Annotated in this window: 52 protein-coding genes (2 of these 52 only partly in view); 30 read left to right on the top strand and 22 right to left on the bottom strand. The window is 65.8% G+C overall.

Annotation, left to right across the window (positions count from 1 at the left end; translation table 11 throughout):
- The 9 genes from B0I08_RS18055 to B0I08_RS10940 form a co-directional block, all read left to right on the top strand.
- Positions 1-27: the 3' end of a nucleotide exchange factor GrpE gene (locus B0I08_RS18055; RefSeq protein WP_245884755.1), read on the top strand. It extends 735 nt beyond the left edge of the window; 27 of the gene's 762 nt are visible here — the last part of the coding sequence; its start codon lies beyond the left edge, outside the window; the stop codon is at positions 25-27.
- A 9-nt stretch (positions 28-36) separates the two neighbouring features.
- Positions 37-1,026 carry a DnaJ C-terminal domain-containing protein gene (locus B0I08_RS10905; protein WP_106212717.1) on the top strand — a complete coding sequence of 330 codons (990 nt, stop codon included), beginning with the start codon at positions 37-39 and terminating at the stop codon, positions 1,024-1,026.
- A 28-nt stretch (positions 1,027-1,054) separates the two neighbouring features.
- The gene (locus B0I08_RS10910; RefSeq protein WP_106212719.1) at positions 1,055-1,501 is read left to right on the top strand and encodes a heat shock protein transcriptional repressor HspR; all 447 of its coding nucleotides are present in this window, start codon (positions 1,055-1,057) and stop codon (positions 1,499-1,501) included.
- Positions 1,502-1,650: 149 nt separating this feature from the next.
- Complete coding sequence (locus B0I08_RS10915) at positions 1,651-2,817, top strand: class I SAM-dependent methyltransferase (RefSeq protein WP_106212721.1); 1,167 nt, start codon at positions 1,651-1,653, stop codon at positions 2,815-2,817.
- Between the two features lie 143 nt (positions 2,818-2,960).
- A complete protein-coding gene (locus tag B0I08_RS10920) occupies positions 2,961-3,149 on the top strand; it encodes a hypothetical protein (RefSeq protein ID WP_106212723.1) in 189 nt (62 codons plus the stop codon).
- 543 nt (positions 3,150-3,692) lie between these two features.
- Positions 3,693-5,858, top strand: coding sequence for an ATP-dependent Clp protease ATP-binding subunit (locus B0I08_RS10925; protein ID WP_106212725.1), 2,166 nt, complete (start codon positions 3,693-3,695; stop codon positions 5,856-5,858).
- A 482-nt stretch (positions 5,859-6,340) separates the two neighbouring features.
- Positions 6,341-7,198 (top strand): hypothetical protein, encoded by an 858-nt coding sequence (locus tag B0I08_RS10930; protein ID WP_146134390.1) that lies wholly within the window; start codon positions 6,341-6,343, stop codon positions 7,196-7,198.
- Positions 7,195-7,611, top strand: a complete 417-nt coding sequence (locus B0I08_RS10935) for a phage holin family protein (RefSeq protein ID WP_106212729.1) — start codon at positions 7,195-7,197, stop codon at positions 7,609-7,611. The genes B0I08_RS10930 and B0I08_RS10935 overlap by 4 nt, the downstream gene beginning before the upstream one ends.
- Positions 7,608-8,171: a DUF3618 domain-containing protein gene (locus B0I08_RS10940; RefSeq protein ID WP_106212731.1), complete on the top strand. Its 564-nt coding sequence runs from the start codon at positions 7,608-7,610 to the stop codon at positions 8,169-8,171. Before B0I08_RS10935 ends, B0I08_RS10940 begins: the two co-directional genes overlap by 4 nt.
- Positions 8,172-8,208: 37 nt before the next feature.
- Here B0I08_RS10940 and acs read toward each other — a convergent pair whose 3' ends face one another.
- Entirely contained in the window at positions 8,209-10,221 is a 2,013-nt protein-coding gene (gene acs / locus B0I08_RS10945; protein ID WP_106212733.1) for an acetate--CoA ligase, read from the bottom strand.
- Positions 10,222-10,316: 95 nt separating this feature from the next.
- On the opposite strand from acs, the gene B0I08_RS10950 reads away from it, so the two are divergent.
- Positions 10,317-11,378, top strand: coding sequence for a zinc-dependent alcohol dehydrogenase family protein (locus tag B0I08_RS10950; protein ID WP_106212735.1), 1,062 nt, complete (start codon positions 10,317-10,319; stop codon positions 11,376-11,378).
- 24 nt (positions 11,379-11,402) lie between these two features.
- On the opposite strand, the gene B0I08_RS10955 is transcribed toward B0I08_RS10950, so the two are convergent.
- From B0I08_RS10955 to B0I08_RS10975, 5 genes are all read right to left on the bottom strand, one after another.
- Positions 11,403-12,467 carry a threonine aldolase family protein gene (locus tag B0I08_RS10955; RefSeq protein ID WP_425432995.1) on the bottom strand — a complete coding sequence of 355 codons (1,065 nt, stop codon included), beginning with the start codon at positions 12,465-12,467 and terminating at the stop codon, positions 11,403-11,405.
- A gap of 84 nt (positions 12,468-12,551) precedes the next feature.
- Entirely contained in the window at positions 12,552-13,187 is a 636-nt protein-coding gene (locus tag B0I08_RS10960) for an SDR family NAD(P)-dependent oxidoreductase (RefSeq protein ID WP_106212737.1), read from the bottom strand.
- A complete protein-coding gene (locus B0I08_RS10965; RefSeq protein ID WP_106212739.1) occupies positions 13,184-14,584 on the bottom strand; it encodes a DUF6421 family protein in 1,401 nt (466 codons plus the stop codon). The genes B0I08_RS10960 and B0I08_RS10965 overlap by 4 nt, the downstream gene beginning before the upstream one ends.
- 208 nt (positions 14,585-14,792) lie before the next feature.
- Complete coding sequence (locus B0I08_RS10970; protein WP_106212741.1) at positions 14,793-16,085, bottom strand: ABC transporter permease; 1,293 nt, start codon at positions 16,083-16,085, stop codon at positions 14,793-14,795.
- On the bottom strand, positions 16,082-16,795 hold the full coding sequence (locus B0I08_RS10975) for an ABC transporter ATP-binding protein (RefSeq protein ID WP_106212743.1): 714 nt from the start codon (positions 16,793-16,795) through the stop codon (positions 16,082-16,084). Before B0I08_RS10975 ends, B0I08_RS10970 begins: the two co-directional genes overlap by 4 nt.
- A gap of 313 nt (positions 16,796-17,108) precedes the next feature.
- Here B0I08_RS10975 and B0I08_RS10980 point away from each other — a divergent pair, with 313 nt between their 5' ends.
- Entirely contained in the window at positions 17,109-18,356 is a 1,248-nt protein-coding gene (locus B0I08_RS10980; protein WP_181243391.1) for a sensor histidine kinase, read from the top strand.
- Positions 18,357-18,413: 57 nt separating this feature from the next.
- Here the strand turns inward: B0I08_RS10980 and B0I08_RS10985 are convergent, their stop codons facing one another.
- On the bottom strand, positions 18,414-19,253 hold the full coding sequence (locus B0I08_RS10985) for an SDR family NAD(P)-dependent oxidoreductase (RefSeq protein ID WP_106212747.1): 840 nt from the start codon (positions 19,251-19,253) through the stop codon (positions 18,414-18,416).
- A 286-nt stretch (positions 19,254-19,539) separates the two neighbouring features.
- Between B0I08_RS10985 and B0I08_RS10990 the strand changes: the two genes are divergently transcribed.
- From B0I08_RS10990 to B0I08_RS11000, 3 genes are all read left to right on the top strand, one after another.
- Positions 19,540-21,597, top strand: coding sequence for a hypothetical protein (locus B0I08_RS10990; RefSeq protein WP_106212749.1), 2,058 nt, complete (start codon positions 19,540-19,542; stop codon positions 21,595-21,597).
- A complete protein-coding gene (locus B0I08_RS10995; protein ID WP_219905648.1) occupies positions 21,594-22,826 on the top strand; it encodes an MFS transporter in 1,233 nt (410 codons plus the stop codon). The genes B0I08_RS10990 and B0I08_RS10995 overlap by 4 nt, the downstream gene beginning before the upstream one ends.
- A gap of 79 nt (positions 22,827-22,905) precedes the next feature.
- A complete protein-coding gene (locus B0I08_RS11000) occupies positions 22,906-24,312 on the top strand; it encodes a GH1 family beta-glucosidase (RefSeq protein ID WP_245884756.1) in 1,407 nt (468 codons plus the stop codon).
- Positions 24,313-24,393: 81 nt separating this feature from the next.
- Here B0I08_RS11000 and B0I08_RS11005 read toward each other — a convergent pair whose 3' ends face one another.
- Positions 24,394-24,990, bottom strand: coding sequence for a TetR/AcrR family transcriptional regulator (locus B0I08_RS11005; RefSeq protein ID WP_106212753.1), 597 nt, complete (start codon positions 24,988-24,990; stop codon positions 24,394-24,396).
- Between the two features lie 140 nt (positions 24,991-25,130).
- On the opposite strand from B0I08_RS11005, the gene B0I08_RS11010 reads away from it, so the two are divergent.
- Positions 25,131-25,826 carry a response regulator gene (locus tag B0I08_RS11010; RefSeq protein WP_342748175.1) on the top strand — a complete coding sequence of 232 codons (696 nt, stop codon included), beginning with the start codon at positions 25,131-25,133 and terminating at the stop codon, positions 25,824-25,826.
- 9 nt (positions 25,827-25,835) lie between these two features.
- Here B0I08_RS11010 and B0I08_RS11015 read toward each other — a convergent pair whose 3' ends face one another.
- On the bottom strand, positions 25,836-26,576 hold the full coding sequence (locus B0I08_RS11015) for a cation efflux transmembrane domain-containing protein (protein ID WP_106212757.1): 741 nt from the start codon (positions 26,574-26,576) through the stop codon (positions 25,836-25,838).
- A complete protein-coding gene (cmtR, locus tag B0I08_RS11020; protein ID WP_106212759.1) occupies positions 26,573-26,926 on the bottom strand; it encodes a Cd(II)/Pb(II)-sensing metalloregulatory transcriptional regulator CmtR in 354 nt (117 codons plus the stop codon). Before cmtR ends, B0I08_RS11015 begins: the two co-directional genes overlap by 4 nt.
- A gap of 92 nt (positions 26,927-27,018) precedes the next feature.
- Between cmtR and B0I08_RS11025 the strand changes: the two genes are divergently transcribed.
- Entirely contained in the window at positions 27,019-27,939 is a 921-nt protein-coding gene (locus B0I08_RS11025) for an AEC family transporter (protein WP_106212761.1), read from the top strand.
- A 74-nt stretch (positions 27,940-28,013) separates the two neighbouring features.
- On the opposite strand, the gene B0I08_RS11030 is transcribed toward B0I08_RS11025, so the two are convergent.
- Positions 28,014-28,853, bottom strand: coding sequence for an exodeoxyribonuclease III (locus tag B0I08_RS11030; RefSeq protein WP_106212763.1), 840 nt, complete (start codon positions 28,851-28,853; stop codon positions 28,014-28,016).
- Between the two features lie 82 nt (positions 28,854-28,935).
- Between B0I08_RS11030 and pyrE the strand changes: the two genes are divergently transcribed.
- Both pyrE and B0I08_RS11040 read left to right on the top strand, forming a co-directional pair.
- Positions 28,936-29,487 (top strand): orotate phosphoribosyltransferase, encoded by a 552-nt coding sequence (gene pyrE, locus B0I08_RS11035; protein ID WP_106212765.1) that lies wholly within the window; start codon positions 28,936-28,938, stop codon positions 29,485-29,487.
- The gene (locus B0I08_RS11040) at positions 29,484-31,127 is read left to right on the top strand and encodes a hypothetical protein (RefSeq protein ID WP_106212767.1); all 1,644 of its coding nucleotides are present in this window, start codon (positions 29,484-29,486) and stop codon (positions 31,125-31,127) included. The genes pyrE and B0I08_RS11040 overlap by 4 nt, the downstream gene beginning before the upstream one ends.
- Before the next feature lie 23 nt (positions 31,128-31,150).
- On the opposite strand, the gene B0I08_RS11045 is transcribed toward B0I08_RS11040, so the two are convergent.
- Positions 31,151-32,008, bottom strand: coding sequence for an AraC family transcriptional regulator (locus B0I08_RS11045; RefSeq protein ID WP_106212769.1), 858 nt, complete (start codon positions 32,006-32,008; stop codon positions 31,151-31,153).
- A 144-nt stretch (positions 32,009-32,152) separates the two neighbouring features.
- Here B0I08_RS11045 and B0I08_RS11050 point away from each other — a divergent pair, with 144 nt between their 5' ends.
- The gene (locus B0I08_RS11050; protein ID WP_106212949.1) at positions 32,153-32,665 is read left to right on the top strand and encodes a VOC family protein; all 513 of its coding nucleotides are present in this window, start codon (positions 32,153-32,155) and stop codon (positions 32,663-32,665) included.
- Between the two features lie 28 nt (positions 32,666-32,693).
- Here B0I08_RS11050 and B0I08_RS11055 read toward each other — a convergent pair whose 3' ends face one another.
- Together B0I08_RS11055 and B0I08_RS11060 are read right to left on the bottom strand one after the other, a co-directional pair.
- Positions 32,694-33,491, bottom strand: a complete 798-nt coding sequence (locus B0I08_RS11055; protein ID WP_106212771.1) for an HAD-IIA family hydrolase — start codon at positions 33,489-33,491, stop codon at positions 32,694-32,696.
- Entirely contained in the window at positions 33,484-34,350 is an 867-nt protein-coding gene (locus tag B0I08_RS11060) for a DNA-methyltransferase (RefSeq protein WP_106212773.1), read from the bottom strand. Before B0I08_RS11060 ends, B0I08_RS11055 begins: the two co-directional genes overlap by 8 nt.
- A 171-nt stretch (positions 34,351-34,521) precedes the next feature.
- Here B0I08_RS11060 and B0I08_RS11065 point away from each other — a divergent pair, with 171 nt between their 5' ends.
- Both B0I08_RS11065 and B0I08_RS11070 read left to right on the top strand, forming a co-directional pair.
- A complete protein-coding gene (locus tag B0I08_RS11065; RefSeq protein WP_425432997.1) occupies positions 34,522-35,190 on the top strand; it encodes a TrmH family RNA methyltransferase in 669 nt (222 codons plus the stop codon).
- Between the two features lie 104 nt (positions 35,191-35,294).
- Positions 35,295-35,732 (top strand): DUF3151 domain-containing protein, encoded by a 438-nt coding sequence (locus tag B0I08_RS11070; protein ID WP_106212775.1) that lies wholly within the window; start codon positions 35,295-35,297, stop codon positions 35,730-35,732.
- A gap of 349 nt (positions 35,733-36,081) precedes the next feature.
- Here B0I08_RS11070 and B0I08_RS11075 read toward each other — a convergent pair whose 3' ends face one another.
- From B0I08_RS11075 to B0I08_RS11085, 3 genes are read right to left on the bottom strand one after another with little or no spacing between them, the layout of a single operon-like run.
- Entirely contained in the window at positions 36,082-38,103 is a 2,022-nt protein-coding gene (locus B0I08_RS11075; protein WP_106212777.1) for a YhgE/Pip family protein, read from the bottom strand.
- On the bottom strand, positions 38,100-38,708 hold the full coding sequence (locus tag B0I08_RS11080) for a P-loop NTPase family protein (RefSeq protein WP_106212779.1): 609 nt from the start codon (positions 38,706-38,708) through the stop codon (positions 38,100-38,102). Before B0I08_RS11080 ends, B0I08_RS11075 begins: the two co-directional genes overlap by 4 nt.
- On the bottom strand, positions 38,705-39,343 hold the full coding sequence (locus tag B0I08_RS11085) for a TetR/AcrR family transcriptional regulator (protein ID WP_106212781.1): 639 nt from the start codon (positions 39,341-39,343) through the stop codon (positions 38,705-38,707). The genes B0I08_RS11080 and B0I08_RS11085 overlap by 4 nt, the downstream gene beginning before the upstream one ends.
- Before the next feature lie 122 nt (positions 39,344-39,465).
- Here B0I08_RS11085 and B0I08_RS11090 point away from each other — a divergent pair, with 122 nt between their 5' ends.
- The 7 genes from B0I08_RS11090 (at position 39,466) to arfA (ending at position 52,789) form a co-directional block, all read left to right on the top strand.
- The gene (locus tag B0I08_RS11090) at positions 39,466-40,752 is read left to right on the top strand and encodes an adenylosuccinate synthase (RefSeq protein ID WP_106212783.1); all 1,287 of its coding nucleotides are present in this window, start codon (positions 39,466-39,468) and stop codon (positions 40,750-40,752) included.
- A 248-nt stretch (positions 40,753-41,000) separates the two neighbouring features.
- Positions 41,001-46,160, top strand: coding sequence for an ExeM/NucH family extracellular endonuclease (locus B0I08_RS11095; protein WP_106212785.1), 5,160 nt, complete (start codon positions 41,001-41,003; stop codon positions 46,158-46,160).
- Positions 46,161-46,454: 294 nt separating this feature from the next.
- Positions 46,455-47,492 (top strand): LacI family DNA-binding transcriptional regulator, encoded by a 1,038-nt coding sequence (locus B0I08_RS11100; RefSeq protein ID WP_106212787.1) that lies wholly within the window; start codon positions 46,455-46,457, stop codon positions 47,490-47,492.
- A 301-nt stretch (positions 47,493-47,793) separates the two neighbouring features.
- On the top strand, positions 47,794-49,146 hold the full coding sequence (locus B0I08_RS11105; RefSeq protein ID WP_106212789.1) for an ABC transporter substrate-binding protein: 1,353 nt from the start codon (positions 47,794-47,796) through the stop codon (positions 49,144-49,146).
- A gap of 143 nt (positions 49,147-49,289) precedes the next feature.
- On the top strand, positions 49,290-50,258 hold the full coding sequence (locus B0I08_RS11110) for a carbohydrate ABC transporter permease (RefSeq protein WP_245884757.1): 969 nt from the start codon (positions 49,290-49,292) through the stop codon (positions 50,256-50,258).
- Positions 50,258-51,190 carry a carbohydrate ABC transporter permease gene (locus B0I08_RS11115; protein ID WP_106212791.1) on the top strand — a complete coding sequence of 311 codons (933 nt, stop codon included), beginning with the start codon at positions 50,258-50,260 and terminating at the stop codon, positions 51,188-51,190. Before B0I08_RS11110 ends, B0I08_RS11115 begins: the two co-directional genes overlap by 1 nt.
- A gap of 84 nt (positions 51,191-51,274) precedes the next feature.
- The gene (gene arfA, locus B0I08_RS11120) at positions 51,275-52,789 is read left to right on the top strand and encodes an arabinosylfuranosidase ArfA (protein WP_106212793.1); all 1,515 of its coding nucleotides are present in this window, start codon (positions 51,275-51,277) and stop codon (positions 52,787-52,789) included.
- A 44-nt stretch (positions 52,790-52,833) separates the two neighbouring features.
- Here arfA and B0I08_RS11125 read toward each other — a convergent pair whose 3' ends face one another.
- Entirely contained in the window at positions 52,834-53,442 is a 609-nt protein-coding gene (locus B0I08_RS11125) for a maleylpyruvate isomerase family mycothiol-dependent enzyme (protein WP_106212795.1), read from the bottom strand.
- 56 nt (positions 53,443-53,498) lie between these two features.
- Between B0I08_RS11125 and B0I08_RS11130 the strand changes: the two genes are divergently transcribed.
- A complete protein-coding gene (locus tag B0I08_RS11130) occupies positions 53,499-54,221 on the top strand; it encodes a GNAT family N-acetyltransferase (RefSeq protein ID WP_106212797.1) in 723 nt (240 codons plus the stop codon).
- A gap of 9 nt (positions 54,222-54,230) precedes the next feature.
- Positions 54,231-54,620: a chorismate mutase gene (locus B0I08_RS11135; protein WP_106212799.1), complete on the top strand. Its 390-nt coding sequence runs from the start codon at positions 54,231-54,233 to the stop codon at positions 54,618-54,620.
- On the opposite strand, the gene B0I08_RS11140 is transcribed toward B0I08_RS11135, so the two are convergent.
- The 4 genes in view from B0I08_RS11140 to B0I08_RS11155 are tightly spaced (at most 51 nt apart) and all read right to left on the bottom strand, a layout consistent with a single transcriptional unit that may run on beyond the window.
- Complete coding sequence (locus B0I08_RS11140; RefSeq protein WP_106212801.1) at positions 54,609-55,094, bottom strand: hypothetical protein; 486 nt, start codon at positions 55,092-55,094, stop codon at positions 54,609-54,611. The two genes, B0I08_RS11135 and B0I08_RS11140, sit on opposite strands and share 12 nt — an antisense overlap.
- A complete protein-coding gene (locus tag B0I08_RS11145; protein WP_106212803.1) occupies positions 55,084-55,956 on the bottom strand; it encodes a PP2C family protein-serine/threonine phosphatase in 873 nt (290 codons plus the stop codon). Before B0I08_RS11145 ends, B0I08_RS11140 begins: the two co-directional genes overlap by 11 nt.
- Entirely contained in the window at positions 55,956-57,347 is a 1,392-nt protein-coding gene (locus tag B0I08_RS11150) for a DUF5684 domain-containing protein (RefSeq protein WP_106212805.1), read from the bottom strand. Before B0I08_RS11150 ends, B0I08_RS11145 begins: the two co-directional genes overlap by 1 nt.
- A gap of 51 nt (positions 57,348-57,398) precedes the next feature.
- Positions 57,399-57,424, bottom strand: partial view of a transglutaminase TgpA family protein gene (locus B0I08_RS11155; protein WP_106212807.1) — the end only. Its footprint extends 2,497 nt past the window's final position; only the last 26 of its 2,523 coding nucleotides appear in the window; its start codon lies off the right edge, out of view; it ends in the stop codon at positions 57,399-57,401.

Below are 57,424 nucleotides of genomic sequence, written 5' to 3' on the forward strand. Positions count from 1 at the left end.
GTCGCAGTCCTCGTCCCTCAGGACTAGGGCCGCGCCATGGCAAGCCAGGACTGGTTCGACAAGGATTTCTACAAGGTCCTTGGTGTCTCGAAGGATGTCTCCGAGGCAGAACTGAAAAAGACGTATCGCAAGCTGGCGAGGCAGTATCACCCGGACTCCAACCCGGGGGACGCCAAGTCGGAATCCAAGTTCAAGGAGATCAGCGAGGCGCACTCCGTTCTCGCCGATCCTGAGACGCGTAAGGAATACGACCAGATCCGCGCAATGGGCTCCGGCGCTCGCTTCACAGCGGGCGGCGGAGGCCAGCCGGGAGGGTTCGAGGACGTGTTCGGCGGAATGTTCAACCAGGGAGCACCTCGGGGTGGTCGGGCTGGATTCCAATCCAACCCTGGCTTCGAGGACTTGCTCGGCGGCATGTTCGGCGGCGGCGGCTTCGGTCAGAGCACCGGTGGATTCCGCGGCGCGGGCGGACCCCTCAAGGGGCGCGACCTCGTCGCCAGCACCACGCTCGACTTCATCACCGCAATTCAGGGCGACACCATCAGCCTGCAGCCCTCGGGCGGTAAACCGATGAAGGTCAAGATCCCAGCCGGGGTCAGCGACGGACAGAAGATCCGACTCAAGGGCAAGGGCGAGGCGAGCATTGATGGTGGAGAAGCCGGCGACCTGGTGCTCGAAGTGAGCGTGCGCAAGCACCCGGTGTTCGAGCGTGACGGGCTGAACCTTCGGGTTGACGTACCGGTGACCTTCGTGGAGGCCACCCTCGGCGCCACCATCGAGGTTCCAACTCTCGGAGGGGATCCCGTGCGCTTGCGGGTTGCTCCCGGTACGCCCAGTGGCCGGATCCTGCGGGTCAAGGGTCGCGGCGTCAGCACTCCCAAGGGCACGGGCGACCTGCTCGCGAACGTGCAGGTTGCTGTTCCCAGCCACCTGCCCGCGGACGCGCGCACCGCTCTCGAGGCGTTCGCCGCCGCGATGCCCGACGAGAACCCTCGCACCGAAATGATCAGCAGAGCGAACCTGTAATGGAACGCACCGCACGGGAACGCCTGTAATGGATGAGTACGCGCCGGTGTTCGCCATCGCCATGGCGGCCGAATTGGCTGGGATGCACCCGCAGACCCTCCGCCAGTACGACCGCCTTGGCCTGGTGAGCCCGACGCGTACCGCCGGCAAGTCCCGTCGATATTCGATGCGGGATGTCGCTCAGCTGCGAGAGATTGCCCGGCTCAGCGCTGAGGGTCTCAACCTAGAAGGCATCCGCCGCATCGTCGAGCTCGAGAACCAGGTTGCCTACCTCGCCGACCGGGTTCGGGGGCTCGAATCCGCGCTCGCTGACGAAATGCTCAACCGTCCGGGACGCCGCGTATTCGCCGCTGGCAGCGCGGGCGACGTCATCTCCCTCAAGGCCGGAACCCGGCTGCGCCGCAACACCGCGGTCGTCGTCTGGCGTCCGCTTGCCCGGGGCGCCGTGCCCGTCGACGACACCGATACGGACTAGCTCGGCGAATGAGTTGGCTGGTCGGGTCGACGACACCGATACGGATTGGCTCAGCGAACGGATTCGCTCGGCGAACGGATTGGCTGGTCGAGTCGGCCCTCTCGTTGAATCGGACTGGCCTCGTGGCGCAGAGGTGCGATCCTTGACTAATGCCCTCCGAGCCTGATTCCACTCCCGACCTCGACCTGCGCCGGTTTCCGGACGTCGAGGCCGACAACCTCTTCGCCACCGACGCGGCCGACCGCCTGCTGCTCGATGAGGCAGCCTCCGCCCTGCAGGAAGCTCAGCCCGGCGAGGTTGTCATCATCGGCGACAGCTACGGCGCCCTCACGCTCGGCGCCATCTCGCGCTTCGGTGCAGCCGCCGTGCGCGTGCATCAGGATCGTGTCACCGGCGAGCACGCACTCGACTACAACGCAGAAGACCTCGGTATCGAGGGCTACAGCCACCACACGCTCGACGCCGAGCTTGTTGCGGGCGCCCGGATCATCCTCCTCCGCCTGCCCCGCGGCCTCGACGCACTCGAGGAAATCGCGGCACTGATCGCGGCGAATGCGGCGGACGACGTTGTGGTCTTCGCTGGCAACCGCATCAAGCACCTCACTCCCGCGATGAACGATGTGCTGAAGAAGTACTTCGGCCGCCTGGACATCTCGCACGCCCGCCAGAAGGCACGCGTGCTGATCGCGCGGGAGCCCGTGCGTCCGGCCGCCGCGGCATCCGCCTCTCCCGTTGAATCGCTTGCCGACGCATTCCCGCGACGGGAGTTCAACAGCGACCTCGGCATCTGGGTGTGCGCCCACGGCGGGGCGTTCGCTGGCACCAAGCTCGACATCGGCACGCGGTTTTTGCTGGAGGTGACCGAGCAGATGCTTCCCGAGGCGCGTACCGCGATCGACCTCGGCTCCGGAACGGGCATTCTTGCGACCATGCTCGCGAAGCAACGACCCGAGCTGCAGATCATTGCGACGGACCAGTCATGGGCGGCTGTGACATCCACCATTGCAACGGCGGAAGCCAACGGCGTCGCCGACCGTATCACCGTGGTGCGCGACAACGGGCTGTACCAGCAGGCCGATGGCAGTGCCGATCTGATCCTGCTGAATCCGCCGTTCCACATCGAGGGAACCGTGCACCTGGGCGAGGCGCTGAAGTTGTTCGAGGAGGCCGGGCGAGTGCTTCGCGTCGGTGGCGAGCTGTGGACCGTGTTCAACTCGCACCTCGGCTACCGCAGCACGCTGTCGCGCGTGGTCGGTCCCACCCGCCAGGTTGCCCGCAACGCGAAGTTCAGCGTGATGGTGTCGACGCGCGAGTAGCGTTCGGCGCTTGCGTCAGAACTGGGGCGTTGCGTTCTGCGCTGGACCGGGTTGACTGGGGCTGTAACCGCTCTCGCCACCAGTTGTTGCCGTGGGCTCGCGTCACCAGTTCGCGCCGCCGGCGCCAACCAGAAGGGACCAGCATGCTTAGTCCGCTCAATGCTTCCGGTTGGGCCATCTCCGCGGTCGGGGCGCTGGTGAATCGACTCCGCGGCGGGCGGGACTTGCCGCCCGACCCATTCGGGCTTCCGCCGGTGCCGCCGTCGCCCGAAGTTGATCGAACCCGCCGCGAGATCGAGAACACCACGCCCCGGAACTTCGGCATCGGCTAGTTCTCTACGCGCCGAGCGGCCAGTCGTCGATAGAGCGCTTCGCCGAGCGGCCAGCTGTCGACAAGGCGCTGCGCCGAGCGGCCAGTCGTGGGCGAAAAATCGCAAAAGGCGCGACGGGACTGTCCGGTGGACGGGCGAGAACTCCCGCTGCGGTCGGCAACTGTCCTGTCGGCGTTCTGGACTCTGACTCCCGCTCCCGCGTGCACAGTGCGGCTTCGGAGCGATAACCGTGTCGGGTGGCGTCAGAATCGACCGGGTCGACCGCGCGCGAGTGCCGGGTCGACCGCGCGAGTGCCGGGTCGACCGCCCGAGACCACTGCGAACTCGCCCTCGTCGCCACGAACTCCCGATTCGCTGTGCTCGCACCCTGCACCGCGGACCGGACTCGTAGTAAACTTGAGCCTGTCCAACTCAACTTTGCACGACACTGCGCTACGGGGCATCCGCTCGAAGATCTCCCGGTCGGGCATCCGTGGGATATGCCACCTGGATCACCCAGCGCAGTGCACACAGCAGAACGCAACATGCAAGGAAGCGCGCACAATGGCCAACATGCAAGGTGCTCCCGCCTCGGGTGAGGAGCAGAAGACCGCCCTCGAACGGTACGGCGTCAATCTCACCGACATCGCCCGCAGCGGCAAGCTCGACCCCGTCATCGGTCGCGATGCCGAGATCCGTCGGGTCAGCCAGGTGCTCACCCGCCGCACCAAGAACAATCCCGTGCTCATCGGCGAACCCGGCGTCGGAAAAACTGCCGTGGTCGAGGGGCTTGCCCAGCGCATTGTGGCGGGGGATGTCGCGGACTCACTCAAGGGCAAACAACTCGTCGCGCTCGACCTGGCTGCGCTCGTCGCCGGGGCGAAGTACCGCGGCGAGTTCGAGGAACGCCTCAAGGCAGTACTGAAGGAGATCAACGACGCCAACGGTGAGATCATCACCTTCGTTGACGAACTGCACACCCTGATGGGTGCCGGGGGCGGGGAAGGTTCCGTCGCGGCATCCAACATGCTCAAGCCCATGCTGGCCCGGGGAGAGCTGCGCCTGATCGGGGCGACCACGCTCGACGAGTATCGCCAGTACATCGAGAAGGATGCCGCTCTCGAGCGACGGTTCCAGCAGGTGTTCGTCGGGGAGCCGTCGGTGGAAGACACGATTGCGATCCTCCGTGGGCTCAAGGGTCGTTATGAGGCGCACCACCAGATCACGATCGAGGACGGCGCGCTCGTTGCCGCTGCGGCGCTGTCCAACCGCTACATCACCGGCCGCAAGCTCCCGGACAAGGCCATCGACTTGATCGATGAGGCCGCGTCTCGCCTGCGGATGGAGATCGACTCTTCACCCGTCGAGATCGACCAGCTCCGCCGTTCCGTCGATCGGCTCAAGCTGGAGGAACTCGCTCTCAAGCGCGAGAAAGATGATGCGTCCAAGGCGCGCCTCGCGACCCTCCGCGACGACCTGGCCAACAAGAGCACCGAGCTTGCCGGCCTTCAGGAGCGCTGGGAGAAGGAACGCGCCTCCATCAACAAGGTCGGTGAACTGAAGAAGCGACTCGACAATCTCGAGATGGAGGCCGAGCGGGCCCAGCGCGAGGGCAATCTCGAGAAGGCATCGCGGTTGCTGTACGGGCAGATTCCGGACGTGAAGCGCGCGCTGGCCGAGGCCGAAAGCGCCGAGCCCTTCGAGGGGGTGCGGATGGTGAGCGAGCAGGTCACCGGTGAGGACATCGCCGAGGTGATCGCCGCGTGGACCGGAATTCCGGTGGGCCGGCTCCTGGCGGGCGAAACGGAGAAGCTGCTGAACCTCGAGGGCGAGCTCGGTCGCCGCCTCATCGGGCAGAAAACGGCGGTGCGCGCGGTCAGCGAGGCCGTTCGGCGCACGCGCGCGGGCATCTCCGACCCCGATCGTCCGACCGGATCGTTTATGTTCCTCGGACCGACCGGCGTGGGCAAGACCGAGCTGGCGAAGGCGCTCGCCGAGTACCTGTTCGATGACGAGAAGGCCCTGGTTCGCATCGACATGAGCGAATACGGCGAGAAGTTCAGCGTCTCGCGTCTCGTCGGAGCGCCCCCCGGCTACGTCGGATACGAGCAGGGCGGCCAGCTGACCGAGGCCGTGCGGCGGCGTCCCTACTCGGTCATCCTCCTTGACGAGGTCGAGAAGGCGCACCCCGAGGTCTTCGATGTTCTCTTGCAGGTGTTGGATGATGGGCGGCTGACCGATGGCCAGGGTCGCACGGTCGACTTCCGAAACACGATCCTGGTGATGACGTCGAACCTCGGTAGCCAGTACCTCGTCGACCCAGACCTCACCTGGGAGCAGAAGAACGAGGCCGTGCAACTGCTCGTGCGCCAGGCGTTCAAGCCCGAGTTCGTCAACCGGCTCGACGACATCGTGGTGTTTTCGCCGCTGAGCGCCGAGGATCTTGCCCAGATCGTGTCGCTGTACGTCGACCGGCTCGGCCGCCGTCTCACCGACCGTCGACTGACGCTCGCGGTGACTCCTGACGCGCGCAGCTGGCTGGCCGAGCGTGGCTACGACCCGATCTATGGCGCGCGGCCGCTGCGTCGCCTGATGCAGCGCGAGATCGACGACAAGCTGGCCCGTGGCCTGCTGGGCGGGGAGATCCGCGACGGCGACGTCGTGCGGGTCGACCTCGACGTCTTCGGTGAGGCGCTCACGGTCGAGCGAAGCGACGTGCCGGTCGCCTGACCGACTGCGGGGCGGCTGGATTCACGTCCGGCCGCCCCGCGCCCGAGGACTGCGAGACGGGCGCGATGCGGAGCACGTCGCCGAGGATGGACGGAAAGGCAGCGGGCCGGTTGTCGCCTTCTCGCGCCGAGTCGGCGACGCAGCTGCCTGTGACAAAGGTGTGTCCCGGTTCCCTTACCTGCGAGGACGGAATCCCGCGTTCTGGGGGTTGACGATCCAGCCCAGTCCGGGGTATTTTTCGCGCCCTTAAAGTAGCCCCAGCCCGATACACCGTCAACCCCTAGCGGTCTCGCGACGGTACCGCGCTCAATAGAACGTCAGCGCAGACGAGTACGGCGCGGTGGATGGCCTAGCCCCCCAGCTCGCTTTGACAACCAAAAACTCTCGAGGCGCGGTGGATGTCGCGGTGCCTCGAGTGCACAAGGGTGCGAAACGGTCGCACCTCCTGAAACAACAAAAAACGGACGCAGAGAAGGACAAAGATGTCTAACAGTTACCCACCAGTGCCTCCGGCCGGCGCCACGCCGGGAACCCCAGCCTCCGCAGGAACCTCGCCGCCGGTCGTCTTCGACTCCGGATCGGGCGCGAGCGCGGGCGTCGGCTCGGGCTTCGGGTCCGGCTCGAGTTCTGATTCGGGCACGGGCGCGAAGGCCAAGGAGCAGGCGTCTCACGTTGCGGGAGACGCCAAGGAAGCCACCCAGCAGGTCGCGGGAACCGCGAAGGAGGAGGCGAGCAAGGTCGCCGGCGAGGTGAAGACGCAGGCGAAGGACCTCTTCAAGCAGACCTCCAGCGAGCTGAAGGAACAGGCGGGTGCCCAGCAGCAACGCGCTGCCGCAGGCCTCCATACCCTCAGCGACGAGCTCAAGTCGATGGCTGACAACTCCGACGGCGGCGGAGTGGCCGCTGACCTCGTGCAGCAGGTCGCCAGCCGCGCCAGCGGCGTGGCGTCCTGGCTGGAGGACCGCGACCCGGGCACGCTACTCGACGATGTGCGGGACTTCGCGCGCCGCAAGCCCGGAACCTTTATCGGTCTCGCCGCTGTAGCGGGAGTCCTCGCGGGGCGCCTCACTCGGTCCCTGGTGTCTGGCGGCGACGATGATGATTCGGACGCGGCATCCGCCCCATCGACGTCTACGTCATCCACCGCGCGCCGCGCCACGTCCCCGGCGACCCATGTTGCCGCCCCGCCCGTCAGTGGAACGCCGCCGACGGTGACCGGGGTCGGCGGTGATGCCGGCTTCGTGGCCGGGCGTCCGCTCGGTTCCGATCCGCTGGGCACCGACCCGCTGGGCACCAACCCGCTCGGGACGGACCCCCTCCGTGGGGAGCGTCGACCGTGACCGACGCGCCCACTCCGTCCGAGGATAAGGCGGCGCGGACATCCCTCGGAGAGCTCCTTGCGGAGGTGACCCGCGACCTCTCGACCCTGATGCGCCAGGAAATTGCTCTTGCACGGGCCGAGTTGACCGAGTCGGCCAAGCGCGCGGGTAAAGGCGCCGGGCTGTTGGGCGGTGCGGGCTACGCGGGCTTTATGGCCGTGCTGTTCCTGTCCATTGCCCTGTGGTGGGGGCTCGGGCATCTGATTGACAACGGCTGGTCCGCCGTCGTGGTGGCCGCAATCTGGGGCTTGATCGCTCTCGTGCTGTACCTCCGGGGCAAGAAGGAAATGAAGACGGTCCAGGGTGCGCCCCAGACCGTGGACTCGCTGAAGAAGATCCCTGAAACGTTGAAAAAGAATGAGGAAAACCGATGAGCGACAACCCCGACCAGATCCGCGCCGACATTGAGCGTACCCGCAACGAACTCGGCAGCGATGTCGACGCGTTGGCCGACAAGGTGACCCCGTCGAAGATTGTGGATCGCGAGAAGGCAAAAGTGAAGAACGCGTTTGGCTCTGCCAAGGACCGCGTGATGGGTGTGGTGTCCGATGTACAGGATTCCGCATCATCCGGCCTCGATGGGGTTACCGGCGCACCCGGCAAGGCGGTCGACCAGGCAAAGGGCAACCCGCTCGCGGTCGGGCTGATCGCGTTCGGTGTTGGCTTACTCGTCGCCTCGCTGATTCCGGCCAGTGACAAGGAGAAGGAGCTGGCCGCGTCAGCGAAGGAGGCTGCCGAACCACTGCTCCACGAGGCGACAGATGCCGCGAAGGAGGTCGCGGAGAATTTGCGTGGCCCGGCGACGGATGCTGCGGAAAGCGTTAAGGGTGTCGCGACCGACGCGGTGGACGCCGTGAAGTCGGAGACCGCATCAGCCAAGGACGATGTGACCCAGTCCGCGACCGAGGCGAAAGACCGGGTCGCGGGCAACTGATCGCGGGCTCTGTGAGTTGCGCGTGCTCGCCGAGCGCTCAGCGGGCGGCGACGATCTCGGCGATCCGGCCGGGAACCGTCGAGTCCTGCAGGCTGGTGGAGTCTCCGAGCGGGCGACCGTCGACGATGTCGCGGAGCAGTCGCCGCATGATCTTGCCCGAGCGGGTCTTGGGCAGGTCAGGCACGACGACGATCTCGCGGGGCTTGGCGATCGGGCCGATCTGGTGGGTGATGTGCGCGCGGAGGATCGCTGCGATGTCTTCACCCTCCCCGAGCGGCCGGGACAGTACAACGAAGGCCGCGATCGCCTCGCCCGTGGTGGCGTCGTTTGCTCCGGTAACTCCGGCCTCGCCGACCAGCGGGTGCGCGACGAGTGACGACTCGATCTCGATGGTCGACAGCCGGTGTCCGGACACGTTGATCACGTCATCCACCCGTCCGAGCACCCAGATGTCGCCCTCGGCATCCGCCTTGGCGCCGTCGCCCGAGAAGAAGTAGCCGCGGTCGGCGAAGCGCGCCCAGTACGAGTCGAGGAACCGCTGCGGGTTGCCCCAGACCGTACGGGCCATCGACGGCCACGTTCCGTCGATGATCAGGTAGCCCCCGGCGCCTGGCGGAACGTCCTCGCCGAGGTCGTCGACGACCCGGGTGACGAGCCCGGGAAGTGCGCGACTTGCCGAGCCGGGCTTCAGGGTCGTGACTCCCGGCAGTGGAGCCATGATCGCCGAACCCGTCTCCGACTGCCACCAGGTGTCGACGATCGGTGCCGAGTCTGCACCCACGTTCTCCCGGAACCAGACCCAGGCCTCCGGGTTGATCGACTCGCCGACGGTGCCCAGCAGCCGGATACTCGACAGGTCGTGCTCGCTGGGCAGCCCGTCGGGGAACCAGGTCATGAAGGTGCGGATCAGCGTTGGGGCGGTGTAATACGTGGTCACCCCGTACTTCTCGATGATCTCGAAATGCCGCGCGGGATGCGGGGTGTCCGGCGTTCCCTCGTAGATGACCTGGGTCGTTGCGTTGGACAGGGGGCCGTAGAGCACGTAGGTGTGCGCGGTGACCCAGGCGAGGTCCGCGGTGCACCAGTGCACATCATCCGCCTTCGCATCAAAAGACGCCCAGTGGGTCCACGATGCCTGGGTCAGGTAGCCGCCGCTCGTGTGCACGAGTCCCTTCGGCTTTCCCGTGGTGCCCGAGGTGTAGACGATGAAGAGCGGATGCTCCGAGTCGAAGTATTGCGGATCGTGCACAGCCGGCTGTCGGTCGACCACGTCGTGCCACCAGACATCGCGTCCGTCGGTCCACGGGACATCCGTTTCGCCCGTGCGACGCACCACGAGCACGTGCTCTATGGTCGGCTGGTCGGCAACCGCAGCGTCGGACTGTGCCTTGACGGCGACGGCCTTGCCGCGGCGGAACTGCCCGTCTGAGGTCACGAGCAGTTTCGCGCCCGTATCTTCGACCCGGAACCTCAGGGCCTCGGCGCTGAACCCGCCGAACACGAGGGAGTGCACCGCGCCGATGCGGGCGATGGCAAGGGTGATGATGACGGTCTCCGGGATCACGGGGAGGTACACCACCACGCGGTCACCGGCGACGATGCCGAGTTCGGTCAGGGCGTGGGCGGCCCGGCTGACCTCGCGCTGCAGGTCGGCGAAAGTGAGCGTGCGGGTATCGCCGGCCTCGCCCTCGAAGTGATAGGCGACCTTGTCACCGAGGCCCGCGTCGACGTGACGGTCGACGCAGTTCACTGCCACGTTGAGCCTGCCGCCGACAAACCACTCGGCCTTCGGCGGACGAAGCGTGCCATCCGTGCCAAGCGCCGGCTGCCAGGTGTGGTCGGTGTGCCACGGTTCTGCCCAGTCGAGTCGTGCTGCCTGCTGCGCCCAGAACGCCACCGGGTCGAGCGCGGCCTGCGCCCAGGTCTCTGCGCCGACGTTGGCTGCCTGCGCGATCGCCGCCGGTGCGGGATAGCGCCGGGTTTCCACGAGCAGCTCCGAGATGGGCGCTGTGCTGGCGGGTGTTGTGTTTGCTGGCGTGGTGGATGTCACTGTCCCACGCTACGAGCAGTGCAGCTGATCGCGGAGCGACGAGCGTCACGCAAGGTCACACGCGGCGCACAGATCCTGCGGAATACACTCGATGGATGCTTGCAACAGTTATTTACGGCGAACGCGACGTGCGTATCGAAGAAGTATCCGACCCGATCCTGACCGCCGGAACCAACAGCGGTGGCGATGCCATCGTGCGCGTTGTTGCCGCCTGCGTCTGCGGCTCCGACCTCTGGTCGTACCGCGGCGTGGCCGAGGTTGCCGAGCCCAAACGCATCGGACACGAGTTCATCGGCATCGTCGAAGCAGTCGGGTCGGACGTGTCGAAGATCAAGGTCGGTGACTTTGTGATTGCGCCGTTCTATGTCTGCGACATGACCTGCGCGAACTGTCTCAACGGCGTCAGCACTTCGTGCCTGCACGGCGGCTGGTGGGGGGCCGACGACCGCAACGGCGACTTCGCCGACGGCGCCCAGGGGGAACGGGTGCGCGTGCCTCACGCCGACGGCACCCTCGTCGCGACGCCCGGCCAGCCGGATCCGTCGTTGATCCCCAGCCTGCTGACCCTTGCAGACGTGATGGGAACCGGACACCATGCGGCGGTGTCTGCCGGCGTCACGACAGGAAGCACCGTCGTGGTTGTGGGGGATGGGGCCGTGGGACTCTGCGGGATTCTCGCCGCCAAGCGGCTCGGGGCATCGCGCATCGTTGCCATGTCGCGTCACAGCGACCGGCAGGCGATTGCGCTGCAGTTCGGAGCGACGGACATCGTGGAAGAGCGCGGCGACGCGGGTGTCGAGCGCATCAAGGAAATGTTTGACGGCATCGGCGCGGATTGCGTGCTCGAGTGTGTCGGCACCGAGGAATCGATGGACCAGGCGATCCGCTCGACCCGCCCCGGCGGAACCGTTGGCTATGTCGGCGTACCGAATGGCGGCCCGGTGCTGCCGATCCGTGACCTGTTCGGCTCGAACGTCGGCGTGAACGGTGGAGTCGCGCCCGTGCGCAACTACATCGAGGAGTTGCTGCCCGAGGTGCTCTCCGGAGCTATCAACCCGGGGCTCGTGTTCGACCTCGAGCTGCCCCTCGCCGAGGTCGCGGAAGCCTATGCCGCCATGGACGAACGACGCGCCACCAAGGTGCTGCTGCGGCCGTAGCTGCGAGGGCGGCTCACAGCACGATCAGCGCGCGAGTTCCTCGGTGACGATGGCGACAAAGGAGTCGACGTCGTCTTCGGTGGTGTCGAACGCAGTCATCCACCTCACCTCGCCCGACGCACGATCCCAGTCGTAGAAACGCACCCGTCCCCGGATGCGATCCGCGGCATCGTTACTGATCACCGCGTAGACCGAGTTGGCCTGGGTCGGCTGGCTGAACGTGAGCCCTGTGATCGATCCGTCGGCGATCGCCCGCTCGAGTGCGCCGCGCAGACGAGCGGCCATTGCGTTGGCGTGGGTCGCCGCGCGCAGGTAGAGGTCGTCGGTGAGCAGCGCGATGAGTTGCGCGCTGACGAAACGCATCTTGGAACTGAGCTGCATGTTGAGCTTGCGCAGGTAGGGGAGGCCCTCGCTCACGGCCGGGTTCAGAACCAGGATTGCCTCTCCGAAGATGAGCCCGTTCTTCGTGCCGCCGAAGCTCAGGATGTCGACGCCGGCGTCAGTGGTGAACTCGCGCATGGGCACGCCGAGTGCGGCTGCCGCGTTCGAGATCCGGGCGCCGTCCATGTGGAGCGCCATGCCGCGTGCGTGGGCGTGGTCGGCGATCGCGCGGATCTCGTCCACCGAATACACCGTCCCCACCTCGGTCGGCTGGGTAATGCTCACCGCGAGCGGTTGGGTGCGGTGCTCGTCGCCCCACCCCCAGGCCTCCTGGTCAACGAGTTCGGGAGTCAGCTTGCCGTCCGGGGTGTGGACCGTGAGCAACTTCAGCCCACTGACACGCTCGGGTGCTCCGCCCTCGTCGGTGTGGATATGAGCAACGGATGTCGCAATTACCGCACCCCAGCGGGGCAGCACACTGGTGAGGGCGGTGACGTTGGCGCCCGTGCCGTTGAACACCGGGAACACCTCGGTTTCTGCACCGAACAACTCCCGCATGACCTCCTGCAGTCGCGCCGTGTAGACGTCGCCGCCGTACGCAACCTGGTGCCCGCCGTTTGCCTCCGCCAGCGCTTCAAGCACCTCGGGATGGGTGCCCGCGTAGTTGTCGCTGGCGAACTGGCGGTCGTTGGCGTTATGAAGTTTCACCTCCACATTCTTGCTCACTCGCGTGTCCTCACTTGGCAGTCCTCACTTGCCCTTCCTCACCTGCCCGTCCTCACCTGCCCGTCCTCACCTGCCCGTGAGGTAGACCCGGGCGCGGTTGAGATCGTAGGCGGGTGCATCCCACAGGCCCGCGATGGCGTCCGCGAGCGTCGTGACGGAAGTGGCGCCGTCGCCGTCGCCGATGCTGCGCACCACGAACCGCACTGCCGCTGCCGTGTTTGCCTTCGCCCAGCCGGACCCGATCGCAGCCACCCAGGCTTCGGCCGCCGTTTTCGCGGTGGCGTAGTTCGCGTTCGACCAGGTGGGTGAGTCGACCGCGGTGGCACTGACCACGGCGAGCCGCCCGGCCGGGGAGGCCGTAAGATCGTCGCGAAATGCCAGTGTCGTGTTGCGCAGCGTGGTGACCAGCTGGCGTTCCAGCCAGAGCCACCCCTCCTCGTCCTGCCCGGCACGCCAACCGCCGACGAGGTGTACGAGACCATCCGGTGCTCCTACTTCTGAGCGGATCTGGTTTGCCAGCGCGTGCACGTCTTCTGCCCGCGACAGGTCGCAGACGTAGTGGGCGGCGGCCGCGACATCCCGCAATCGATCCGCGTTGGACCCCACAGCAACCACGCGCTCGCCGCGTGCACTCAGCGCTGACGCTGCCGCCCGGCCCGCCGCACTCGAAGCGCCAGCGATCACCACAATGCGCCCGATCATCCGCGCACCCCGGTGATCCCCGCGGTCGACTCGATTACCGGTGACATCTTCTTGTGCAGGGCTTCGTAAAACATCGAGAGCGGAAACTCGTCGTCCATCACGGCGTCCGTGAGCCCTCGAGGCGGACCTTCGAGCGGGATGTCGCGCACAGCCCACCGTGATGCGGGGTGCGGGGTGAGCGTTTCGGAGACGAGATCGTAGGCGGCGAGCCAATGCGCCGCCTTCGGGCGGTCGATGGAGCGCCAATAGAGGTCGTCGATCCGCTGCCCGAGCGCGAGCACCGCGTCTGGCACGCCGTCCCAGTCGATGGTGAGCTGGGTGTCGGTCCAGTGGAGTACGTGGTGCTGGTGCAGCCACGCGAACAGCAACTGGCCGCCGAGGCCGTCATAGTTGCGCACGCGGGTTCCAGTGATGGCGAACCGAAAGATGCGGTCGAAGATCACTGCGTACTGCACGAGGATGGCGCGGTCGCGGGTGACCTCGTCCGTGGCATCCGCTCTCTGCAGCCTGACGGCCTCGCGGAACGCGGTGAGGTCGCAGCGCAACTCCTCGAGTGAGTAAAGAAAGTACGGCATGCGCTGCTTGATCATGAAGGGGTCGAACGGCAGGTCTCCGCGCATGTGGGTGCGGTCGTGAATGAGGTCCCACATTACGAAGGTCTCCTCAGCGAGTGCCTGGTCTTCGAGTAACCGTGCTGCCGCCGCAGGCAATTCGAGACGCGTAATTGCGGATGCCTCGCGGAGCACTCGCCGGAAGCGCGCAGCCTCGCGGTCAGCGAAGATGGCGCCCCAGGTGAAGGTGGGTATCGCGCGCATTGCGACGCTCTCGGGAAACAGAACCGCCGAGTTGGTGTTGTAACCGTCGGTGAAATCGAGGAACCGGATCGGTACGAACAGTGCGTTTGAGTAGTCGCCGGCCTCGAGCTCGCCAACGAAGTCGGGCCAGATCACCTCGACCAAGACCGCCTCGACGAGCCGGTCGGTGCTGCCGTTCTGCGTGTACATCGGGAAGATCACGAGATGGCGCAGCCCGTCGACCCGATTCTGCTGGGGTTGAAAAGCGAGTAGGGCGTCGAGGAAGTCCGGCACCCCGAATCCGGTGCCGGCCCAGCGCCCGAAGTCGGCGGCGGCGGCGAGCAAGTAGGCACTGTCGTGGGGAAACACCCGTGCGAAGGCCGCCAGCCGCGTCGCGATGTTCTCGCAGTGGCGCCGAGCATCGGAATGTTGCGCGGCGTCGGGGATGCTCCCATCGTGGGCTTGAAGCCTGCGGATGCCATCGGCTGCGCCCTTCAGTCCAAGCCAAAGCTCGCTGGTGGCTACGTTCATGGCGTTCGCGGCTGCGTCCTCGACCACTTCAGGCTCTCCAACGATGGTCTGGGGCGTCGTGAGTGCGGTCATGGCGAGCCTTCCGTCTGCTGGGACCACGCGAAGCGGCGTGTTAAGCCAGCTTATTGACGGAAAGTCACCAGTTGTTTGCGTTTCGCGCGGGTTTGTTGCGTTGAGTGCCGTTCGTGCGCGGGATTGTGGAAACAGCACGGTCATACTGATGATCCGGTGACGGTGCGGCTCCGCCCGCGGAGGCGGTCGGACCATAACGTCAATCCCGCTACTCGTACCGCAGCGACTCGATGGGATCCTGGCGTGCGGCGCGGAGGGCGGGGATGGTTCCCGCAATGAATGCAATCGCCATCACGGCCACCACAATCACCGCTGTAGAAACCGGGTCGAACGCCACGAGAGTCAAACCCGGGAGATCCGCGAGGAGGCCGCCTGCGAGCAGCGTGTTGATGCCGAGACCGGCAAGCATTGCGGCACCGATTCCGACCGCGCTGCCGAGAAAGCCGATGAAGATTGCCTCAAAGCTGAACAGAGCAAATATCTTGCTCCCCGCCATTCCCATTGCCTTCATCAGGCCGATCTCGCGGGTACGTTCCTGCACCGACATCAGCAGAGTATTGACGATGCCGAAACCTGCCGCGAACAGGGCAATGATTGCGAATCCGTTGAGAACAAGCACGATCGCATCGATCACCGTGCGGAAAGAACCGATTTGGTCGCTGACCGTTGTGCCGGAGTATCCGAGGTCGGTGAGGTCAGATTTGAGCGCGTTGATCTCGGTCTCGGTGGCATTTTCGTCGAACCGAACGGTGGCGGCTGCGTAGCTGTCCGCCTGCGCTTCAGTGAGTCCCGCGCTCTGCACGGAATAGAGTTCCTGAGTCAGCGCCTCGTTGGGAATCACCGAGGCGCTGCCCACGAGCGGAGCCTCGGCAATACCTACAACGGTCGCGGTGACCGTGCTCGAAACGCCCGACGCGCTGGTGAGGCCGATGATGATGGATGTCCCGATCGCGGTGTCATTTCCGGCGTAGCCGAGCGGCTCAACAAAGGACACCGGCAGTGCGACTTCGTAGTCGGTGGCCGTCATATCGGGCGCAACGCCCGCGGCGAGGTCGATGCTCATTCCCGGAATAAAGCTTCCGATAGCAGCTTGGTACTGGGATCCATCGCCGTACTGCACATAGTCGGCGGTCACGCTGATCGCGGGGTCGACGCTGAGGACTCCGTCGACATCCGCCAGCGCGGCGATGTCGCTGGGCGTCAGTGCAATAGAGGAAGGGCCCATTCCGCCACCCACGACCGTCGCACCCGGGTCGTACTCCTCAGGCCCAGAGCTCGCGAGGGGGTTGCTGTCTTCCGCAGGGATGGTGACGGTCATGACGTCACTCGCCCCGATGGCGGAGACTGTGCTGTCGATGTAGTTGTTGATGCCCGTGCCGACGGCTGTGGTGAGTGTGAGGGTGAACGCACCGATGAAGATTGCGATCACGGTGAGGAGCGTGCGGGTCTTGCTGCGGAGGCTGTTTCCGACGGCCGAGCGGATCAGGTCGAAAGCGTTCATGCGAGGGCTTCTTTCTGGATTGTCGGGGTCAGGCTGTCGACGACCAGGCCGTCGCGCACGTAGATGCGGCGGTCACAACGTGCGGCGAGATCCTCATCGTGGGTGACGATGATGAGGGTTATGCCGTGTGTGCGGTTGAGGTCGAACAGGATGTCCTCGACGACCTTGCCTGTGGCCGAATCGAGGTTTCCGGTGGGCTCGTCGGCAAAGATGACGCTGGGGTTGTTGACCAGCGCTCGCGCGATGACCGCCCGCTGCTTCTGTCCGCCGGACAGGTCTGTGGCCCTGTTTTTGGCCTTGTCTGCGAGTTCGAGCTGGGCGAGCGCGGCCATTCCACGGCGCTTTCGTTCCGCACCTCGCACGCCGGCAATGCGCAGGGGAAGGGTTACGTTTTCCAGCACGGTTGTGCCAGGTGTCAGGAAGAACTGCTGGAAGACGAAGCCGAATGTCGCGTTCCTCGTTTTGTTGAGGACGGCGCCATTGAGGGCGGCTGCATCCCGGCCGCTGAGCTCGATCGCGCCGATTGTTGGCTTATCGAGCAGGGCGAGCAGGTGCATCAGGGTGGACTTGCCCGACCCGCTCTTGCCCACGATGGCGACTGATTCCCCTTCGTGGACGTCGAGCGACACGCCCTTGAGGGCATCGAACCGGGTGGCGCCTTGTCCATACGATTTGTGGACATCTCGGGCTGCGAGCACTGGGACGGGCATTGCGTCTCCTTAAGGGTCGGGTGCTGTGTGGTCAGTGCAGCGGCGGCAGTTGCTGCACTTGCTGCAGTGGTGGATTCGGTGGCTGGCGGGTGTGAGATCAATGCTTCCCGCCTCGATCTCGTGTGTCGTCAACCCTTCGTGGCAACCTGGAGCTACCGCCGCCGGACCACAACCGGCGGCTCCGACCGTGCACGTACCACGACCGCGGTACTGCAGCGGCCCGCGCTGGGAGGACGATCCTGATGCCCGCGGTTGGCAGAATGGTCCTGCTGCTTCAGGAACTGAGGCCAGACGAGCTGACCCGGGAGGTGTCGTGACACGCACCTCGGCCAAGCCATTCCGAATTCTCCATCCGCCGAAGTGGTTTCTGGATGTCGCGGTGTTGCTCTTTCTCGGCCTCCCCGCCCTGCTCCCGATGGGAATGGGCAATCCAGCGTGGACGGATGTCGGATCCGCCGTGACGGTGGGCGGGGCGCTCGGCGCGGTGTTGCTGCGACGCCGTTATCCGAGGCTCGCGGCATCCACCGTATTCGCGTTTTCGTTTGTCGGTGTCGCCGTCGGAGGGCCGGTCGTGCCCTACATCCTGGCCACGCTGGTCAGTGTTTTTGCGGTCGGCAACCTCACAAGCAGGCGGTGGACGCTGGTCCTGGCGCTCGTGGGCGCGACGGTTCTGTCCGCAGCGAACCTGCTGTTTCTGGATACGCCGTTTCAGGATCTGCGCGCGACGCTGCAGGTATTCGCGTTCGTGGGGTTCGCGGCCGCCGCGGGTGACGCCAGCCGATCGCGGCGAGAGTTCATTTCCGCCATTACCGAGCGGGCCCGCCGGGCCGAGGAGACCAAGGAGTCGGAGGCGCGGCGTCGAGTGGCCGAGGAACGGATTCGCATCGCGCGCGACCTGCACGACGTGCTGGCTCACCAAATCGCCGTCATCAACCTGCACGCCGGCGTCGCATCTCAGGCGCTTCCCGCGCGCCCCGAAGACGCTGAGCGCTCTCTGGCCACGATCCGCCGGGCAGCGCGCGGGGTCCTCGGGGAGATCGGCAGCCTGCTGAACGTGCTCCGTTCCTCCGATATAGAGGAAGACGCGGCCGGCTCCCTCGGCCCCGCACCGGGCCTTGCCCAACTGGATACGTTGGTCGACAGCTTTCGTGCGAGCGGCCTGCAGCTCGAAGTGCGGGTCGTTGGCACGCCGGTTGTTGCCGAGGGGGCATCCGATGTCGTCGGCTTCCGGATTCTCCAGGAGGCGCTCACCAACGCGCACAAACACGGCGCCGACCAATCGGCACTTCTGCATCTCGAGTACCTGCCGGGAGAGGTCGCAATCACCGTCACCAACACGGTGGGTCCCGACACGTCATCTCACTCGCTACGTCGGCCCGCCAGCATCCCCCTCGCCTCGACGACAGGCGACGAAAGTAGCGGGTTCGGGCTGACAGGGGTGCGTGAGCGGGTGGCGTCTGTCGGGGGGAGGATGGAGACCGCGTCCGGCCCGGGTCCGGTGTTCCGTTTCACCGCATGGCTACCGTTCGGCAACCACGCCCATGACCCGGGGAAGGGCTAGCCTCGGGACTGCCTGGACCGAGACTGCCTGGACCGAGACTGCCTAGACCGGAACTGGCTAGCCTCCGGCCTGGCGGGCTGCGACTGGCTCTGAGCCGTGTGTTCCTCCTCGGGTGAGCTTGCCTCCGACGGCAAGCGTCATCCGCTTGGGGGCGAAGCGGACGGCGAGTGCCGTGATGCGGTTGCGCAGGCCGACGGTGACGGTTGGCCCTGCATTGTCGCGATCCAGGTGAGCGAAGGCGACCCGCATCACATCGCCGACAGTCGCGACAGAGCCCACGGCAAATGCGTCGGAACCCGCGGCGTCAAAGAACTCGGTAGCGGTCGGCCCGGGGCACAGCGCGAGGACCTTCAGCCCGGTGCCCCGTTGTTCCTGCCAGATGGCCTCAGTGAGCGAGGTGAGGTACGCCTTCGTGGCTCCGTAGACGGCGATACCGGGAAGCGGCTGATGGGAGGCGTTGCTCGACACGTTGACCAGTGCGCCTCCGGGAGCCGCGGTGAGCGCGGGAAGCAGCAATCGGGTTAGCAGGGTCGGCGTCAGGCAATTCACCACTATCTCGTCGGCGATCCGCCGCGCGTCCTCGTTTTCGAAGGCGCCGGCGGTGCCGAAACCTGCGCAGTTTACGAGCACCCGCACCGGCACGCTGGTGTCGGCGATCATGGCGGCCAGGCGATGGGCGGATTCTGGGTCAGAGAGATCCGCGGGCAGCACGAACACCCGGGTGCCGTTCGCTTCGAGTTCGCGTGCCAGGTCGTCGAGTCGGTCGCGGCGCCGGGCGATCAACGCGACGTCGTAGCCGCGGTGCGCCCAGCGGCGGGCAAACTCGGCACCGAGGCCCGAGCTGGCGCCCGTAATGACTGCTAACGCGCCGACACCGGTCGTGTTCTCGATTCTCATGGCTCCCCAGGCTGCTGGTGCTGCGCACCAGGTTTTGTACGCCGCACTGCACATCGTAGGGCCTGCCGCGGCCGCTCGTCGAAGGAACCTGAAGCTTTCTGGTTCAAATGATCCACGCATGCGGGTGGAACCTGCCGGACCAGCCACGTTTGAATGACAGGAAACTTCTCTGTGTAAACATCATGTTTCGATCGCGTCTTGTTGGGCGATCATCTTGTAGCGTGTGCGCCTAGATCATATGAACCATCAACGGAGTTCTGCACCATCGGACACAGGGGAAACGACGATGACAAGATCCAGACGCTGGAAAGCTCGAGCCGCTCTTGCGGCCCTGGTCGCACTGACTCTTTTAGGCTCTGCGACGGCGACATCAGCCGCCGTCCCAACGCCGGCCTATGAGCTCGATGGCGGGTGCTACTCGATGCGGGTGGCGAACCAGGGGGCCTCTCCGATCGCCGCCAGCTACGTTGCGCAGAACAGTCTCGGCTACGGAACCGCAGCCACGATCGCGAGCGCGAAGCCGTTCCGCTTCGAGGCAACCCAGCTTGGTCGATACACGATCACCGACTCCGATGGAAAACTGCTCTACATGGCCGTGATCAACCAGGTGCTCGGCGGTACCGAGCACGGTGCCCGCGCCGATTGGACTGTCACCAAGGACTCTGCTGGCTACCACGTGGCGAACACCGAAACCGGGCAGGCGCTCGGCAGCTGGTCAGGACTCCTCGCCGTCGCGCCATCCACGATTCAGCTCGCACCGTCGACCGGGTGCTTCACCCCGCCCGGCGTCACCGTGGGGGCGACCGGTGCCTCCGCGCCGGCGGTTGACTCGGCCGGCAACCTCGTCGGGTTGATTGACGCCCACGCCCACATAACCGCGGCGGAGGCTTTCGGCGGCCAGATGCACTGCGGCTCCTCGTTTGCCGAGGGCGGTCCGTCCGTAGCCCTCGCGGGATGCGCCTCGCACGGCACGCTCGCTCCAGGAGCCCTCTTCGAGGCGCTCATCGGCGGCACCGACCCCCTCGACTCGTCAGAAGACGGATGGCCGACCTTCACCGACTGGCCCACCGACAATAGTCTCCTGCACGAGCAGGCCTACTACGTGGGGATCGAGCGCGCCTGGCGCGGCGGACTGCGCGTGATGAACACCCTTCTCGTGGGCAACCGGGTGATCTGCGAGCTTTACCCGAGCAGGGATCACCCCTGCGATGAGATGGGCGAAGTTCTGCTGCAGGCCCAGTACCTGAGCGCTATGGAGGACTACATCGACGCGCAGAACGGAGGGCCGGGACTCGGCTGGTTCCGCATCGCTGAGACACCCGAACAGGTCAGGACGATCGCCGCGCAGGGAAAACTGGCGGTGACCATCGGCGTGGAGAACTCAGAATTGTTTGGTTGCCGCGAGATCAGCGGTGTACCCCAGTGCAGCGAAGATGACATCGACGACGGCCTCGACCAATTGCAAGCACTCGGCGTCAGTGGTCTCTACCCGGTGCACAAATTCGACAACGCGTTCGGTGGAACCCGATTCGACGCCGGGGTGACCGGCGCCGCAATCAACGTCGGCAACTACATCAGCACCGGTCACTGGTGGCGTGCGGCAAGCTGCACCGGCCCCGCTGACAATGAACAGCCGATAACAAACGACGGGATCGCAAACTTCCTCGCAGGGGGAGTGGCAGGCGCTCCCGCTGGCACGGTGCTGCCCGTGTACCCGACCGGACCGATCTGCAACACTCAGGGTCTCACCGCGCTTGGCGTACACCTGATCGAGGAGATGATGGACCGGGGCATGATCATCCACATTGATCACATGGGCGTAAAGACAGCAAAGGCCGTGCTCGACATGGCCGAGGCCGTGGACTACGCGGGAGTCGCCTCGGTGCACACCTGGGCTGACCGCGCCCTGGTCAACCGGGTTATCGGGCTCGGCGGCTTCGTTGCCAGCTACGCCTACGCCGCAGCAGACGCTGGAAATGGGGAACCAGACTTCGTCAGCGAATGGCGCGCCAACAACGCTCTGCCGAACGGCTCGCAGATCACGGGCTACGGATACGGGTCCGACGTGAACGGTCTCGCCCCGCAAGCGCCCGCCCGCCTCAACGCAGCGGCATCGCCGCTGAAGTATCCGTTCACGGCTCCAAACGGTGTGGTCTTTCAGAAGCAGTCCTATGGCAGCAAGGTCTATGACCTCAACATCGATGGCGTGGCGCAATACGGGCTCTACGCCGACTGGGTCGCCGACCTCGTGAAGCAGGCCGGAACGGACGGCCCGGCATTGCGCGCTGACCTGATGAGCGGCGCCGAGGCGTACGTCACCATGTGGGAACAGGCCCGGTCGTGAGCGTCGAGGCATCGACCACCGACGGCGCGGAAAAGGCTGCCCCAGCCGTCTCACGTCGCTGGATCGTGGCCTATGTATTGGCGATGGTCGGCGTTGCGGCGGGCTGGTTCGGCCCCATCCAGATTCTGCTTCCTGCCCAGAGCGCCCGTTTTGCCGGTGACGGGGGCAAAGAACTCGCGTTGGCGATGGTCACTGCGTACGGCGCGCTCGTCGCACTGGTCGCGAACCCCCTCTGGGGCGTTGTGTCCGACCGGGTGCCCAGCAGGTGGGGTCGTCGCCGACCGGTGTTCCTTGCCGGCACTGCGGTCGGGGTTGTGGGCTTGGTCGTACTCGGGGTCGCGACGGATGTTGCGTGGATGACCGTTGGGTGGGTGATCGTGCAGCTAGGCCTCAGCGGTCCGCTCGCCGCGCTGGCGGCCATGATCGCGGACGGCGTCCCTGAACGGCAGCGCGGCCTCGTGGGGTCGCTCTTTGGAGTCGCTCAAACCCTCGGAGTTGTTGCAGGAACGGCCGTCGCCGTTCTCGCTGGAGAAGGCAGCATCGGCTACTTCGCACTTGCCATCGCAGTTCCCGCGCTGGGTGTCGCTCTGATGCTCCAAGCCGAGGCACCAACTCCGCCGCGGCCGCCGGGCGCTCTGGCCGCAGGTTTCGCGCGCGGACTGCGGCCCAGCCGTGATTTTGTGTGGGCCTGGATCGTGAGGCTGCTGCTCAACCTCGTCAACGCCCTCGTGATTCTCTACCTGTACTACTTCCTCGCCGACGGCGTCGGCGTCGACGAGCCCGGAACCTGGGTGCTTATTTTGACGCTCGTGAATGTGCTCGTCGCCGCAACTGTCGCGAGTGTCGGCGGCGTGCTGTCCGATCGCTGGCAGCGGCGCCGGGCGTTCGTCGTGGTCGGCGCGGTCGTGCTCGCCGGCGGTTCCATCGTGATGGCGCTAGTACCCAACACGACCGCCGTGCTCGTGGCCACCGTGCTCATCGGCGTTGGCTGGGGAGCTTACGTGTCTGTGGACATGGCGATCATGACGCAGGTATTGCCGGCTGAGGGCACCCGCGCCACCATGCTCGGTGTCGCCAACGTGGCCAGCGCCCTCCCGCAGGTTCTCGCGCCCGTCCTCGCGGCTCCGGTCGTCACCATGCTCGGTGGATATCCGAGCCTCTATGGAGCGGTGGCCGTCATCGCTCTTCTCGCCCTCGTCGCCCTGTCGCGAGTGCGCTCGATCACCTAGCCGAACCGCCAGCCTCCAAACCGCGATCCTCGTGACCGCGACGCTTTACCGCGACCATCTCCACCACGAAAGGCCCCCCGTGAACCACCTTCCCCTCCTGCCCGCCGGATTCCGTTTTGGCATGTCGACCGCCGCCCACCAGATCGAGGGCGCAGCAGACATTGACGGCAAGGGCGCCAGCATTTGGAACACGTTTGAGAAGCGGCCGGGCACGATCCGGCATGGCGAGAATGCCTCCGTAGCCATCGACCACTATCACCGTGTGGCCGAAGACGTCGCCCACATCGCCGATAGCGGGGCGCACGACTACCGTTTCTCGATCTCCTGGCCGCGGGTCCTGCCAGAAGGCGTCGGTCGCGTCGAACCGCGCGGTCTCGACTTCTACGACTCCCTCGTCGACACGCTGCTCGCACGCGGTGTGCGCCCGGTGCCGACGCTGTACCACTGGGATCTCCCGCAGGCCCTTGAAGACGAAGGCGGGTGGATGTCGCGAGCCACAGCCTCCGCTTTCGCAGACTACGTCGCGGTGGTCGCCGCGCGGCTCGGTGACCGGGTCACCGATTGGATCACCCTCAACGAGATGAACGTGCACACCCTGTATGGCTACGCACTCACGGACCATGCCCCCGCGCGTGGTCTCGGCATGGCCGCCCTGCCTGCGGCGCACCACCAATTGCTCGGGCACGGCCTCGCGGTGCAGGCCTTGCGGTCCGCCGGTGCTACCGCGGTCGGGGTCGCGAGCCAGCACTTTCCGGTGGTCGCGGCATCGCAGGAACACGAAGACCTGGTCGCGGCGGAGACCTTCTCGACGCTCACCAACTGGACGTTCTCCGACCCGCTCCTGCTCGGCCGGTACCCTTCCGATGACATCCTGTCCCTCATGCCGGGCACCAATTCCCAGATTTCCGCCGACCTGGAGATCATCTCCGTACCGCTCGACTTTTACGGCGTCAACTACTACGAACCAACGAGCATCGAGGCCCCGAAAGCGGGCAAAGACTACGCCGGGGTGCTCGAAGTCGACGTACCAGAGGGGATGCCCTTCTCCCCGGTCGCCTACGATGCCGACTGGCGCACCGACTTCGGTTGGGCTGTTGTGCCCGACGCCCTCCGCGACATCCTGATCCAACTGAACGCGCGGTATCCGGCCCTTCCTCCCGTGATCATCACCGAGAACGGGGCCTCATTCCACGACCCGGCGCCCGGAGAAGACGGGGCCGTGCACGATGAGGGACGAGTGCGATTCCTCGACGCGCACCTGCGCGCTGTGGGCGAAGCGATCGAATCTGGCGTTGACGTCCGTGGCTACTACGTGTGGTCGGCCTTCGATAATTATGAATGGGCGGCCGGCTACGACGAACGGTTCGGGCTCGTTCACGTCGACCGCGACACGCTGGAGCGCACCCGCAAGGACTCCTGGCACTGGTACCGCTCGGTGATCGCCGCGCAGCCTTCGCTCGGTGCGCAGCCTTCCGCCGACGCATAGGCACGCGTGCGCGTGGGCGCCCGCGGCAGCCGTGCCCGCTCCCGTGGCAGTCGGGCGCGCTCCCGCGGCGGCCCGGGCGGACTACCGACGCAGCCGGGCGACGAAGTCGGAGGCGAGGCGCGTGAGTCGCCGGTTCATGCCATTGTCGGGCGGGCCGTCGAGAAGGCCGAAGAGGCCGATGCCCTCGACAAGCACGATGAACTCGTCGACCACGTCTGAGTCCGTGACGCCGTCGCCCAGCTCGTCGAGTTCGCGTGCCTCAGCGAGGCAGCCGTAGAGCAATCTGCGAATTTCGTGGTGCGAGCGTCGCCGCGCGTCCGCCAGCAGGGGTCGAGAAAGTGCGGCACTGGCGAACGCGACCGTTACCTGGGCGTCAGCGACGCGTTCCTCGTCAAGCGGAAGGCCGGCGAGCAGCGCCTGCTCCAGCGCGGCCAGACCAAAGAGATCGCCGCCGAGCCGGAACGCGCGCTGCACGATGCGCTCGTAGACCGCCGTCTGTGCGCTCAGGATGATCTCGTCTTTGCCGCCGAAATAGTGAGCCAGAACGCTCAGTGAACAACCCGCTTCTTCGGCGATTGCACGCGTTGTCGTCTGCTCAAGCCCGCGTGCCCGAACGACCCGCCATACCGCCTCCAGTATCTCCGCGCGCCGTTGTCCGTGCTCGACCAGTCTTGGCATATTCACCTCGGCACCAGCGTACGGGAGCCGCCGCTGCCGCCATCGCTGCTGCCATCGATGCCGCCATCGACACAAGCCGGAAGGCATCGGCCGCGACCAGTGCAGCTGGGTAGTGTGGCATCAGCCGTGCTGTTGCACGCATGGATGTCGCTGAGGGAAGAAACCACATGATCACCGTGATGCTCGCCGACGACCAGGCCTTGATCCGCACCGCCGTGGCGGAGCTGGTCTCTCACGAGCCTGGCTTCAGCGTCATTGGGCAAGCAGCCGACGGCAGGGAAGCGGTCGCGATGGCGCGGGAGCTGAGGCCGGACATCGTGCTCATGGATATCCGGATGCCCGTGATGGACGGGATCCAGGCCACAGCGGCAATCTGCGCTGATCCGCAAATGGCGGGCACGCGAGTCGTGATCCTGACGACGTTCGAAGAGGACGAGTTCGTGCTGCAGGCGTTGCGCGCTGGCGCGAGCGGGTTCATCGGCAAGGGAACGGAGGCGGGCGACCTCATGAACGCGATCCATACCGTTCACGCCGGGGATGCACTACTTTCGCCCCGTGCAACCAAGGCGCTGATCGACCGGTATGTCACGCCGGCGAGCAAGTCGGCGATACTCATTCCCGACGAGCTGGCGCTCCTGACCGACCGCGAACGGGAGATTCTGCTGCTGGTCGGCCGAGGGCACTCCAACGCCGCAATCGCCGCCGACCTGGTCATCTCGCCCCAGACGGCCAAAACGCATGTCAACCGCATGATGTCGAAGCTCGGAGCCCACGACCGCGCCCAGCTGGTGATCGCGGCGTATGAGTCCGGGCTCCTCGTGCCCGGTTCGGCGTAGCGGGGCGCCTCAGCAGCAGTCGCACGCCTCCACGTCGCGCTCTCCGGTGAGGGCGGCGACCGGCACAGCACAGGCGTCGCCTCGCCAGGCCTCGAGCCCCTCCTTCACGGCGAAACCGGCAATCACGAGCGCCGCCACCGAATCGGCCCAGGCCCAACCCAGCAGCGTGTTCAGAAGCAGCCCCGCCAGGAGCGCCGCCGACAGGTAGCTGCAGATCAGGGTCTGCTTGGAATCGGCGATGGCCGACGCCGAACCCAACTCCCTTCCGGTCACGCGTTCGAACCAGCTGAGCAGCGGCATGACCGCGAGGCTGACAGCGGCGAGCACGATTCCCACGGGGCTGTGTTCCGGTTCGCGAAGGCCGAACAGCGACAGGGACGCGTCGACACTCACGAAGGCGGCCAGGCCGAAGAACGAGAAAGCGATCACTCGGAGGGCCGCATTTTCACGCTTTTCTGGGTCGGATGTCGCGAACTGCCACGCGACCGCGCCTGCGGAAAGTACCTCGACGATCGAGTCGAGCCCGAACGCAACCAACGCGGACGAAGAGGCGACGGTACCCGCACTCAGCGCGATGATCGCCTCGATGACGTTGTAGCTGATGGTGAGGGCGACGATGATGCGGATGCGCCGCTGCAGCAGCTTCCGGCGGTCGACGCTGAGGGCGCGACGGGGCTCCGCAGGGCGGCCGGGCTCAGCTGGGCGGCCCGCGTCCGCAGCGCGGCCGGAAAGTTCCGCTCTTTCGGTCATGCGCCGGTTCCGCAACACAGGGGGAGGTCGCAGTTCTCGTCCGCGCATTCGGCCCCGTCGTCGATGGCGAGTACCACGTCGACGAGCGCGCTGAGCGCACGAATGAGGTGCGGGTCCGCGATCTCGTAGCGCGTCTGGCGGCCTTCGGGTACCGCAGCCACGATGCCGCAGCCGCGCAGGCAACTCAGGTGGTTCGACACATTCGAGCGGGTGAGGAGCAAATCCCGTGCGATCTCGGCCGGGTATGCGGGTGCATCGAGAAGGCTCATCAGGATGCGCGAGCGGGTCGGGTCCGCCATCGCGCGACCGAGTCGATTCATCACGTCTAGACGGGGTGCGCTGGTCAGCATGCAACGACTGTACAGCGCAGGCTGACCAATTGCGAGACAACTGCTGGCCGAGGTCGGCACGCGCCCGTCACCGCGTGCAGCAGACTGGAGTGATGGGTGGAGTGCTGGTCGGGTTCGGAATCATCGGTGCGGTGATCCTCATCGGCTACATCGTGGGCCGAATCGGAATCCTCGGCGAGCACTCCCGATACGTGCTGAGCCGGTTGGTGTTCTTCGTGCTGTCGCCGTGCCTGCTGTTCACCGTGCTGGCGGAAGCGGACGTGCACACGCTGTTCTCGCGGGTGCTCGCGGTCTCCTCGGTGGCCGCGGTGACTTCCTGCCTGCTGTTTGTGGTCGTCGCGGTCTTTCTGTGGCGCCGGACCCTTGCTGACGTGGTAGTCGGCTCCGCAGCATCCGGATATGTAAATGCCAACAACATCGGTATTCCTGTGGCGGTATATGTGCTCGGTGACGCGTCGCTGTCGGCACCCGTCATCCTGCTGCAGCTTCTCGTTCTGAGCCCCATCATCCTGACACTCCTCGATGTGTCGACGGGCGGCGGCATGTCGCTGAGGCGGATTCTGCTGCAGCCGGTCAAAAATCCGCTCATCATCGGGTCAGCGCTCGGAGTGCTGTTATCCGTCACGGATATCACGCTGCCGGACCCGGTGATGGAGCCGTTTCGCATCGTTGGCGCCGCGTCGGTTCCGTTGGTGCTGATTTCGTTCGGCATGTCCTTACATGGCCAGAAGATCCTGGCCGCGGGCACGAACCGGCGCGATGTGATGCTCGCCTCCACCATAAAACTGGTGATCATGCCGGTGGTTGCCTGGCTGTTTGGGCGGTTTGTCTTCGGCCTCGAGAATGACGAGCTGTTTGGGGTCGTCATGCTCGCTGCCCTGCCGAGCGCGCAGAACGTGCTGAATTTCGCCCAGCGTTACGAGCGCTCGGAGACCCTCGCTCGAGACGCCGTGCTCATTACGACGGTTGGTTCGATCCCCGCACTCGTGGTCGTCGCGCTGTTGCTCAGCTGACCTGACACGGCGGCCGGCTAGAAGCGCGCCGCGAAAGGCGCGCAGCGAGAAGCGCGCAGCGAGAAGCGGGCCGGCTAGAAGATCATGGGACGGTCGTCGTCGTCCTCGGACTCGAGATCCAGGTCGACGACCACCGGAACGTGGTCACTCGGGGCGTCGCCCTTGCGCTCGTTGCGGTCGATGTGGCCGCCGGCGACGAGGTCGTCGAACGCGCGCGAGCCGAGGATGAAGTCGATGTGCATTCCCTCGTTACGGGGAAAACGCAGCTGCTGGTAGTCCCAATAGGTGTACCCCTCGATGCCGCGCGAGCGCAGCGCATCGGTGAGACCGGCATCGAGCAGCGCCGTGAACGCGTCACGTTCGGGCTGACTGACGTGGGTTTTTCCTTCAAACAGGCGGATGTCCCAGACGTCAGTGTCGAGGGGTGCGATGTTGAAGTCGCCCATGAGGGCCAGGGGCTGGCCGGGGTGCGCAGTGATCCAGCCGCGCGTCTGCGTAGCCAGCTTTTCGAGCCAGGCCAGCTTGTAGTCGTAGTGCGGGTCGCCGAGCTCGCGACCATTGGGAACGTAGAGGCTCCACAGCCGCACGCCCTGCACGGTCACGCCGATTGCCCGCGCCTCGAGCGGCGGCGCGGCGGCTTCGGAGGCAAGTTTGCTGAAGCCCGGCGCTGTGTCAAAACCAATCGTGACGTCTTCCATCGGGATGCGGCTCGCAAATGCGACGCCGTTCCACTGGCTCAGTCCGTGGAGCTCGACGTTGTAGCCGGCGTCGGCAAAGGCTTCGAAGGGAAACTGGTTCGGCTTGCACTTGATTTCCTGCATTCCGAGAACATCGATGTCCTCGCGGACGAGCCAGTCGACGACGCGCCCCACTCGAGTGCGGATGGAGTTGACGTTCCAGGTGGCTACACGCATGGGACCAACGGTAGTGCTCTTTTCTGGGACGGTTGTGTACCCCGAATAGGGCCTCGCGGCATCGCTCGATATTCTGGAAGGCGTGAACACGACCAAGCAGCAGCTGATTGCCCACATCTCCGAGACCGCCGTGTTCCACGGGGACTTCACTCTGACGAGCGGCAAGAAGGCTTCCTACTACATTGACCTGCGCAAGGTGAGTCTCGACTATCGCGTCGCGCCCCTTATCGGGCAGGTCATGGTCGACCTGATTTCGGAGATTCCCGACGTGTACGCGGTGGGTGGCCTCACGATGGGAGCCGACCCGATTGCGGCGGCCGTCCTGCATCAGGGCGTTGCTCTGGGCAAGGGATATCACGCGTTCGTGGTGCGCAAGGAACCGAAGGACCATGGCCGCGGCCGCCAGGTTGAGGGGCCGGAGTTGGAAGGCAAGCGGGTCGTAGTTCTTGAAGACACGTCCACCACGGGCGGGTCGCCCCTCGCGGCGATCGAGGCACTGAAGAAAGTGGGCGCCGAGGTCGTCGGAGTTGCCGTAGTGGTAGATCGCAACACGGGGGCAAAAGAAATCATCGAAGCAGCCGGATATCCGTACTACTACGCGATTGGGTTGAGCGATCTCGGGTTACCCCAGTGAGTGACACCTTCGACCCCGCGGACACCCCGCAGCAGCCGGCCGCTCCGGCTCCCCTGATGCGTCCGCGTGGCCCGGGCCGTTCCAGCGCCCCGCCGACGACCGCGATCGACATCTCATCCCTGATACGGGCCGGGCGTGCGGACGAGAGCGCGCCGGGATCTCCCGGTGGGCCTGCCGGTCCCGTTGGGCCCGTGGGGCCCATTGGAACCGTTGGGCCCGTTGGATCGGCGGAGGCAGCGGAGGCAGCGGAGGCAGCAGGAGCAGCTCAGGCGGCAGGAGCGGCGGGAGCTACGCCCGGCGATTCGCGGCCGGCCCCCGCAGTGGATCAGCACGCGTCTGGCGGCGATGACGGATCTTCCGCGGATCAAGAGCACGCCCCGCGCGACTCGGAACCGCGTGCGGATGCAGAACTTCGCGGTGAGGCGGACCCGCGCGACGACGGCCACACGGCCGCGCCAATTTCCGCAACGCACGAACCAGAGCATCAGCAGACGCCCGAACCCGAGCACCAGCAGGAGCCCGAACCTGAGCATCAGCAGGAGCCCGAACCCGAGCACCAGCCGGAGCCAGAGCCCGAGCCAGCACCCGCGCCCAAGCCGCCGACGCCGAGCGGTCCGCCGCCACTGGTTGAGCCGCCCGCTCCCGAGCGCCGACCCTTCACCGCGGAGCTTGCCACCCAAGCAATGTCGATGGACGAGATAGCCGAGGCGAAGTCGGGCTCGGGCAAGGTCAATCCCGCCTGGACGCGATCCGTACCCACGCAGGGCGCTGCGGCGGGCGCTGCTGCGGCCTCCGCCGATTCTTCTGCTGCTGCGGTTTCTTCCCGGGCTGGCGAAGCGGCGGATCAGGCGACGCCGGCGAATCCCGCGGAGATCTCGACCCAGGCCATGTCGCTGTCGGAGGTTGCCGACGCCGAAGAATCGCCGGCCAAGCAGGAATCGCCAGCCAAGCAAGCGCCGCCATCAGAGATGGACACCCTGTTCGCGGGTAGGGGCACCGAGCGACGTCTCCCCGAGTTGCCTGCAGCACCGCCTACGTCCGGTGCCGGCATCCAACGATCCGCCATCCATCCCCCGATGCCTCGCGGGCAGAAGATCCTTCTCGGCATCGTCGGAGGTCTGATCGTCGTGCTTGTTCTTGTCGCAGTTTTCCTCCTCGCCGCACGGCTCGGAGAGCAATCGGTGACTGCGAACGATTCATCCGAGGAGACGGCTGCACCCGCGACCACCTCGGAGCCGGAGTTGGCCTCGGGGCCCGTCGCACCGGGCGAGTACCAGTGGGCCGACCTCCTCGGCGGGGAGTGCGTTCAGCCGTTTGAATCGGCGTGGGCCGAAGAGTTCACCGTGGTCGCCTGCGACGCGGAGCACGCGGCACAGCTGCTCGTGCGGGGAGAGTTGCCGCAGGCTGGTGCGGTTCCGTACCCCGGTGAGGAAGTGCTCGCCGCGGAGGTCGCGGCCCTCTGCAGCGAACCGACCGTGCTGAACTACGGGGCGGCCGGAGTCATGGCAGACATCGAACTCAGCTCGAGCTACCCCGCGAATGCCACGGACTGGGACGCGGGCAACCGCGCCTATTTCTGCTTCGTCGACCGCACGTCTGGCGAAGCGATCCCCGGCGATCTGCGAGTACCGGCCGTCTAATCCTTCACCGGCCGTCCAGGGCCTTACCTCTCAGGCTGCGATCGACGGTAGCCGCTGGGCGTAAAACCGAGAACCTGGCGGAACTCGTTCGCGAGATGGGACTGGTCTGCGTACCCGAGGTCGGCGGCCAACGCCGCGAGATCGGTCTCGGGTTCAGTCCGCAACCGCAGAGCGGCTTCCTGCAGCCGTCGCCGACGGATCAGCGCCGAAGGTGGCAGGCCCACGTAGCGTTTCGCGAGGCGTTGCAGGGTGCGGGATGACACGTCGAGCAGTTCCGCCGCATCCTCGACTCGCAGCACCGAAGAATCACCCCCGATGAGGGCAACCATCCGGTTCGCCAGAAGCGCCTCGTCGGTCGGCGTTGGCGCCCGGTCCTGAAGCCACTGCCCCACGAGCGTTGCGGCCTGTACGCGGCGAACTCCTGGGTCGGCTTTGTCTTCGGTCAGGTCGGCTTCTTCTTCGGTCTGGTCGGATCCCTGTTTGGTCAGGTCGGGTTCTCCTCCGGTCATTCTCTCGTCCACCGCGGCGCGCAGCTCGGGCAGACCGAGCGCAAGAGCGTCGTCGCGGAGACCCTCCGGATCATCCGTGAACGCGGGCACGGCGGCGGGCAGGAGCAGCGCCCCGACAGCCCACCCGCGACCCATCAAGTCGCGATGCCCACGCCGCGTTGTGGGCCCGACGAACGAAGCAATGTTGGGTTCGATCACGAAGTTCGAGGCCGGATACGCGATGACTTCCTGCCGGGAGATGCGCCCGTGCGGAATGTGCCACTCGGGGATCCAGAACCACGCCACGAGGTCTTCGAGCGCTGGCGGCGGAGGCAGGCGGGTGAACGTCGGAAGTGAGGCGGGGTAGAGGATGCCCCCGAGTGAACTGGTCACCACATCAGTCTAGGGACGGGGGAGCACTCATTTGAAGCCTGTGGCGCTTGAAGCCTGTCGCGAATTTACAAGACCGCGGCGGTCCGGTCGGCCTACCGTGATGCCATGACTGAGAACACAGTGACTGAGACGAGCGGAGACACCATGCCCGCGACATCCGCCAACGAACCAAACCGCGCAGCTACGGGGCAGCACACCAACGGTGGAATCCCGCGCGGATTCACGAGCCTGACACCCTTCCTCGCGGTCGTCGGCGCTGGCGACGCAATCGCGTTCTACCGCGACGTCTTCGGCGCGCGGGTCGTTGCGAGCACGGAGATGGGAGGGATCGTGGTGCACGCCGAACTCGACTTCGGGCAGGGCCGGCTGCAGCTTGGCGAGGTGAATCCCGACTTCCACCTGATTGCGGCGCCGGCGGGCGAGGACGATTGCTATTCGATCGGGCTCTATACGCCAGACGCCGATGGCCTGGTGGCGCGGGCCGAGCAGGCGGGCGCCGTCATCCGCGAACCGCTCTCCAACTTTGTCTCCGGCGACCGCTACGCGAGCGTGCGCGATCCGTTCGGGGTGCGCTGGTCGATCATGACCCGCGTGGAGGACATTTCCGAGGAGGAGAGCGCGGCGCGGGTGGAGGAGTGGGCCGCACAGCAGGGGTGACTTGCGCAGCCGGCAGTGACCTGACGGCCTAGAGGTCGCTCTCGACCGGTTCCTTGGCGAGCAGGTCGGCGACAGAGTTGAGAATCTCGTTCGGACGGAACGGGTAGCGATCAATCTCGACCTGGTCGCTGATTCCGGTGAGCACCAGCACGGTGTGCAGGCCGGCCTCGATCCCGGCGATGATGTCGGTGTCCATGCGGTCGCCGATCATGCCGGTGTTCTCCGAGTGGGCGCCGATCTTGTTCATCGCCGAGCGGAACATCATCGGGTTCGGCTTGCCGACGATGTAGGGCTCACGTCCCGTCGCCTTGGTGATGAGCGCCGCGATGGCGCCGGTGGCTGGGAGAGGGCCCTCGGGACTTGGCCCCGTGGCATCCGGGTTGGTCACAATAAATCGCGCGCCCGCGCCGATCAAACGAATCGCCTTGGTGATCGCGTCGAAGGAGTAGTTGCGGGTCTCGCCCACCACCACGAAGTCGGGTGCCGTCTCGGTCATGATGAACCCGGCCTCGTGCATGGCGGTGGTGAGGCCGACTTCGCCGACCACGAACGCCGAGCCGCCCGGCATCTGCGATTTGCAGAAGTCGGCGGTCGCCAGGGCGGAGGTCCAGATGGACTCCTCCGGCACGATCAGGCCGGAGGCACGCAGCCGTGCGCTCAGGTCACGCGGGGTGAAGATCGAGTTGTTGGTGAGCACCAGGTAGGGCTTGCCCTCGTCGCGCCACTGCTGAAGCAGCTCGGAGGCCCCAGGCACAGGGCGGTTTTCGTGCACGAGCACGCCGTCCATGTCGGTCAGCCAGCATTCGATTTCGCTGCGATCACTCATGCGGCAATAGTACCGAGCGGGTGCCTTTCCCCAAGCGCTTAGTCATGATCTCAACAGCATCGGGATTTTGGTCGACCACCACAAACCTGCGGCCGAGTTTCTGGGCCACCGCGCCGGTCGTGCCACTGCCCGCGAAAAAGTCGAGCACCCAGTCGCCCTCGGCGCTCGACGCCTGGATGACGCGGCGGAGGATCCCCTCGGGCTTCTGCGTCGCGTAGCCCGTCTTCTCCTTGCCGGTCGGGGACACAATGGTGTGCCACCAGACATCCGTCGGCAGCTTGCCCAGCGCGACCTTCGCGGGCGTCACGAGACCCGGCGCCATGTAGGGCTCGCGGTCGACCTCGGTGCTGTTGAAGTAATACGTCTTCGGGTTCTTCACGTAGACGAGGATCGTGTCGTGTTTCGACGGCCAGCGGCTCTTCGACCGGGCGCCGTAGTCGTACGCCCAGATGATCTCGTTGAGGAAGTTCTCGCGCCCGAACAGCGCATCGAGAACGACCTTGGCGTAGTGCACCTCGCGCCAGTCGAGGTGCAGGTAGAGCGTGCCGGTGTCGTTCAGCAGCCGCCACGCCTGCTCCAGCCGGGGTTCGAGAAAGTCCCAGTAGTCGGCGAACGCGTCGTCGTAGGAGTAGAGCAGGCCCTTGACGCTCTCGTAGGTGTTGCCGCCGAACCCCACTCGGGTGCCGCTCGCGGAGCGCACGGTCGTCGTGGTCGTTCGCGTCTGGGTGCGCCCGGTGTTGAACGGCGGGTCGATGTAGACGAGCTGGAACGACGCATCGGGAAGCTCGGCGAGTGCCCGCACATTGTCGCCGTGCACGAGCAGGTTGGGGCCGGTGGGGTCCCACCCGAGTTCAGTCATCTTCGAAGATTAACAGTCCGCGCGGCTGTCGCCGTTTTGGTGGGCGGATGTCTCGGGGCCACGTCACGCGGCCCGCGAGTCCTCGCGCCAACGGCACCCCGGCAAGTGCGGGAGAATTGGGAGGTGACTGACGTGCCCGCTACCCATCCCGCCGAGACGGCCGTGTCCGGCGTGGCCGCCGAGTTCAGCGTGGCCGCCGTCGCTCCGGGCGCCAACACCCACGAACTGACCACCTATGGCGTGGGTCCGTGGCCGGGGGAGCGACCGACGGAAGACCGGTACGATCCCGAGCTGCTCGAGCACGGCGACACCCGCAACGTCATCGACCGCTACCGGTACTGGACGATGACAGCCATCGTTGCCGATCTCGACGAGCATCGGCATCCGTTTTCCGTCGCGATCGAGAACTGGCAGCACGACATGAACATCGGGTCGATCGTGCGCACCGCCAACGCGTTCGCCGCCGACACCGTGCACATCATCGGGCGCAGGCGCTGGAACAAGCGCGGCGCCATGGTCACCGACCGGTACCAGCACGTGCTTCACCACGACACGGTCGCGACCTTCGCCGAGTGGGCTCGCGGGGAGAACATGCCGATCATCGCGATCGATAACGTACCCGGCAGCGTCATCATCGAGACCTTCAGCTTTCCGGAGCGCTGTGTTCTGCTGTTTGGGCAGGAGGGCCCCGGCCTTAGCCTGGAGGCGATCGCTGCCGCCGACGCCGTCGTCGAGATCAGCCAATTCGGCTCGACGCGCAGCATTAACGCCTCGGCAGCGGCGGCAGTGGCGATGCACAACTGGGTGACCCAGCACGTGAGCTTCCCGACATCCGCCTGACCTGCTTGGTGAACAGCGTGGCGACGTGCCTGCTGTGTGCTGTGTGCACGGCGAGCTGCGTAGCGACCTGCCTGGTGTTCTGCTTGGTGGGTTAGCGTTGCAGCATGACATCGAACCTGCTCGGCCTTCCTGAAACCCGCCTCGCCGAAGAGCCCGACGTGCTCGCCTCCCTCGCCAACACCGAGATGGAGCACTCGGACGTTGTCATCGCCCACCCCACGTCTTCGCTGGCCTGGGCCCTGCTCGCGGATGACGCGTTCGCCGCCGGCAAGACCCTCGAGTCCTACGCTTTCGCGCGGGTCGGCTACCACCGCGGTCTCGACGCGCTCCGCAAGGGTGGCTGGAAGGGCCAGGGTCCCGTGCCGTGGTCGCACGAACCGAACCGTGGAGTACTTCGTGCGCTCTACGCGCTGCGCCGCGCGGCCGACGCGATCGGCGAGGAGGGCGAAGTGGAGCGGCTGGACGCGTTCCTGCTCGATGCCGACCCGACCGTGGTGCGCGCCATCGAGGCTGAGGAAGACGCCAAGCGCTTTCCCGAGTAAAGGTTGAGGCGGAGGTTGCGCGGTCGTCGCGCGGTCGTTGCGCGGGCGTTGCGCGGTCGTCGAGCCGCCGGTGCGGTGAAGTGCCAGGTCTAGTCGCTGTTGTGGCCATCCGGCGCGGCTCCCGCGGTGAAGTGACCCGTTTGGTCGTAATTTGTTCATCAGATGCGACTAGACGGGACACTTCGCCTGCCCGCTCGACCAAACGGGACACTTCAGTCTCGCCCGGTCGACTAGACGAGACACTTCAGTCTCGCCCGGTCGACCAAACGGGACACCTCGGCCGCAATGGTGCCTCAGGGCCGGAGGTTGCAACCCGACTGCCCGGTCAGCGATGGGCGCCGGGCACCGACTACCCGATCAGCGACGGTTGCAGGTCGCGCAGAGTGCGGAAATGCGTCATCCGCGTCGTCCCGATCATGGCGAACAACAGTGCGCCGACCAGCCAGGCGAGCAGCATGAGGATGTCGGACAGCGCTGAGTCCAGGTTGCCCCCGTACATGATCTGCCGCATCGCATCGACGGCCGCGCTCATCGGCAGCACGTGGTGCAGCGCGGCGAGCGGCGCGGGAAGCGTCTGCCAGGGGAAGGTGCCACCGGCGGTCACCAGCTGCAGCACCATCAGCACCAGCCCGAGGAACTGTCCGACGCTGCCCAGCCACAGGTTGAGCGCCAGGATGATTGCCGCGAAGGTCAGGGACGCGAGCAGCATCACGCCGTACACGCCCACCGGGTTGCTCATGTCGAACTTGAGCGCGAAAGCGAGCACGGCGAATAGCCCGGCCATCTGCACCGCTCCCAGGATGCCGGGGGTGAGCCAGCCAGCCAGCGTGATGCGAATCGGCGAGTGCAGGGCCGTGATTGCCCGGCGCGATACCGGCTTCACGATCAGGAACAGCGCGTAGATGCCGATCCATCCCGCGAGGCTCGCGAAGAACGGGGCGAGGCCGGCGCCGTAGGTTCCCGCTGCGGTCACCGCGGTGTTCTTCACGTCCACCGGGTCGGCGATCGTGTCGGCCTGCAGCGCGCGCGAGGCCTCGGTCGACTCCGGGATCGCGCTTACCCCGTCGGTCAGCCCCGAGCCGAGGGTGCTGATTCCGTCGCGAAGGTCATTCAAACCCGATGACAGGGTGGATGCCCCGGCCGCCAGTTCACCCGCCCCCGCCGCAGCGCTCTGGCTGCCGCTAGCCACGGTCGCCGCCCCCGATGCGAGGGTGCCAGCACCGGATGCGAGAGTGGAGCTCCCCGACGCGACACTCTGCGCTCCGGTAGCGACGCTCGCGCTTCCGGTAGCCAGGGCCGCGCTGCCACTGGCGAGCTGGCTGCTTCCCGCCGACAGCGTGTTGAGCTCATCCGTCGCGGAGTGGATGGACGCGTTGCCCGCCCGCAGCTGCGAGTCGAGCGCGTCAAGCTGCGCCGTGACTCCAGCGACCGTCGCGGCGTCGAGGCCAGACGAGTCGAGGATGGCGAGGATCTCTGCCCGGGCCGCGGGCAGGTCGGCGATGGCATCATCTGCCGCGGTCGCGACTTCGGTGCCGATGGCCGCGATCTGGGCGTTGCCGTCGGCGACGTGTTGGGCGCCTTCGGCGAGGGCCGCTGCGTTGGTGGCGACGCTGGTGCTGCCGGTGGCGACGCTCTGGGCCCCGGAGGCCAGCGTGGTTGCACCGGTGGCGAGGCTGGCAGCGCCATCCGCGACGCTCTGCGTTCCGGTGGCGAGTTCGTTCGCGCCCGACGACAGGGTCGCGGCCCCGGTGGCGAGGCTCGCTGCGCCGTCCGTCGCGGTGGTTGCTCCGGCGAGGAGATCGGCCGCGCCATCTGCCGCGGTGACGAGCTTCGCCCGAATATCGGAGAGCCCGACCAGAAACTTGTCCGCGGCCTGCCGATTGACGCGCTCGACGATCGAGGTGCGGAGCGTCTTCACCGCCTGTTCGCCGATGGTGGTCGACAGGTAGCTGTTCGCGTCGTTGGTGGTGAGGATGACCTCCGCCTGGTGGGGAGTGTCTTCCGAGGCGGAGCTGAGCGCCTCCGAAAAGTCAGCGGGGAGAGTGACGCTGAAGTCGTAGGTGGAATCGTCCACTCCCGCCGCGGCATCCGCTTCAGAGACGAGGGACCAGTCGAACGTGCCGTCCTCGAGAAGATCGTCGGCGACGTCATCCCCGTAATTGGTGGTCACGCCGTCGACGCTCGCGCCCGTGTCGCTCACAACGAGGGCGACGGGCACCTGGTCGAGTCGGGAATACGGGTCCTGGTTGGCCCAGAGGTAGAGGCCTCCGTAGAGGATCGGTACGGCGGTGAGCGCGATGAGGGCGATGACGGCGAGACGGGTCGCGGTCAGCCGCCGGAACTCTGCGGCGATCATCTGGGGGATCTTCACGATTGCTTCTCTTCTATTGCTGCTGTTGCGAATGCTGCTGCTGTTGCGAATGCGTGACCCACGATGACGAGCACCGCGAGGTCGCGTTCGGCGAGTTCTCGCGCGAGTTCTGCCCAGTCGTCTGGGGTACCGCCGTGCCGGTCGGGGGATGTCAGCACCACACCGCGCACGCCGGGCCGCAGCAGCGCGAGCTCGGCCAGAACCCTGATCCGCACCGCCGGCGGCAGGTCGCCCATCGCGTGCTTGGCATGGTCGTCAAAGCCGAGGGTGCGGAGCGTTCGCATCACCGCCCACGGGGAGGCGGGCAGGCCCGCAAACATGAGTTCCTCCGCGGTGACCCCGGCGAGCGTGATCTCGGCCGATGGCTCGGACACGGTCGGGGCATCCACCAAGGCAATGGCGGTTCGAATCGTGCCGTACGCGACCGCGCCATCGACGCGAACGCTGCCGGAGTCTGGGCGCATGCGGCCGGAGGCGACGAGGCCGAGCACGGTCGGGCGTCCCGCGGTTTCCACCCCCACGACGGTGGCGGTGCCGGTTTCGAAAGCCAGACTCAGCTCCGGCAGGGCATCGCCCTTTGAGACGTTTTCTAGCGCGATCCTCACGGGGTGCGGTCCATTTCTGTGATTGTCTGTTCGCTCTCGCGCCAGGAAAGCCCGGCCATGGCAAGGCCGGCCTGCATGACCAGGCGCGCGCCGTCGTCGCGGCCGAGGGGGGTGCGGTTCGCCTCGTCGAGCACCGCGAGTGCGGAGCCCTCGATGAGTCGCGACAGCAGTTCGGGGGAGATGTCCTGGCGCAGCTCGCCCGCGGCAATGCCGCGCTTCACGATGGTCAGCAACAGCCTGCGCAGCGGCGCGAGCGCCTCGGCCACGATGGGAGCAAACGGGCCGCGCACGGCAAAGCGCGCCATAACGCGCACATGCTCGACCTCACCCCAGAGGCGTGACCCGATGCGGGCGATGCTCATCCGGCTGTTGCCACAGTCGACGGCGGTGATGGAGAGGGTGATGCGGGATGCCCCGCGCCACAGCAGCGCGATGATCAGGTCTTCGCGGGTACTGAAATGCCCGTACAACGCGCGCCGGGTGAGATGAGCCTCTGCGGCAATCGACTGCAGGCTGGCGTCGGGGTCACGGTTGAGTGCAACGGCTGCGGCCTCCAGGATCGCGGTGCGGTTGTGCTCGGCGTCCGCGCGGCGGGCTCGGGCCGGAGGGCGAGCGGAAGAAAGTGTGGGTGTCACCGGCCCCACTCTAATATCTTGCACACCGATGTGCAAGATAACTGTTGAGTGCTCGTCGAAACCGCCCAGCTTCAGTCGAAGTAGAATGGGGTGTAATCCCCACCCAATCGAAGGGATCCCCCTTGCCAGCTGTAGTAATCATTGGCGCCCAGTGGGGCGACGAGGGTAAAGGCAAAGCGACCGACCTGCTCGGAAGCCGCATCGACTACGTCGTCAAATTCAACGGCGGCAACAACGCCGGCCACACCGTGGTCATCGGCAACGAGAAGTACGCGTTGCACCTGTTGCCCTCCGGAATCCTCACGGACGGTGTCATTCCCGTCATCGCCAACGGCGTTGTCATCGACATCCAGGTTCTGTTTGAAGAACTCGACGCACTGATTGCCCGTGGGGTGGATGTCTCGAAGCTGCTGGTTTCTGCCAACGCCCACGTGATCACGCAGTACCACCGCACGCTCGACAAGGTCACCGAGCGCTTCCTCGGCAAGCGCCAGATCGGCACCACCGGACGCGGCATCGGCCCGTCCTACGCCGACAAGATCAACCGCGTGGGCATCCGCATCCAGGACCTGTTCGACGAGAACATCCTGCGCCAGAAGGTGGAGGGTGCGCTGCACCAGAAGAACCACCTGCTGGTCAAGATCTACAACCGGCGCGCGATCTCGGTCGACGAGATCGTGGAAGACCTGCTGAGCTACGCCGAGCGTCTGCGTCCGCTGGTCGCCGACACCGGGCTGCTGCTCAACCAGGCGCTCGACGCGGGCAAGACCGTATTGTTCGAGGGCGGCCAGGCGACCATGCTCGACGTCGACCACGGCACCTACCCCTTTGTCACCTCGTCCAACTCGACTTCCGGTGGCGCCGCCACCGGTTCGGGTGTCGCACCCAACCGTATCGAGCGCGTGATCGGCATCGTCAAGGCCTACACAACACGCGTGGGCGCCGGTCCCTTCCCGACCGAACTCGACGACGAGTGGGGCGAGTACCTGCGCTCGCAGGGCCACGAATACGGCACCACGACCGGTCGCCCGCGCCGCACCGGCTGGTACGACGCTCCGATCGCGCGCTACTCCGCCCGGGTCAACGGCGTCACCGACTTTGTGATGACCAAGCTCGACGTGTTGTCCGGACTCGAGAAGATTCCCGTGTGCGTCGCGTACGACGTCGACGGTGTTCGGGTCGAAGAGGTTCCGGTGTCGCAGTCGGACTTCCACCACGCGGTTCCGATCTATGAAGAGTTCCCCGGCTGGTCGGAAGACATCACCGGAGCGCGTTCCTTCGAAGACCTTCCGAAGAACGCCCAGGACTACGTGCTCGCGATTGAGGCCATGAGCGGCGCCCGCATCTCGGCCATCGGCGTTGGACCCGGTCGCGACGAGATCGTCGTTCGCCACGACCTGCTCGGCTAGGTCCGCAAGGACGCTCGTGTAGTAAATCCAGGACCGGTGTCGGTTCGTCCTCGAGGCGAACCGACACCGGTCTTTTGTGCGTCGTCCTCGTTCTTCTACTTTTTCTCATGTCCTCGGGCATGAAAGAGCACTCACCGTTACCGTTTCGAAACTCTCTGTTCACTACATGGCAATTTGCCCCGCGTTAGATAGGAAAGTCATATGTGACGCGTCTTTCTGTGCGCGCGCCAACTACCCGGGGGAATACCTTGACTTCAACGTGGAATCGATCGAAAGTCGGCATTGCCGGTTTTCTGGGACTGGCACTAGCGGCGGCGCCGCTGGTGGCCCTGCCCGCCTCAGCAAACACAGCGGGCACCGGGGTCGTGATCAACGAGGCCTACCTCAACGGCGGAAGCGCTGGCGCGACCTACCTCAACAAGTTTGTTGAGCTCTATAACCCGACGACTGCGGCAATCGACCTGAGCGGGATGTCGTTGCAGTACCGTCCGGCGACGCGGACCGACGACCCGTCGGGAGTTGTCGCCCTCACCGGCACCATTCCGGCCGGCGGCTACTACCTGATCAAGGGTTCGTCCAACGCCGCGAACGGCGCAACTCTGCCGACCGAGGACGCCACGTTCGGCCCCTCGTTCGCTGCAGGCGGCGGAACGATCTTCCTCGCTGCACAGACAACCGCTCTGACCGCGCCGGCCACCGGTTCGCTCGTGGGCAACCCCGCGATCGTGGACCTTCTGGGTTACGGAACTTCTAACACCTTCGAGGGCACGGCTGCGACCGCAGCATCCGTCACCTCTTCGCTTAATCGTGCAGCCGCCGTCGACACAGACGTCAACTCCGCTGACTTCACCACGATGGCACCGACTCCTCAGGGGTCCACCGGTAGCACCCCGACCCCCGCTCCCACCGGGACGCCGACCGCAACCCCGACGGTAACGCCGACCGGCACGCCGACGGCTACCCCCACGGTGACGCCGACGCCCGGCGCGGTGGTTCCGATCAACGCGATTCAGGGCACCACTGACACCAGCCCGCTGGCCGGCCAGACCGTCACTACTCGCGGTGTAGTCACCGCGAAGTACGCGACCGGTGGTTACAACGGTTACTACATTCAGACTCCCGGAACGGGCGGCGCGATTGACCTCGCCACCCACGTTTCGTCTGACGCCGTGTTCGTCTTCTCGGCCGCGACTGTTGCCGCAGTCACGGCCGGAAGCTACATCGAGGTGACGGGCCGCGTTTCTGAGTACACCAGCAACGCCACGACCTATCCCTCCACCTTGACGCAGCTCGCCGTCACGGACACAGCAGCGGTCACCGTGCTGTCCGAGTCGGTCGTCGCTCCGACTCCGGCTAACGTCGCCTACCCCAGCGTCACCGCTCAGCGCGAGTCGCTCGAGGGAATGCTGCTGGCTCCGACCGGACGCTTCACCGTCACCGACACCTACGGCACAAACGCTTACGGTTCGGTCCAGATCGTTCAGGGCGACTCGCCGTTGAAGACGCCGACCGCCGTAGTCGAACCAGGAAGCGCAGAATACCGCGCGATGGTCGCGGACAACGAGAACCGAATCATCAGCCTCGATGACGGTTCCAGCGGAAACTACACGACGAACGCCGCGATCAAGGGCACTCCTCTTCCCTACGTCTCCACGACGAGCCCCGTTCGCGTGGGTGCGGCCGTGTCGTTCACCTCCCCGGTGATCCTCGACTACCGCTATGGAGCGTGGAGCTTCCAGCCGCTGAGCCAGTTGACCGGGGCCAACGCGGCGACCGTTCAGCCTGCGACCTTCGCCAACACCCGCACCGCCACGCCCGACGATGTCGGCGGGGACGCGACGCTGGCCTCGTTCAACGTGCTGAACTACTTCTCCACCACAGGTGACGAGCTCACCGGCTGCAGGTACTACGAGGACCGCGCGGGTAACAAGGTCACGGTTAGAGATAGCTGTGCCGTTCGCGGTGCCGCCGAAGAAGAGGACTTCCAGCGCCAGCAGGCGAAGATTGTTGCCGCGATCAACGCTCTCGGTGCTGACGTCGTCTCGCTCGAAGAGATCGAGAACTCGGCAGCCCTCGGCAAGACTGACCGCGACGAAGCACTCAAGACGCTGACCGCCGCGCTCAACGCAGCCGCCGGCGCGGGAACCTGGTCGTACGTCCGCTCTCCCGCAGTTGTGGGCCAGCAGGAGGACGTCATCCGCACGGCCTTCATCTACAAGCCTGCGGTTGTCGAAACCGTCGGTGCTTCGGTCATCAAGAACGACCCCGCCTTCACCGGCACTGCACGCCAGCCGCTCGCCCAGGCGTTCAAGCTGGTCGGCGGCGGCGACGACACCGCGTTCCTCGCGATCGTCAATCACTTCAAGTCGAAGAGCACGGGCCCGGCCGGAAACACCGACATCGACACGGGCGACGGGCAGGGCGCATACAACCGGGCTCGCGTCGCGCAGGCGAAGGTCCTCGTTGACTTTGCCGCAGAGATGAAGACCAGCTCCGGCATCGACCGCGTGTTCCTGACCGGTGACTTCAACGCCTACCTCAAGGAAGACCCGATCGACGTGCTCACCGCCGCCGGCTATGTCAGCCTGGGGAGCACCACCGGCGAGGAGACCTACTCCTTCGGCGGTGCAATCGGCTCGCTCGACCACATCTTCGCTTCCGCGGAAGCGGTTGAGTCGGTCAACGACGTCGACATCTGGAACATCAACTCGGTCGAGTCGATCGCGCTGGAGTACAGCCGTCACAACTACAACGTCACCAACTTCTACGAGCCCAACGCGTTCCGATCCTCGGACCACGACCCGGCGCTCGTAGGACTGAACCTGATTCCGCAGCCGGTCGACATCAACCTGCTCAACATCAACGACTTCCACGGTCGTATTGACGCCAACACCGTTCAGTTCGCGGGAACCGTTGAGCGTTTGCGCGCCGAAGCTGGCGAAGAGAACACGCTGTTCCTCTCCGCCGGTGACAACATCGGAGCCTCCCTGTTCGCCTCGTCCTCGCAGAGGGACGAGCCGACCATCGATGTGCTCAACACGCTCGACCTGGTCACCTCCGCAGTCGGAAACCACGAATTCGACCAGGGCTTCAGCGACCTGACCGGCCGAGTCAATGCATCCGCCGACTTCTCCTACCTCGGTGCAAACGTGTACCTCAAGGGCACAACCACTCCCGCACTTCAGGAGTACGACGTCTTTGAGGTGGATGGCGTTCGCGTCGCAGTAATCGGAGCGGTTACCGAGGAGACGCCGACCCTGGTGTCGCCCGCGGGCGTTGCTACCCTCGACTTCGGAGACCCGGTCGCGGCCGTCAACCGAGTTGCTGCTCGTCTTGTTGCGGGCGACCTCGCCGACGTGATCGTCGCTGAGTACCACGAGGGTGCTGGCGCGGGAACGCCCGACGGAGCGACCTTGGAAGAAGAGATCGCCCTGACCGATTCCGCGTTCTCTGCCATCGTCACCAACACCACGGCAGAGGTAGACGCGATCTTCACCGGTCACACTCACAAGCAGTACGCGTGGGAAGCACAGATTCCTAACGCCCCGGCCGGCGAGACCCGTCCTGTTCTGCAGACGGGTAGCTATGGCGAGTACATCGGCCAGATCGAGCTCAAGTTCGACGTCACGACGGGCGAGGTCATTGCCTCCGATGCTCGCAACGTCGCGCGCCCGGTGATTGTCAACACACCCACCGACAAGGCGCTCGACAGGGCGGATGCTGTACTCGTACAAAAGTACCCGCGCGTTGCCGAGGTCAAGACGATCGTTGATGCTGCGCTCGCACAGGCAGCGATCCAGGGCAACGTACCGGTTGGCGCTGTTACCAAAGACATCACCCGAGCGTCCACCGACGCGACAAAGGTTGTTGAGGACCGTGCGAGCGAGTCCACTCTGGGCAACCTGATCGCGGATTCCCTGCTGAGCAGCCTCAGTGACCCGGACGTTGGCGGTGCCGAGATCGGCGTTGTGAACCCCGGTGGAATTCGCGCCGACTTGCTCTACGCGGGTTCGGCGGCGGGCGAAGGCAATGGTGTAGTTACCTACGCCGAAGCCAACGCGGTGCTGCCGTTTGTGAACAACCTCTGGACGACCACCCTCACCGGTGCGCAGTTCAAGACCGTTCTCGAGCAGCAGTGGCAGCGAAACCCTGACGGCAGTGTTCCGTCACGTCCGTTCCTCAACCTGGGACTCTCGGATAACGTCAGCTACACCTACGACGCCGCGCGCGCCGAGGGCGACCGAGTTACGTCGATCTCCATTGACGGAGCGCCGATTGTGCTGACTCGCGACTACCGAGTTGGATCGTTCAACTTCCTTCTCCAGGGCGGCGACAACTTCCGTGAGTTCGCCAAGGGCACGGACACACGCGACTCGGGTCTGGTTGACCGCGACGCATGGGTCTCCTACCTCCAGGAGAACAGCCCGATTGCACCGTCGTACGATCGTCGTGCCGTTGCGGTAACCGGTCTTCCGACCGGCGTTCTCGAAGCAGGAACGTCTGCTTCGGTGACACTGTCGAAGCTGAACCTGACCTCGTTGGGTAGCCCGGTCAACACCGAGGTCACCGCGTCGTTCGAGGGCAGTTCCGCTGCCGCAGTCACGGCCCCGGTTGCTTCCGGTGCCGCGACGGTCTCCTTCACGGTTCCGTCCGACATCGGTGGAAACGTAACGCTGGTGATCACGGCGAAGGAATCGGGCACCGTGGTGCGCGTCCCGCTCACACTCGCAGCGATCGTGCCCGACCCGGAGCCGACCCCCGGCCCGACGCCGGCTCCGACTCCGGCTCCGACCCCGGACCCGACTCCGGCTCCGACCCCGGACCCGACTCCGGCTCCAACCCCGGACCCGACTCCGGCTCCGACCCCGGACCCGACTCCTACCCCGGAGCCGACCCCCGAGGTTCCCGGCTCGGACGGCGGTAGCGGAAACGGTATGCCGGCGAACGCTCCGGTTGCCGCTGGCGCGGCGAGCCTCACTCCTGAGCTCGAGGATGACATCACGGTGAGCGATGACACTGTTGTCGCTGGCCAGACGGTCACCTTGAACGTGGGAACGCAGTTCGCTGGACAGTTCGTGTCCGTCTCGCTGTACTCCGCCGCCGGTGTCACCACCAGTGCATGGCTGCTGGTTGCCGCTGACGGCACCGTGTCCTACAAGCTTCCCGCGAACCTGGTTGCGGGCGAGTACCGCCTTGCAGTGCAGGATGCTTCGGGAGCAGTGATCGGATGGACCGACATCACGGCCACGGGAACGGGCGCGGCTGCGACCAAGCCCGGCTCGGGATCGCTCGCCTCGACGGGTGTAGACGCCTCGCCAGCCCTGCTGGTGGCGCTGCTGCTGATGTCGCTCGGTGCGGCGCTCGCGGTGACCCGTCGCCGTCGTAGTTCGGCAATGTTGGAAGGCTAGCTGCAGGAAAGCTGGGGATAGCTAGAGATAGCTAGGAGCCACTTGGCTCACCACCCAGCTCGTTGAATAGCCCAAGCGCCGCTCGGTGCCGGACTTCTCTCCTCGGAGGAAGGCTGGCCCGGGCGGCGCTTTGGTATACCCGCCAGGCGGTGCTCGGGTCTACCCGCACAGCGCCGCTCTGGTCTGCCCACCGGGCCGGGATGTCGACGGTTCCCTACAACGTTGTAATATGGCGCCATGCAGCACCGCCGACGCAGCCACTGAGGTCCGCGCCGCGCCAGATGAGGAGAGAGCATGGCCGCAACGCTTCACGATGTCGCGAGGGTTGCGGATGTCTCCATCAAAACGGTCTCGAACGTCATCAACGACTACCCCCATATCCGGCCGGCGACCAAACAACGGGTGCTCGACGCGATCGAGCAGCTCGGTTATACGCCGAACTTGTCCGCGCGCAGCCTCCGGTCGGGACGCACGGGTGTCATCGGACTGGCGCTGCCTGAGCTGTCACTCAGCTACTTCGCGGAGCTTGCCGATTCCGTGATCAAGGCGGCCGATCGCCGCGGTGTGACCGTGCTCATCGAGCAGACCGGGGGTGACCGGCGACGCGAGATCGAGCTGCTGTCGAGCCCCCGGCGCCAGCTTACGGACGGGCTGTTGTTCAGCCCGCTCGGCATGGACAACGCTGATGGAGGCCTGTTGGATGTCGGGTACCCGCTCGTTCTGCTCGGGGAGCGCATCTTCGACGGCCCGACCGATCACGTGACCATGGAGAACGTTGAGGCGGCGCGGGCGGCGACGGAGCATCTGTTGGCGAGCGGTCGAACCAGAATCGCGGTGGTCGGCGCTCACGAGGGGGAGATCATCGGTTCAGCCGGGCTGCGTCTCCGCGGGTACCGCGAAGCCCTGGACGCCGCGGGGGTGCCCTTTGACCCGGCCCTGCTGGCGTACACAACGACCTGGCACCGGTCGAATGGGGCCACGGCAATGCGCGAGTTCCTGGCCAGCGGCGTGCAGTTCGATGCCGTGTTCGCTCTCAATGACACCCTCGCGCTTGGTGCGATGCGGGTTCTCCAGGAGGCCGGATATCGCATTCCCGGCGATGTCGCGGTGATCGGGTTCGACAACCTGGACGAAACGCAATACTCCCTTCCGACCCTGACGACGATTGACCCCGGCAGGGACGAAATTGCAGATACGGCGGTGCGCGTTTTGCTCGAGCGCATCGCGGGCAACACTGGGGCGACGGCGCCGCGTGAGATCCACGCGCGGTTTCGGGTCGTCGAACGGGAGTCGACGTCGCCAGAGGCTGCCCAGCCCGACATCCGCCGGTAAATGCAATCGGGTCATGAAATTGATTCAGGTCACAGTGACGGTATCAATGTGACGATCTTGCTTGACAGGTGGTGACTTTTCTCAGAACATTACTTTTACAACGTTTACCTACAACGTTGTAAATCAGAACTGAACACGAATCAACGGGGATTCGAGCTGGCGTAGTTGCCCTACGTCCCAGTCGAGTCCTCTCCGCAGTAGCCATCCCCGCACTCGGTACGGGAGGACCGCGCACGCTCGCGCCGGCCCCTCGCGCCACGATGACAACGGTGTCCCATCACCGCGAGAGGTAGCAATCGACATGAAATCCCCCCTTCTGGCAACACTCGGCCTCGTAGCCGGGTCTGCCCTGATCCTTACGGGCTGCTCGTCCGGATCCGGAACCGCCTCAGCCGGCGGCGACGACTCGTGCACCAACACGATTGTCAACGAAGACGCCGCACAGGTCACCGTCTGGGCCTGGTATCCCGCCTTCGAAGCGGTCGTCGACAACTTCAACAACACCCACGACGACGTCCAGGTGTGCTGGACCAACGCCGGGCAGGGCAACGACGAATACACAAAGTTCTCGACCGCCATCGAGTCGGGGTCTGGTGCGCCGGACGTCATCCAGCTCGAATCAGAGGTGCTCGCCAGCTTCACCATTCGTGATGCGCTCGTTGACCTCACGGAGTACGGCGCCAACGACGTGAAGGCGAACTTCACCGAGGGCTCCTGGCAGGATGCGTCGAGCGGCGACGCCGTGTACGCCATTCCCGTTGACGGTGGCCCGATGGGCATGCTCTACCGCCAGGACCTGTTCGAGGCGGCGGGGATCACCACGGTCCCGACGACCTGGGACGAGTTCGCGGTCGCGGCGCAGCAGCTGAAGGATTCGGGCTCAGGCGGCGTTCTCGCCAACTTCCCCACCAACGGACGAGCCTTCAACCAGGCTCTGTTCGCCCAGACCGGTTCGGTGCCGTTTGTCTATGACGCCACCAAGCCGACCGACATCAGCATCGAGGTCAACGACGATGGGTCGAAGAAGGTGCTGAGCTACTGGAACGACCTGGTCACCAAGGACCTTGTCACCACGGACGATGCGTTCACCGCGGACTACAACACCAGCCTGGTCGATGGCACCTACGCGGTATACCTCGCGGCGGCGTGGGGACCCGGTTACCTCCAGGGCCTGTCTGATGCCGACCCCGATGCGGTCTGGCGCGCGGCGCCGCTTCCCCAGTGGGATGCGACCAACCCCGTCCAGGTCAACTGGGGAGGCTCCACCTTCGCCGTGACCGAGCAGGCTGAGGACAAGGCCAATGCCGCGACCGTCGCCAAGGACATCTTCGGTACCGACGAGGCCTGGAAGATCGGTGTCGAGCAAAGCGCGCTCTTCCCGTCGTACCTGCCGATGCTTGAATCGGAGTACTTCGCCAACCTGGAGTACCCGTTCTTCGGCGGACAGCAGATCAACAAGGAAGTCTTCCTCGACGCCGCTGCCGGGTACGAGGGCGCAACCTTCAGTCCGTTCCAGAACTACGCGTATGACCAGCTCACCGAAGAGTTGTACGCGATGGTCCAGGGAGAAAAGGATGGCGACCAGGCCCTCGACGATCTACAGGACTCCCTCACCACCTACGCGACCGAGCAGGGCTTCACGGTAAGCGACTAGCAACTCGCGACCAGCAACTCGCAACCAGCAACTCGCAACCAGCGACTCGCTGCTAGCAAGAAGCACAGCAGAACCCATCGGCCGGCTCGCCCAGAGCGCGGCGGGCCGGCCGATACCCCGCGTGAGATTCGAGGAAGAAACTTATGGCAATCCTGACTGCACCAGCAGAAACGCCCGTCCCCGCCGGGAGACCCACCAAACGGCGGCCCGTAAAACGCAAGACCGGCATCGATGTGATGGACCGGCGCCGGCAGCGCTGGGGTTGGCTGTTCGTCGGACCATTCGCCCTCGTCTTTGTGGGGTTTCTGATAGTCCCCCTGATTTACGCCTTCTGGATGAGCCTTCAGACGAGCACGCTCGCCGCAGGCACCCAGTTCACCTGGTTCGGCAACTACGCCCGGGCGTTCACCGATCCGATCTTCCTGGAGGGTCTCGGTCGCGTCGGTCGCTTCGCTATCGTCATGATCCCGGCCCAGATCATCGTTGCTACGCTGGCCGCGCTCGTGCTCGACAACCTGACCACGGCCCTGTCGAAGTTCTCGCGGCTGATGATCTTCGTGCCCTACGCGGTTCCCGGCGTCATCGGGGCGCTCATGTGGGGCTTCCTTTACAGCCCCCGTTTCGGCCCGGCTACTGACCTCTTCGCACTTTTCGGCGCGGCGGCACCCAGCTTCCTCGACCAGGACAGCATCTTCGGCAGCCTCGTCAACATCGTCACCTGGCAGTGGGCGGGCTACTACATGATCATCATCTACGCCGCGCTTCGGGGCATCGACACCTCGATCTACGAGGCCGCGCGACTGGACGGTGCGAACGGGAGGCAGATCGCGCTGCGGGTGAAGCTCCCCATGATCTCGTCTTCCATGGTCATGGTGCTGATCTTCTCGCTCATCGGAACCCTGCAGTTCTTCACGGAACCGCAGGTGCTGCGGGCCGTCGCGCAGGGCGCAATACCCGTGTCGTACACACCCAATATGTATGCGTACTCGCTGGCCTTCTCCTATAGCCAGTTCAACTACGCCTCGGCGATCTCGTTCGCTCTCGGCATCGTTGTCTTCATCGGTTCGTACCTCTTCCTCTTCCTCACCCGCAAGCAGAACGGACTGAAGTAATGGCGCTCCTGCAGACCCCTCCCACCTCGACGCGAACGAGCTCGGAGGAGAAGCGGGATGCGCGTAGACGAGAGTCGACCCGCTCCGGTGGACGCCGTATTGGCTCCCACATCTTCCTGCTCATCCTCGTCGTCTACTTCCTGACGCCGCTGTGGTGGCTCATTGTCGCCAGCACCAAGGACACCGCCGGCCTGTTTACCGGCAGCGGCGGAGCCCTCTGGTTCGACAGCGAGTTCCATCTGTTCTCGAACATCGCGGAACTGTTCGAGCGCCAGGACGGCATCTACTGGCGCTGGCTCGGAAACTCGTTCCTCTACGCGTTCGCGGGCGGCATCGGAGCGACCGTGCTCGCGGTGCTTGCCGGATACGGATTCGCGAAGTACCGCTTCCGCGGCCGCAGCGCGTTCTTCTCGCTGCTACTCGGGGCCGTGATGGTGCCGCTCACCGCGCTGGTCATCCCAACCTTCGTGCTCATGAGCAACATCGGCCTGGTCAACACCATGTGGGCGGTCATCCTGCCGTCGCTGCTCAGCCCGTTTGGGGTGTACCTGATGCGGGTGTCGACCCAGGACGCCGTGCCGGACGAGCTGCTCGACGCGGCACGGGTCGACGGCGCCGGCGAACTGCGCACCTTCTTCCAGGTGGCCCTGCCGCTGCTGCGGCCCGCCATCGTCACGGTCCTTCTCGTGTCGATCGTGGCGACCTGGAACAACTTCTTCCTCCCCCTCGCGGTTCTCAGCGACCCGAACCTGCTGCCGGTGACGGTGGGGCTGAACAACTGGCAGGCCCTGTCCAATGCCGGGGCCGGCGGAGAACAGATGTGGAACCTCGTCACCACGGGCGCTTTTGTCTCCATCCTCCCGCTTGTGGTCTCCTTCCTCGCTCTTCAGAAGTACTGGCAGGGCGGTCTGTCGCTCGGCGCGCTGAAGTAGCTGGCCGGAGTAGCTGCGCTGCAGCATCCGCCTCATATATCGCCCTCGGGCACGATCGATCACCGTCTATTCAGAAAGAGAACCATGTCCACTGCACGCCTCACCGTCGACCCCCATTTCACGGTCGGAACGGTCAATCGCCGCCTCTTCGGATCCTTTGTTGAACATCTCGGGCGCTGCGTCTATGACGGGATCTTCGAGCCGGGGCATCCCACCGCCGACGCCGAGGGGTTTCGTGAAGACGTGATCGAGCTCGTCAAGGAACTCGGGGTGTCCGCCATTCGCTACCCCGGTGGCAACTTCGTGTCGGGATTTCGTTGGGAAGACAGCGTTGGGCCGGCAGAGGACCGGCCGCGTCGCCTCGACCTTGCCTGGCACTCCACCGAAACCAACCAGGTCGGCCTGCACGAGTTCTCGTCCTGGCTCGACAAGGTCGACAGCGAACTGATGATGGCGGTCAACCTCGGCACTCGTGGCACCCTCGAGGCACTCGACCTCCTCGAGTACTCGAACATTGCGGGCGACACAGCCCTGGCGCAGCGCCGGATCGCCAACGGCAAGACGGACGCGTTCGGTATCACGATGTGGTGCCTCGGCAACGAGATGGATGGCCCGTGGCAGCTCGGACACCGCTCTGCCGACGACTACGGCAAGATCGCCGCGCAGACGGCAAGTGCGATGCGTCAGCTGGACCCGTCGATCGAGCTCGTCGTCTGCGGATCCTCCAGCGCCCAGATGCCGACATTCGGGGAGTGGGAGCGCGTTGTGCTCACCCACACGTACGACGCCGTGGACTACATCTCCTGCCACGCGTACTACGAGGAGGTCGACGGGGATCTCGGAAGCTTCCTGGCATCCGCCGTCAACATGGACCACTTCATCGAATCCGTCGTCGCGACAGCCGACCACGTCAAGGCCGTGAAGGGCAGCGACAAGTCGATCAACATCTCGTTCGACGAGTGGAACGTCTGGTATCTCAAACGATTCGAGAACGTCGACAAGATCACCGGACTCGACAACTGGCCCGTCGCGCCGCGCCTCCTCGAGGACATCTACTCCGTCGCCGATGCCGTTGTCTTCGGAAGCCTGATGATTTCGCTGCTGAAGCACGCCGACCGGGTGACCAGCGCGTCGCTCGCCCAGCTGGTGAACGTCATCGCGCCGATCATGACTGAGCCCGGCGGAATCGCCTGGAAGCAGACCACGTTCTTCCCGTTCGCGCTCACGTCGAGGCTGGCAACCGGGTCGGCGCTCAACGTCAAACTGGAGGTGGGCAACTACGACACCAAGGCCTACGGCTCGGTTCCGCTGGTTGACGCCGTCGCGACCCACGACGCCGAGACCGGCCGAAGTGCGGTCTTCCTGGTGAACCGCTCGACGACGGACGAGGTGCAGGTCACGGTGGATGTCTCCGCGCTCGGCGAGGTTCGCGTGCTTGAGGCGCAGACTCTGTCTGACGCCGACGTGTATGCCAAGAACACGCTGGAGGACCCCGAGCGGGTTGGGCTGAGCGACAATGACACCGTTTCCATCGCTGATGGCGCGCTGACGCTCGTGCTTCCGCCGGTGTCGTGGACTGCTGTGGCGCTCGCGGTCTAGCTCGCCGTGGAGGAGTGAGTGGTGCGGCCTGACTGTGAGACCGACTAGAAGATAGTGAAGTCGTCGGGGAGCGCGTCGCGGCCGGTGAGGGCAAACAGCAACTCCTCTGCCCGGCCGCGCTGCGCCGCGACGCCGGCGGCGAGCACGGTGGCGCCGGTCAGGGCCGCGGGCGGAATCGCGATGGGGATGCCGGTGCAGTGCGCGAGGTCGAGCCCATGCACGACGAGCTCAAACTCGCGGGTGCGCAGGTACTCGGCCAGAGGGATTGCCAGGCTGCCGATCGCGACCGTGCGGTCGGCCGGTTGCTCCGCGAGGAGGGTGCGGACGCGGGACAGGGATTCTGCGATGCGCGCGGCCGCGGCATCCCCCAGCTCCCATCCGGCCGCCCGGCCCCGTGCCGCGACGGCTGCGTTGTCGGTGTGCCCGTCGAACACGCGAAGGTAGTACTGCTCGGCGCTGGGCACGGTCACGGTGGCGGGGGCGTCGTCGGTGAGGTAGAGCTCCAACGTGCTGATGGCACGGGAGGTGTGGCCGACGAGATCGCGCACCGACCACTCGCCGAGGCCCGGCAGATCCCACTGGTCCGGCTCGATACGCCGAACGAGATCCAGGAAGGCGTTCGCTGTGTCGCCAAAAGAGTCGGCCTGCATCATGCCTCCATGGTGCCACCGCGGGCGGGCGTGGCAGCGGGATGCGGCAGAATATTTCTATGACCGCCCAGCGACCAGATCCCGTTGTCTTGCCCGGCCGTTTCATCCAGCTGGTTCCGTTGACGCACGCACACCTGCCCGAGCTGTTCAACGCGATCGGGCACGAGATTGTGTTCGCCAGCGGCTACGGCGGCGGCCCGGCCGGCTACCGCGGAACGCTCGCCGGATTTGTGCCGTGGGCAGTGGAGTACCTGCCGTGGGGCACGGGCAACGTCTTCGGGGTGCGTATCAGCGGCGGACCGCACGACGGTCAGTTGGTGGGAACCACGACGCTCGGTGACTTTGACGAGGCGCTCGAACATACGCACATCGGGTGGACCGCCTACGATCCGCGGGTCTGGGGCACCCAGGTGAACCCGGAGGCAAAGCTGTTGTTGCTCGGGCACGCCTTTGATTCGGGGTTTGGCCGGGTCAAATTTCAAGCGGATGCCGTCAACGAGCGGTCCCGTGCGGCTATCACCGGTATCGGCGCCACTTTTGAGGGCATCGCGCGACGCGACAAGCCCCGGGCAGACGGGACGTGGCGCGACACCGCGGTCTTTTCGGTCATCCGTGACGACTGGAGCCGGGTGCACTCGATCCTGACCGAGCGGTTGGCGCCGTTTGAGGACCGTCCCGTGTTGTTCCGTACGCCGCCGAGCCTGCCGAACGAGTCCCGCTCAGTGCCGAACCCGTCCCGCTCAGTGGTGCCCGGGTTCGGGCGACAGGCCGAGAGTGGTTAGGGTCGACGTATGGAACTGACCGATGGCCCCCTCGACGCCGAGTCCCAGGAGTTGCTCGAAGAACTCCTGTCGATCCGGGAGAGCATCGACAACATTGATGCGGCGCTGGTGCACCTGCTCGCCGAGCGATTCAAGTTCACCCAGAAGGTCGGCCGTCTCAAGGCCGCCGGGGGCCTTCCGGCCTCCGACCCGGAGCGCGAACGCGTGCAGATTGCGCGGCTGCGAGGACTCGCGGGCGAGTCCCACCTCGACCCTGCCTTCGCCGAAAAGTTCCTGAACTTCATCGTGGCCGAGGTAATCCACCACCACACGGAGATCGCGAACTCGGGCAGCGTCTCGGTGCCGTCCCCCGCGCCTGCCCCTGCGTCCGCGCCCGACGCTGAAGCGTCAGGCCGCTAGCAGCCAGACGATGCCGTAGACGACTCCGGTCGCTATTGCGCCGGTGGCGATAACCATCGCACCGATCAGCAGCCTGCCGCGGCGTCGTGCTTTTTTGCGCGCGACGAGCTGGATCTCCTCCGGCGCTGCGGGCAGGGTCGCGCGCGGGAGTGATGAGGCGAGGTCGACGCGCGCGATTGGCGCACGGGTGGGGACGGAACGGATGCCGTAGGTGTCCGGCGGCGCGCCCGGTCCCGCGGCGGCGGCGGATGCCGCACGGGGACCGCTGGCCCGGCGTCCGCGCAACACGGTCTCGTGCAGGTCATCGTCGTCCGGCTCGTCTTCGTCTGCGGGATGCCGCGCAGAGAGCTGCGTGTCGTCGTCCACGGGATGCCGCGCAGAGAGCCGCGTGTCTTCATTCGCGGTGTCGCGGGTAGAGATCACCGTTTCTTCGTCCGGCGCGGTCTCGTCGTCGGGCCCGGGGCTATTTGACACTGGAGCGACCCCGTCTGCCGGGAACTTCTGCCGTGTCATCCAGCCTCGTATCGGTTGTTGCGGTGTCGGAATCGACGAACGACCCCGTCGATGGCTCATCGGTGGGTGCCGCGCCGCCCGTGATGACGTCGACAACGATGAGCGAGACATTGTCGCGTCCGCCATTTTCGAGGGCCCGGGCCAGCAGGAGGTCGACGGTCTGTTCGGTGCCGCCGCCGAGGGTGAGCCCGGCGAGGATCGCCTCGTCGACGAGTTCGCCCGTGAGCCCGTCTGAGCAGACGAGCAAACGGTCGCCGGAGACCACCGGCACCAGCCAGTAGTCTGCCGGGCTGTCTGCGGCACCCACCGCGCGGGTGATGACGTTGCGCTTGGCGAACGTGGCCACTTCGTCCGTGCGAAGTTTGCCCTGGCTGACCAACTGCTGGGCGAGGGAATGGTCGATTGTCAATTGGGCGAGGTTGTTTCCGCGCATCTGGTAGACCCGCGAATCACCGACGTTGACAACGAGCCACTGCAGCACGGCGTCGTGGCGGATCAGGACGGCGCCGGTGAGGGTGCTGCCCGCGCCACGCTGTGTGCCGTCCGCGATGTGGCGCACCGCGGCGTGGGCGCGATCCACCGCGGCGGTGACGTCGGCGAGGACCAGTTCCCGGCCGGCGAGCCCCAGGAACTCCTGCACGACGGCCGCGCTTGCCCGGTCACCCGCCTCGTGACCGCCCATTCCGTCCGCGACGATGAAGACCGGGTCACGTGCGAGGAGCGAGTCTTCGTTGACGGCACGTTTGCGCCCGACATCGGTGCGCGCGGCATGCCGGAGCGCTACAACCGTTTCTGGCGCGGGCGGCCCACCGCCGTGTTCCATCAGTGGTTCCCGGGGTAGAGTCGCGCGGGAAGTTCGCCGAGCAGGAAACGGTCGGTGAGATCCTGCCGCGAACCGGATTCGATCTCGCGTTCTTCGCCCGATGGGGTGATCAACAGAACGCCATTCGTTGAACCGAGATCGGTCACACTCCAGCGGCCCGCGGCGAATTCCACGCGGGCGTGCGACTTCGAGACGGTCTTACGTACGTCGCGCACCGAGACCAGCTGGGCGTCGGGATACGCCGGGTCGGCAGCGGGATTCCGCCCCAGGATCACCACCGGGCTGAGGATCGAGATGCGGTGTGTTCCGTCGGTTTCGAGGGTCCACGGAGCGAATCGGCGACCGGAGATGACGGTCGCCTCTTCCTCGGGGTTGTCTGGTTCGTTGTCGTCGTAGGGCTTCGCGGCTTCGTCGTCGAGGTCGCGCGGGCCGTGTTCGTCGTGCGTGTCGTCCCCGTCGGGTTTGACGGAAATGGCGGATGCTGCGGGGGCGACCATCGCGGGTATCTCGATGCGCTCGCCCGGGCGGGCCGTCGTGCCGGGTCGATCCGCTGCCGAGGACAGATCGTTGGCGGGCGGGCTCCACGCCGCTGCTCCCTCCGCCGTCGGGGCCGCAATCGGTGCGGACGCGACACGGCCGGACGAGGAGGCGGCGGTGGTCGGCGCGGCCCAGACCGGCGGTGGCGGCGGCGCCGACCACATGGATGCGGCTGTCGGGGCCGCTGCGGGGGCCGCTAGCGGGGCTGCCGCGGGGGCTGCGAACGGGTGAGTTCCGGGTGTACCCGTCGCGGTGCCTGGGCTACCGAACGGGGGTAGTCCCGTCGCGGCACCGGGCGCACCGAAGGGTGGTGCCGCGGGGGCTGCGAAGGGCGGCGGGGGACCGGCGGGAGCCGGTGCCGCGCTGGCGGGCGACCCCGGCAGAGAGGCGACCGGCGGGGTGCCAATCGGGGGCTGCTGCTGGGGCGCGAGGGCGGAGAAAGCGGCATAGTGGGGCGGCACGGCAACGGGCTCGTCGTCGCCGTCTGCGACCGGGGTGGCCGACGAGAAACCCAACACACAGGCCCAGACGACGAACAGGAACACGGCCAACACGGTGAGACCGGCGCCCTTGCCCATGCGTCGGTTGATTGTGTGGATCGCCAGATAATAGAAGACCAGCCCGACGACATTTGCCCCCGGAATGAACAGCGCGATCGTCCACAGGGCGGATTTTCCGCCGAGGCGGAAGATCACAATGCTGTTGAGCACCGGAACCCACGCCTTCCAGCCCTCCTCGCCCAGTTTCGTGAAAACCTTGCCGAGGGCGATTGAGGTCAGCGCGTAGAGTCCCACGCTGAGCACCAGCGCGAGTACTGCGGCAATGATCAATATGGGTAGCTGGTCATCGGTCATATTCTGTGCACTCCCGCCGGGCGAGAATGCTCCCCCATTTCGTAAACCTGATCATTGTGAAACCCCGCGGGTTCCCT

Origin of the sequence: Glaciihabitans tibetensis (assembly GCF_003003265.1) — a bacterium.
In the GTDB taxonomy this organism is placed as follows: domain Bacteria; phylum Actinomycetota; class Actinomycetes; order Actinomycetales; family Microbacteriaceae; genus Glaciihabitans; species Glaciihabitans tibetensis.

Excerpts from the sequence above, each read along its gene's own strand:
- B0I08_RS11145 (WP_106212803.1), bottom strand. The coding sequence starts at position 55,956 with ATGGAACACGGCGGTGGGCCGCCCGCGCCAGAAACGGTTGTAGCGCTC.
- B0I08_RS11015 (WP_106212757.1), bottom strand. The coding sequence starts at position 26,576 with ATGACCGAAAGAGCGGAACTTTCCGGCCGCGCTGCGGACGCGGGCCGC.
- B0I08_RS10930 (WP_146134390.1), top strand. The coding sequence starts at position 6,341 with ATGTCTAACAGTTACCCACCAGTGCCTCCGGCCGGCGCCACGCCGGGA.
- B0I08_RS10910 (WP_106212719.1), top strand. The coding sequence starts at position 1,055 with ATGGATGAGTACGCGCCGGTGTTCGCCATCGCCATGGCGGCCGAATTG.
- B0I08_RS10915 (WP_106212721.1), top strand. The coding sequence starts at position 1,651 with ATGCCCTCCGAGCCTGATTCCACTCCCGACCTCGACCTGCGCCGGTTT.
- B0I08_RS10975 (WP_106212743.1), bottom strand. The coding sequence starts at position 16,795 with ATGCCCGTCCCAGTGCTCGCAGCCCGAGATGTCCACAAATCGTATGGA.
- B0I08_RS10950 (WP_106212735.1), top strand. The coding sequence starts at position 10,317 with ATGCTTGCAACAGTTATTTACGGCGAACGCGACGTGCGTATCGAAGAA.
- B0I08_RS11010 (WP_342748175.1), top strand. The coding sequence starts at position 25,131 with ATGGATGTCGCTGAGGGAAGAAACCACATGATCACCGTGATGCTCGCC.
- B0I08_RS11105 (WP_106212789.1), top strand. The coding sequence starts at position 47,794 with ATGAAATCCCCCCTTCTGGCAACACTCGGCCTCGTAGCCGGGTCTGCC.
- B0I08_RS11070 (WP_106212775.1), top strand. The coding sequence starts at position 35,295 with ATGACATCGAACCTGCTCGGCCTTCCTGAAACCCGCCTCGCCGAAGAG.
- B0I08_RS11005 (WP_106212753.1), bottom strand. The coding sequence starts at position 24,990 with ATGCCAAGACTGGTCGAGCACGGACAACGGCGCGCGGAGATACTGGAG.
- B0I08_RS10985 (WP_106212747.1), bottom strand. The coding sequence starts at position 19,253 with ATGAGAATCGAGAACACGACCGGTGTCGGCGCGTTAGCAGTCATTACG.
- B0I08_RS11110 (WP_245884757.1), top strand. The coding sequence starts at position 49,290 with ATGGCAATCCTGACTGCACCAGCAGAAACGCCCGTCCCCGCCGGGAGA.
- B0I08_RS11130 (WP_106212797.1), top strand. The coding sequence starts at position 53,499 with ATGACCGCCCAGCGACCAGATCCCGTTGTCTTGCCCGGCCGTTTCATC.
- B0I08_RS10925 (WP_106212725.1), top strand. The coding sequence starts at position 3,693 with ATGGCCAACATGCAAGGTGCTCCCGCCTCGGGTGAGGAGCAGAAGACC.
- arfA (WP_106212793.1), top strand. The coding sequence starts at position 51,275 with ATGTCCACTGCACGCCTCACCGTCGACCCCCATTTCACGGTCGGAACG.
- B0I08_RS11100 (WP_106212787.1), top strand. The coding sequence starts at position 46,455 with ATGGCCGCAACGCTTCACGATGTCGCGAGGGTTGCGGATGTCTCCATC.
- cmtR (WP_106212759.1), bottom strand. The coding sequence starts at position 26,926 with ATGCTGACCAGCGCACCCCGTCTAGACGTGATGAATCGACTCGGTCGC.
- B0I08_RS11030 (WP_106212763.1), bottom strand. The coding sequence starts at position 28,853 with ATGCGTGTAGCCACCTGGAACGTCAACTCCATCCGCACTCGAGTGGGG.
- B0I08_RS10940 (WP_106212731.1), top strand. The coding sequence starts at position 7,608 with ATGAGCGACAACCCCGACCAGATCCGCGCCGACATTGAGCGTACCCGC.
- B0I08_RS11115 (WP_106212791.1), top strand. The coding sequence starts at position 50,258 with ATGGCGCTCCTGCAGACCCCTCCCACCTCGACGCGAACGAGCTCGGAG.
- B0I08_RS10920 (WP_106212723.1), top strand. The coding sequence starts at position 2,961 with ATGCTTAGTCCGCTCAATGCTTCCGGTTGGGCCATCTCCGCGGTCGGG.
- B0I08_RS11055 (WP_106212771.1), bottom strand. The coding sequence starts at position 33,491 with ATGAGTGATCGCAGCGAAATCGAATGCTGGCTGACCGACATGGACGGC.
- B0I08_RS11050 (WP_106212949.1), top strand. The coding sequence starts at position 32,153 with ATGCCCGCGACATCCGCCAACGAACCAAACCGCGCAGCTACGGGGCAG.
- B0I08_RS10960 (WP_106212737.1), bottom strand. The coding sequence starts at position 13,187 with ATGATCGGGCGCATTGTGGTGATCGCTGGCGCTTCGAGTGCGGCGGGC.
- B0I08_RS11125 (WP_106212795.1), bottom strand. The coding sequence starts at position 53,442 with ATGATGCAGGCCGACTCTTTTGGCGACACAGCGAACGCCTTCCTGGAT.
- B0I08_RS10990 (WP_106212749.1), top strand. The coding sequence starts at position 19,540 with ATGACAAGATCCAGACGCTGGAAAGCTCGAGCCGCTCTTGCGGCCCTG.
- B0I08_RS11025 (WP_106212761.1), top strand. The coding sequence starts at position 27,019 with ATGGGTGGAGTGCTGGTCGGGTTCGGAATCATCGGTGCGGTGATCCTC.
- B0I08_RS10905 (WP_106212717.1), top strand. The coding sequence starts at position 37 with ATGGCAAGCCAGGACTGGTTCGACAAGGATTTCTACAAGGTCCTTGGT.
- B0I08_RS10965 (WP_106212739.1), bottom strand. The coding sequence starts at position 14,584 with ATGACCGCACTCACGACGCCCCAGACCATCGTTGGAGAGCCTGAAGTG.
- B0I08_RS11150 (WP_106212805.1), bottom strand. The coding sequence starts at position 57,347 with ATGACCGATGACCAGCTACCCATATTGATCATTGCCGCAGTACTCGCG.
- B0I08_RS10970 (WP_106212741.1), bottom strand. The coding sequence starts at position 16,085 with ATGAACGCTTTCGACCTGATCCGCTCGGCCGTCGGAAACAGCCTCCGC.
- B0I08_RS11060 (WP_106212773.1), bottom strand. The coding sequence starts at position 34,350 with ATGACTGAACTCGGGTGGGACCCCACCGGCCCCAACCTGCTCGTGCAC.
- B0I08_RS11135 (WP_106212799.1), top strand. The coding sequence starts at position 54,231 with ATGGAACTGACCGATGGCCCCCTCGACGCCGAGTCCCAGGAGTTGCTC.